The sequence below is a fragment of the Mycobacterium sp. GA-0227b genome (genome assembly GCF_001499855.1).
Lineage (GTDB): Bacteria > Actinomycetota > Actinomycetes > Mycobacteriales > Mycobacteriaceae > Mycobacterium.
Window position 1 is genome coordinate 397900 of sequence record NZ_LQIK01000012.1, and the last position, 57188, is coordinate 455087.

Consider the following 57188-nt stretch of genomic DNA (forward strand, 5'->3'; position numbering starts at 1 on the left):
TGGCGTGCCCCGCCGCGGGGCCGTGGCGCTTGAGCAGGCGCGCTTTGCGCCCACTGTTGAGCACGCGCGTCGCCAGCGCGACGTCGCTGGTTCGGCGCACGGTGTCGCGCTTGCTGATCAGCATCGGCACGAGCACAAAAAGCCAGAGGACGACGAGGGATATCCACAGAAGGGATTGGGGGATGCTTGGCATGTCGCCTGCTCCTTTCCCCGTAAAGGCTAGGTCTGTGACCTGCGCATCCGTGGGCGGCGCGCCGAGACAATTACACACCTGTAATTCGCGCATGACAAGCACCACCAGTAACAAATGTCACATTGGTAACAGCGCGTCTCTTCACTCATGTCGCGAGATGTACACCCGGGTCGCGATTTTGCTCGCGGCACAGCCCTGTCGTACGTCTCGCGAAAATGCAGGCGGGAAGCTCGCCGGACGCAAGCCCGCGGCGGGCGAAACAACCGGGGCTATGCCCAGCTCGCGCGGCCCTGACGCACCAGCGCGGCGGCCGCTGACCCGTTGAGTTCCTCGATCGTGATGGCCATCAGCAGATGATCGCGCCAGGCACCGTCGACCTCCAGATACCGGTGCAACAGCCCTTCCTCCCGAAAGCCGACCTTCGCCAGTACCGCGCGGCTGGCCCCATTCTCGGGCCGCACGGTCGCTTCCACGCGGTGCAGTCGCACCGGACCGAAGCAGTGATCCACGCCCAGCGCGAGTGCGGCGGTCGCGACCCCTCCGCCGTTGACCGCCTTGGCCACCCAATACCCGATCCACGCGGACCGCAGGGCGCCGTGTGTGACGTTGCCGATCGTCAGCTGCCCGGCGAACTGGCCGTCCAACTCGATCGTGTAGGGCAGCATCCGGCCTTTGCGGGCCTCCGACCGCAGCCCTGAACACACCGACGGCCACGAAGTGATCGCGTGCCGCGTCGCCCAGTCCACGCCGGTGGCCGGTTCCCACTGCTCGAGGTGAGCGCGCTCGGCCAGCCGCAGGCGGCTCCACTGTGCGCCATCGCGCAGCCGGACCGGGCGCAACCGCACCACGCCGGCGGCCACCCGCAGCGGACCGGCAGGCTGCGGCCAGCCGGGATGCAGGGAACTCGACCGCCAAAGGTTCACGTCGACACGCCGGGCGGGTCAGCCGCGCTGAGCCAGGAATGCGACGTCGACGATCTCGCCGGTGCGGACCTGTTCAGCTTCGGTGGGCACGACGACCAGACAGTTCGCCTCGGCCAGCGTCGCCAGCAGATGCGACGCGCCCGGGGCTCCGCCGAGCGCCTGCACGAGATACTCGCCGGTGTCCTGATCCCGCATCAGCTGTCCGCGCAGATACCCCTTGCGCCCGGCCACCGACTCGATCGGCGACAGCGCACGGGCCTGCACAATCCGTCGGTGCGCCTGCCGTTTGCCCAGCGACAGCCGGATCAACGGACGCACCATCACCTCGAACACCACCAGCGCGCTGACCGGGTTGGCGGGCAGCAGGAACACCGGCACGCCGTCGCGGCCGAGCTGGCCGAACCCCTGCACCGAACCGGGGTGCATCGCGATGCGCGTCACCTCCATCTCGCCCAACTCGGCGAGCACCGAGCGGACCGCCTCGGCGGCCGCCCCGCCGACCGCACCGGCGATCACCACCACCTCGGCGCGGTTGATCTGGCCCTCGACGACTTCACGCAGCCGCTTGGGGTCGGTGTCGACGATGCCGACGCGGTTGACCTCCGCGCCGGCATCCCGGCCCGCGGCGGCCAGCGCGTAGGAGTTGACGTCATAGACCTGACCGTTGCCGGGAGTCCGGGAAATGTCGACGAGCTCACCACCGACGCACATCACCGACAGCCGCGGCCGCGGATGCACCAACACACGTTCCCGGCCGACGGCTGCCAGCAGACCGACCTGCGCCGGGCCGATGATCGTGCCCGCCCGCACCGCGACGTCGCCGGGTTGCACGTCGTCTCCGGTGCGACGCACGTAGGCGCCCGACCGCACCCCGCGCAGCACCCGTACCCGCGCATCACCGCCGTCGGTCCAGCGCAACGGCAGCACCGCGTCGGCGAGCGTCGGCATCGGGGCGCCGGTCTGCACGCGCGCCGCCTGGCGCGGCTGCAACCGACTCGGCGTTCGGGCACCTGCCTCGATGACGCCCATCACCGGCAGGCTGACCTCGCCGTCCGCGGGCTCTTCGCCGTCCCCGGCGTCGCCCACCCCGAGCACGTCGACGCTGCGGACCGCGTAACCGTCGATCGCGGCCTGGTCGAAACCCGGTAATGGCCGCTCGGTGACCACCTCCTCGGCGCACATCAAGCCCTGCGCTTCGGCGATCGCCACCCTGACCGGTCGCGGCGCCACCGCCGCAGCCGCCACCCGTGCCTGCTGTTCCTCGACCGAACGCACTGCACCCCTTATCTATGCGTCAGGGCTCTCAGCAGTCGACCAGCCCCAATCGCTCCACCAACCACCGCCGCAGTTCCGGCCCGTAGTCGTCGCGCTTCAATGCAAAGTCAACCGCAGCCTTGAGGTAGCCGCCGGGATTTCCGAGGTCGTGTCGATCGCCGCGGTGCACGACCACGTGGACCGGGTGCCCCTCGTTGATGAGCAGCGCGACGGCGTCGGTCAATTGGATCTCGCCGCCCGCACCGCGCGGGACCCGCCGCAGCGCATCGAAGATGGCCCGGTCCAGCACGTAACGGCCGGCCGCGGCGTATGGCGACGGCGCATCCTCCGGCTTCGGTTTCTCGAACATGCCGTTGACGCGTAAGACGTTCGGATTGTTGGTGTCGGCGACGGGCTCGACGTCGAACACGCCGTACGCGCTGATCTCGTCAACGGGCACCTCGATCGCACACAGCACCGAACCGCCGCGTTTGGCACGGACTTTCGACATCGTCTCGAGGACGCCGGTCGGCAACACGAGGTCGTCGGGCAGCAGCACGGCGATCGCGTCCTCGTCGGGCGACAGCGAGGATTCCACGCAGCTGACCGCGTGGCCGAGGCCCAGCGGTTCGGCCTGCACCACCGATTCGACCTTGATCAGCGCGGGCGCGCGGCGGACCTTCTCCAGCATCGACTTCTTGCCGCGCGCTTCCAGCGTGCCCTCGAGCACCAGGTCCTGGACGAAGTGCGCGACCACCCCGTCCTTGCCCTCGGAAGTGACGATGACCAGACGCTCCGCGCCCGCCTCGGCGGCTTCCGCGGCGACGAGCTCGATGCCGGGGGTATCGACGACGGGCAGCAGTTCCTTGGGAACCGTCTTGGTGGCGGGCAGGAACCGCGTGCCCAGTCCCGCCGCCGGAACCACCGCCGTATACGGGATCGGTACCTCAGGCCTTGTCATCGTTCACACATTAACCTCCTTGGGCAGGTTGACCCTGTCGAGGCCGGGCGGCTCGGAGCAATTGGGAAGCGATTCGGAATGGGCGCTGTGGGTGCGACGAAAGCGGATCTGCGCGCCGCGATCCTGTCGGCCCGCCGGGCCGTTTCCGCGCATGAGCACGACGCCGACGCGGCTGCCCTGGCCGGGCATGCGACGACGCTCGCCGCGGCCGGTCAGACCGTCTGCGCCCACGTTCCCGTCGGGGCTGAGCCGGGGTCACTCGAGCTGGTCGATTCCTTGTATCGGCGCGGTGTTCGGGTGCTGCTGCCGGTGGCCAAATTCGACGCCACGGGCGGTCCCGTGCCCCTGCGATGGGGTGAATACGTTCCCGGCGGATTGCGGGAGGCGCGGTTCGGTCTTCGTGAGCCGGCCGAGCCGTGGCTGCCGGCCGAAGCGGTCGCGGACGCGGCGACGCTGCTGGTACCGGCGCTCGCGGTCGACCGGCAGGGAGTTCGGCTGGGCCGCGGCGCGGGTTTCTACGACCGGTCCCTGCCGTTGGCGTCGCCGTCGGCACGGCTTGTTGCGGTCGTGCGCGACGACGAACTCGTCGACCGGCTACCCGCCGAACCCCACGACGTGTCGATGACCCACGCGCTCACCCCCCGGCTCGGGCTGGTGGCCCTCGGCAGGCCCGACGGGCCGGGAATGAGCATCGCCACGTAGCGGTTCTAGCACTTGACCCGGTAGAGTGCTAAGCAGTTTTGACCACCACGGAGGGTTTCGTGCCTACCTATTCCTATGCGTGCACCGAGTGTGACGACAGGTTCGATGCGATCCAGGCGTTCAGCGATGCCTCACTGACCACCTGCAGCAAGTGCAACGGCCGCCTGCGCAAGCTCTTCGGCAACGTGGGAGTTGTGTTCAAGGGCAGCGGCTTCTACCGCACCGACAGCCGCGAATCCGGCAAGAGTTCGTCGAACGGGTCCACCAACAGTGGCACCTCGGAGTCGAGCTCGTCGTCGGACAAGTCGAGCACCGGTTCGTCGAGTTCGAGCGACTCCGGCAAGAGTTCGAGTTCGAGTTCGAGTTCATCCAGCTCCCCCGCAGCGGCCGCCGCGTCGAGCTGACGCAGGGTTATCCACAGGCTGGCGGTCATCTTCCCCACCGGCGTACAGCGCTGCCTAATTTGGCGGCATGGGGGACACACTCAATCCGTTGCCGATCCATCGACTCACCGAGTTGCTGCGGCCCGACTGGACTCGCACGGCGCTGGCCCGGCGGATTGCCGCGGGCGGGCTGGTGGTGCTCGCCGCCGTCGCGGCGCTGCGCCCCGATCCTGACGACGAGCGCGTCGATGCCGTCGTCGCCGCACGCGACCTGAGTCCGGGCAGCGAACTGACCGCCGACGATGTCCGGCTCGAAAAGCTGAGTGCTGCAACAGCTCCCGATGGTGTTCAGACAGATGTCGCAGCCGTGGTCGGCGGAACGCTGGCCGGCCCCGCACGCCGCGGCGAGGCGATCACCGACGTCCGCATGCTGAGCCCCCGGCTCGCCGAAGCGACGGTGGGCCCCACGGCACGCATCGTGCCGCTGTCGCTCGACGAGACCGCGGTGCTCGACCTGATCCGCCCCGGCGACGTTGTCGACGTGCTGGCCGCCGGCCCCGAATCCGACCCTCGGCCAAGGGTTGTCGCGACCGACGCGGTCGTCGTGCTGGTGTCCGAAAAGCCCACGGGAGTGGGCGGCGGCACCGACCGGGTCATCCTGGTGGCGCTGCCCGCTCACGCCGCCAACGACGTCGCCGCCGCGACGTTGGTGCAGACAGTCACGCTCACGCTGCACTGAAGGACGCCCGTACGGGCATTTCGCCCCTGGTCGGTGCCCACGCAACTAACGTGCCTAACTGTCGACCGAACACCACTGCAAGGAGGATCGAGACAATGTTGAAGGGCTTCAAAGAATTCCTCGCCCGAGGCAACATCGTCGACCTGTCGGTCGCGGTGGTCATCGGTACCGCGTTCACCGGGCTCGTCACCAAGTTCACCGACAGCATCATTCAACCTCTGATCAACCGCATCGGCGCGGGCGGCGAATCCGACTACGGCATCCTGCGCATCGGCATCGGCGGCGGCCAGACCATCGACCTCAACGTGCTGCTGTCGGCGGCCATCAACTTCATCCTCGTCGCCGCGGTGGTGTACTTCCTCGTCGTCATGCCTTACAACCGGCTGCGCAAGAAGGGTGAGGTCGAGCAGGCGCAGGACACCGAACTGTCCCTGCTGACCGAGATCCGCAACATCCTGGCCGAGACCAACGGCTCATCGTCGGGGGCGCACAGTGCGGGCCCCGGCACCGGCCCAGACCCCGACACCGCGAAGACGACCAGCGCCGACAAGTCCTGACGGTAAAAAGGCAGCCCCCGGACGGGTCCGGGGGCTGTCGTGTTGCTCGGGAAAGCGGTCAGTTCATGTTCCACGGCTCGCCGTAGGTGGTGACGCTGTCGCCGGCCGAGGAGATCAGCCGGGCGAACGGACGCAACAACACCCCACCGGCGGCACCGGTCACCGTGCCGTGCGCGTTGGACACCGCCACACCACCATTGGCGCCGGCGACATCGACAGAAAACGTGGCAACCTCCTGAATACCCGGACCGTTGCCGAGGTCGGCGCTGATCGACGCGCCCGGGAAGAAGTTCGGCGTGGTGAGGAAGCCCGCCTCCGGGTTGAGGCTCGGCGGCGCCTGGTCGAACAGCACGTTGGGCGTGGTGTAGCTGAAATTGATGCCCACACCCAACGACCACGGGAAGCCGATCTGATACCCCAACTCCAACGTGCCCTCGAACTCGTCAGCCCCCGGGCCCGACACGATGTACTTCGCGCGGCCACTGTGGAACCACTCGCGAGTCAGCCGGTTGCGGTCAAGGGGAAACACCCCGTTGAGAAACGTGTCCCACTGCTGAATCGTCAACGTCCGGTCCTGACCGTCGACCAAACTCAACTCGTTATCCAGCCCGGCATGCGAGGTACCCGTGCTCACGAACAACGACGCGACAGCGGCCACCATCGCAATCACCACCCGACTGAATACCTTCATGTTCTCCCTAGCGTTGTCGATGCATGCCCCCGGTGGGCCCGCAACTGGTGTCCGTCCGTGCCGGCGCTACCGCCGCTACGCGACATACGCGACATACGCGACATGTGAGCACACGTGGAGCAAATCAGAGAACTCACATGGTGCCCGTACGTCTCGCTCATCCGTTGACACGAGGAACATAACGGCGCCGAAGAGAACCGGCAACGCGAGCGAACGGTCGAAATTCAGTGCGCAACACCACGGAGATTTGTTTGCCGAATTTGGATCGTCGTGCGATTAACGCTTGCAACAAGGAGTTTCGGAACGACGCTGCGCATGTCACAACATGTCAGCCTGGTGTTCTCACCCCTGCCGGCCGCGGGCGGTCGTGTGCTGCAGGGCTACCGACCAGCCTGCCATGTGCGTGCGACGTTGCGGTCCGGTGACCGGTCGTGACCAAGATCACCAGCAAAGTAGTTTTATTGTTTACCAACCTGCAACGTCACGCCACGGTCAACTCGTGGACGACAAATAGACAGCCCCCGGACGGGTCCGGGGGCTGTCGTGTTGCTCGAGATGGCGGTCAGTTCATGTTCCACGGCTCGCCGTAGGTGGTGACGCTGTCGCCGGCCGAGGAGATCAGCCGGGCGAACGGACGCAACAACACCCCACCGGCGGCACCGGTCACCGTGCCGTGCGCGTTGGACACCGCCACACCACCATTGGCGCCGGCGACATCGACAGAAAACGTGGCAACCTCCTGAATACCCGGACCGTTGCCGAGGTCGGCGCTGATCGACGCGCCCGGGAAGAAGTTCGGCGTGGTGAGGAAGCCCGCCTCCGGGTTGAGGCTCGGCGGCGCCTGGTCGAACAGCACGTTGGGCGTGGTGTAGCTGAAATTGATGCCCACACCCAACGACCACGGGAAGCCGATCTGATACCCCAACTCCAACGTGCCCTCGAACTCGTCAGCCCCCGGGCCCGACACGATGTACTTCGCGCGGCCACTGTGGAACCACTCGCGAGTCAGCCGGTTGCGGTCAAGGGGAAACACCCCGTTGAGAAACGTGTCCCACTGCTGAATCGTCAACGTCCGGTCCTGACCGTCGACCAAACTCAACTCGTTATCCAGCCCGGCATGCGAGGTACCCGTGCTCACGAACAACGACGCGACAGCGGCCACCATCGCAATCACCACCCGACTGAATACCTTCATGTTCTCCCTAGCTACGTCGGCGGTCAGCCGTGGCTCACCGTGCTCTGCTGTTCGTGCGTGGCCCTACTGCTGCCCACACATGCTGCTCATTCTCGGCACGAGGAAACTTAACGGTCGCGTACCAGCCCGGCAACGTGAGATCGCTGCAGGTGTACGGGACGTTACCGGCCTACAGATATTTACTTAGACGTCACGCAGCGGCGCTGTGACGTGCGGTTACCTCGGCGTAACATCGGCGTCCGGATCTGCGCCGTGGAGCGTCACGGCCGCGAGTCGGCCGTCGACCGGCTGGGCAATGGCGTTGCGCCCGTACGGTGTGTCAAAGATGGTGCGGCGGAAGGTTTTCCCGTAACCACCGATCGCGTTCGGCTTCGTCGTCGGGCGACTGGGTATCGCGCTCGTCGGCCGAGATCTGCGGCATATCCTCTCCGAAGACGTCGTCGAGCGCATCCCTGGCTCGTTTAGACGGATCGGTCATATTTCGGCCCGATTGTGACGAAGATCACATTTATCGCAGTGTGGGCGCGACGAGGTCAGATTTCCAGGCTGGACAGTTCGCCGATGATCTGGACCGCCAACGGATTGAGCGTCGCCATACCGTCGCGTACCGCTGCGCGGGAACCGGCGAGGTTGACCACGAGCGTGCTGCCGGAGATGCCCGCGAGCCCCCGGGACACTCCGGCGTCGATCATGCCTGCGGACAGCCCGGAAGCCCGCAGCGCCTCGGAGATGCCGAGCAGTTCCCGGTCGAGGATGTCGCGGGTGGCTTCGGGGGTGACGTCGCGGGGCGTGACACCGGTGCCGCCGACGGACACCACGAGGTCCACTCCGCCGATCACCGCGGTGTTGAGCGCATTGCGGATCTCGACCTCGTCGGACGACACCACGACGACGCCGTCGACGACGAATCCCGCCTCGTTGAGCAACTCGGTGACCAGCGGACCGCTGTGATCCTCCTCGTCGCCGTGTGCGGTGCGGTCGTCGACCACGACCACCAGTGCGCGGCCCACCAACTCCCCTGGCTGTTCCATGAGTGCAACCGTATATGCGGGCTGCGACAGCGGCGCGGCCACTCTCAGCGGGATCGAGCCGGTCGGCGTCACTGCGGAGCCTTTCCGAGCGTGACCTGGACCGACTGCGTCCTGCCCGACGGGTCCAAGAACGACAGCGTGACCTTGTCACCCGGCGCCCGGGAACGGATGGCCGCGACGAGCGCGTCGGCGCTGCTGATCACCCGGTCGTCGACCTTCGTGACCACCACACCGCTCGGCAGGCCCGCCGCGGCGGCGGCACCACCGTCGACGACCTCGACGATGCGCGCGCCGTCGACCGATGCGTCGGTGCCTACCTGCACCCCCAGCGAGGCGTGTGCGGCGGTGCCGTTCTTGATCAGCTCGTCGGCGATCCGTTTGGCCTGGTCGACGGGGATCGCGAAACCAAGTCCGATCGAACCGCTCTGTGCCTGCGGTCCGGCGTCGGCACCCAGCGTGGCGATCGCAGAGTTGATGCCGATGAGCTCGCCGTTCATGTTGACTAGCGCGCCCCCGGAGTTGCCGGGGTTGATCGCGGCGTCGGTCTGGATCGCATCGAGCACGGTGTTCTGATTGCGGGCATCACCGCTCGCCGCGACCGGTCGGTTCAGCGCGCTGATGATGCCCGTGGTCACGGTGCCCTCCAAGCCGAGTGGCGAGCCGACGGCGATCACGTCCTGACCGACCCGCAGGTCCGCAGACGAACCGATGGCGATCGGGGTCAGATTCGATACGCCCTGCGCTTTCACCACGGCGATATCGCTGCTCGGGTCGGTGCCGACGACGGTGAACGAGGTGGTGCGACCGTTGGAGAAGGTGACCTTGGTCGGCCCGCCGGCGGGACCGCCGCCCGGGGCGGCCTGAGCCGCCGAGACCACGTGGTTGTTGGTCAGGATCAACCCGTCGGAGGACAGGATGACCCCGGAGCCCTCTTCGGACGCCCGGCCCATGTCGGTCTCGAGCTTCACCACGCTGGGCACCACCTTCGCGGCGACCTGTTCGACGCTTCCCGCCGGCAGGCTGGCGGCGGGCACACTCGGCGCGGCACCACCGATCGACGATGTCGCCGACTGCCCGTCCGGCTGCACCAGAAGCGCCACTCCGCCGCCGATGCCGGCCGAGACGACAGCGACTGCCACTGCACCGGCCGTCAAAGCGCCTGCGCGAGAACGCTTTTGCGGGGATTGGCCGGGTAGCGGCTGTGGTGCACCGCGGTAGGGGTCGTAGGGCGCGCGGAAATGCTGCTGGGTCGCGTGCTGCTGGGTCACATGCTGTTGGGTCGCGTAACGCCAGTCATACGGCTGCTGCGGGTACATGCCGGGGCGCTGGGCGGCACCCGGGTAGCCGGGCGCCGCATGCTCAGGACCGATCGGCCGACGACCGGGCGGCGGGGGCGGCGGCGAGTACCTCGGGTGGTTCGTCATGTCGCTCGGGCTCTTCCTTCTCTTCTAGGTCCGATATCTGCACAACGCTGGACGTATGGTCAACAGTGCCCAGTCGGGCTGAGAATCCACTTAGAGAACGTTCGGGACACACCCAATTCGTTCCCCCGTTCCCGCCGAGGTCAATCATCGTCGACGCCGACCCGTGGCGGGGCTACTCAGCGGGCGCGTGTCGGGAAACGCCCCGCTCGGGGGGAACGTCCAGCGTGGGCCGCCCCGGCAGCACGACGTGCACCGACGTGCCCGGTGGATTTCCGCCTGGCACGGTGTCCTCGATGCGTAGCGAACCACCGTGCTTGAGCACAACCTGTTTGACGATCGCCAACCCGAGGCCCGAGCCGGACATCGACCGCGCAGTCGTCGACCGGTAGAAGCGCTCGAACACCAGCGACCGCTCCTGCGGCGGAATGCCGGGGCCGTAGTCGGAGACCACCAACTCGGCATACATCGGATCGATCTGGTCCAGGCGCACCACCACCCGGCCGCCCGGAGGGCTCCACTTCGCGGCGTTGTCGAGCAGGTTGAGCACTGCTCGGCCCAACCCGGCCTCGTCGCCGTAGACCACCCATGAAGTGGTCGACGTCTCGAACTCGATGTCGTTGCGGCGGCGGCGAACTCGTTCCAGCGACCGGTCCACGATCTCCGCGACGTCGACCGATTCGTGCACGGTGACACTGGCGTCGTCGCGCGTGAGGTCGACGAGATCGCCGACCAGCGTCGAGAGTTCCTCGATCTGGGCGATCACGTCAGCGCGAAGATCCGCCATCTCCTCCTCCGGCAACCGCGGCGCACCGGGGGCCATCGACGCCATCAGCAGTTCGACGTTGGTGCGCAATGACGTCAGCGGTGTGCGCAGTTCGTGGCCGGCATCGGTGACCAGGCGGGCTTGGCGTTCCCGGGACTCCGCCAGCGCACGCAGCATCATGTTGAACGCCTCGGTGAGGCGGGCGAGTTCGTCGCTGCCGAACACCGGAATGGGCCGCAGGTCGTCGGTGCGCGCCACCCGCTCGGCGGCTTCGGTCAACCGTGCCACGGGGCGCAGGCCCGCGCGCGCGACGGCACCACCGGCGATGGCCGCCACCGCAACCCCGACTCCGCCGACGATGATCAGCACCGTGCTGAGGCGTCGGAGCAGTTGTGCGGTGGGCACCATGCTCTTGGAGATGAGCAGTGAGCTGTCGTTGGGCAGGTGCATCGCCAGCACCCGCTGATGGTTGGCCGTGCGCAGCGACATGATCAGTTCTCCGCGCAGCACGGCCTTTTCGGGTTCGCCCAGCGGCAGCGTCTGCCCCTGCTGGTTGGCCGTGAAGATGGCCCGGCCCGGAATCACCAGCATCGCGTTGACGTCCGAGTACGCGGTGCCCTCGATGGCCTTGCTCGGGTCGGCCTGCAGCGATCCGCTCTCGATCAACAGTCGGGCCCGGGTGCGCAGTTGGTTGTCGACGTCGTCGTACAGGGCGCGCGACACCACCGCCCAGACGGCCACCGCCATCAGCACCACGACCATCGCCACCATCGACATCGCCAGCAGCATCACGCGCCACCGCAGCGACACCGAACTCGTTCTCGACTGCGGATAGCGCGAATCAGGTTGTGGGGCAAACCCGTTACTCGGTGCAGACATCAGGGAGGCGTTTCGCGAAGCACATAACCCACCCCGCGCACGGTGTGGATCAGTCGCGGCTCTCCTTCGGCTTCGGTCTTGCGGCGCAGGTAACCGACGTACACCTCGAGGGCATTGCCGGAGGTCGGGAAGTCGAATCCCCACACCTCTTCGAGGATGCGACTGCGGGTCAGCACCCGGCGGGGGTTGGCGATCAGCATCTCGAGCAGCGCGAACTCAGTCCGGGTTAGGCTGATCGGGCGTTGGCCCCGGGTGACCTCGCGGGTGACGGGGTCGAGCGAAAGATCGGAGAACGTCATCGCGGCCGACTCGGCGTTTTCGTCCTCGGGGCCGGTGCGGCGGAGCAGCGCCCGCATGCGGGCCAGGAGTTCCTCGAGGGCGAACGGCTTCGGCAGGTAGTCGTCGGCGCCGGCGTCGAGGCCGGCCACGCGCTCGGAGACCGAGTCGCGCGCCGTCAACACCAGGATCGGCAGGTCGTCGCCGGTGCTGCGCAGCTGGCGACACACCTCGAGGCCGTCCAACCGCGGCATCATCACATCGAGCACCAGGGCGTCGGGCCGATCGCTGGCGATCAGGTCCAGTGCCTCGACGCCGTCCTGAGCCAGTTCGACGGAGTAACCGTTGAAGGACAGGGATCGGCGCAGCGACTCGCGCACCGCGCGGTCATCATCAACGACAAGAATGCGCACAGCCACAGTGTCGACCCCCTATCTGAGAGTGACCTGAGAGGCGCGTCGCCGGCCGGGCCGGCACTGCAGGCAGAGCGTCAGCGGCGGTCGAGGTCGATCAGGCCCAGGCGGGCTGCCTTGAGCAGCCGACGCGGCACCTTGTGCTGCTGACCGGCGACGTTCACGCTGACGAGCTCGGTGCGCTTGGCCTTCCACTGCGCACGCCGGCTACGGGTGTTCGCGCGCGACATCCTGCGCTTGGGCACAGCCATGATCGGATCTCCTCTTGGGGGTAAGTGCGTGCGGCGTCGGCTGGAGTTCTTTCGCTCCTCGCGTGCGCGGCGCCCTTCAGGATAACCAACGACCTGCGTAGCCTCCAAAACAGCGACTCGTGCGGCCAACCGGTGTGGCAGATGCCTTGACGCGATACCGCCGGTACCCGCTAACCTACCGGTTGGTTGAGGCCCGCAACGAAGGGAGCCTGCGTGACCTCCCCTGTTCCTGATCCGGCTCTGCACTCCGACCCGGTGCGCATCGGCAACTGCTCGGGCTTCTACGGCGACCGGCTGGCGGCGATGCGGGAGATGCTGACCGGCGGCGACCTGGACTTCCTCACCGGCGACTACCTGGCCGAGCTGACCATGCTGATTCTGGCCCGCGACCGCGCCAAGGACCCGGCCCGCGGCTACGCCAAGACGTTCCTGACCCAGCTCGAGGAGTGCCTCGGGCTGGCGCTCGACCGCGGTGTGCGGATCGTGGCCAACGCCGGTGGGCTCAACCCCGCCGGGCTCGCCGAGGCGGTGCGTGCACTGGCCGACCGGCTGGGGCTCTCGGTCAACGTCGCGCACGTGGAGGGCGACGACCTGCTCGGGCGCGCCGACGAGCTCGGGTTCGGCTCGGTGCTGGCGGCCAACGCCTATCTCGGCGCGTGGGGCATCGTCGAGTGCCTCGATGCCGGGGCCGACGTGGTGGTGACCGGCCGGGTGACCGACGCGTCGGTGATCGTCGGGCCGGCCGCGGCGCATCACGGCTGGCGTCGCACGGACTACGACCGGCTCGCCGGCGCCGTCGCGGCCGGCCATGTCATCGAGTGCGGCGCTCAGGCGACCGGCGGCAACTACGCCTTCTTCGCCCGCGATTTTCCCGACCTGACGACCTTGACCCATCCGGGCTTTCCGCTCGCCGAGATCCACTCCGACGGCACCTCGGTCATCACCAAGCATCCGGGCACCGGCGGCGCGGTCACCGTCGACACGGTCACCGCGCAACTGCTGTACGAGATCGGCGGCGCGCGGTATGCCAACCCGGACGCGACGTTGCGGGTGGACAGCATCGAGTTGTCCGGCGACGGCCGCGACCGGGTGGGGATCGCCGGGGTGCGCGGCGAGCCGCCGCCGCCGACGCTCAAGGTCTCGCTCAACAGCATCGGCGGTTTCCGCAACGATGTGACGCTGGTGCTCACCGGCCTCGACATCGAGGCGAAGGCCGACCTGGTGCGGCGCCAGCTGGAGAGCAGCCTGACGGTCAAGCCCGCCGAGATGGAGTGGACGCTGGCGCGCACCGACCACGCCGACGCCGACACCGAAGAGGCGGCGAGTGCACTGCTGCGGTGCGTGGTCCGCGACCCCGACCCGGCCAATGTCGGGCGCCAGTTCTCTTCGGCGGCAGTGGAATTGGCGCTCGCAAGTTACCCGGGCTTCCACGCCACCAGTCCGCCGGGACAAGGACAGGTGTACGGCGTGTTCAGGCCCGCGTTCGTCGCGGCCACCGAAGTGCCGCACGTGGCCGTGTATGCCGACGGCCGCCGTGTCGAGATCCCGCCCGCCGCCGAGACAATGGAGTTGGCGCCGGTGTCGCCGCTCGCGTCACCCGAGCCGCTTCCGGTCGGGGCGACGCGGCGGCTGCCGCTGGGCACCATCGCCGGCGCCCGCAGCGGAGACAAGGGCGGCAGCGCCAACGTCGGTGTCTGGGTGCGCACCGAAGAGCAGTGGCGGTGGCTGTCGCATGAGTTGACCATCGAAAAGCTGCGCGAACTGCTGCCGGAGACCGCCGATCTCACCGTCACCCGGCATCTGTTGCCCAACCTGCGCGCGGTGAACTTCGTCATCGAGGGCATCCTCGGCGAAGGAGTCGCTTATCAGGCCCGCTTCGACCCTCAGGCCAAAGGGCTCGGAGAATGGCTGCGCAGCAGGACCGTCGACATCCCTGTCGAATTCTGTTCAGACATCCCTGAGGAGCTATTGCCGTGAGTATCCGAAGACGAACGCGAGTGAGGATCGCGGCGAGGCACGAGCGAGGATCGGAGCGAGCGGGAGTCGAGGCATGAGTATCTGGCACACCCCCGAGCGTGAGCAACTGCGAAAGACGGTGCGCGCGTTCGCCGAACGCGAGGTCCTTCCGCATGTCGACGAGTGGGAGCGGACCGGCGAGTTGCCCCGCGAACTGCACCGCAAGGCCGGCGAGGCCGGACTGCTCGGCGCCGGCTTCCCGGAAGCAGTCGGGGGTGGTGGCGGCGACGGCGCCGACGCGGTGGTCATCTGCGAGGAGATGCATTACGCCGGATCCCCCGGCGGGGTCTTCGCGTCGCTGTTCACTTGCGGAATCGCGGTGCCGCACATGATCGCATCCGGTGACGAGCGGCTGATCGACACCTATGTCCGGCCGACGCTGCGCGGCGAGAAGATCGGCAGCCTGGCGATCACCGAACCCGGCGGCGGTTCTGATGTCGGACACCTGACCACCCGAGCGGAGCGCGACGGTGATCACTACATCATCAACGGCGCCAAGACTTACATCACCTCCGGCGTGCGCGCCGACTATGTGGTGACCGCGGCGCGTACCGGTGGGCCCGGCGCCGCGGGCGTTTCGCTGATCGTGGTGGACAAGGGCATGACCGGATTTGAGGTCACCCGCAAGCTCGACAAGATGGGCTGGCGGTCGTCGGACACCGCCGAACTGTCCTACACCGACGTCCGTGTGCCCGCCGCCAACCTCATCGGTGCGGAGAACACCGGCTTCGTCCAGATCGCCGGAGCCTTCGTCTCCGAGCGCGTCGGCCTTGCCGCGCAGGCGTATTCGAGCGCTCAGCGGTGCCTTGACCTGACCGTCGAGTGGTGCCGCAACCGCGAGACCTTCGGCCGCCCGCTGATCTCGCGCCAGCAGGTGCAGAACACGCTGGCCGAGATGGCGCGCCGCATCGACGTCGCGCGGGTCTACACCCGCAGCATCGTCGAGCGGCAGCTTCGCGGCGAGACGAACCTGATCGCCGAAGTCTGCTTCGCCAAGAACACCGCCGTGGAGGCCGGCGAATGGGTGGCCAACCAGGCGGTGCAGTTGTTCGGCGGCATGGGTTACATGTCAGAGTCCGAGGTCGAGCGCCAGTACCGCGACATGCGCATCCTCGGAATCGGCGGCGGCACAACCGAGATCCTCACCTCGCTGGCCGCTAAGACGTTGGGATATCAATCGTGACCGCACTGCACTCCACGCTCGACGCCGCGTCACCCGCCTACGACGAGGCGGCGTCCACGATGACCGCCAAGCTTGCCGAGCTCGAAGCCGAGCATGCCAAGGCGTTGGCCGGCGGCGGATCGAAATATGTTCAGCGTCACCACGACCGCGGCAAACTCACCGCGCGCGAGCGCATCGAGCTGCTGCTCGACCCGGACTCGCCCTTCCTGGAGTTGAGCCCGCTCGCCGCGTGGGGCAGCGACTTCACCGTCGGCGCCAGCGTGGTGGTCGGCATCGGGGCGGTCGAGGGTGTCGAGTGCCTGATCGTCTCGAACGATCCCACGGTCAAGGGCGGCACCAGCAACCCGTGGACGCTGAAGAAGATCCTGCGCGCCAACCAGATCGCGCTGCAGAACCGGCTGCCGGTGATCTCGTTGGTGGAGTCCGGCGGCGCCGACCTGCCGACGCAGAAGGAGATCTTCATCCCGGGCGGACAGATGTTCCGCGACCTCACCAGGCTGTCGGCGGCGGGCATTCCGACCATCGCGCTGGTGTTCGGCAACTCGACGGCCGGCGGCGCCTACATTCCCGGCATGTCCGACCACGTCGTGATGATCAAGGAGCGCTCGAAGGTGTTCCTGGCCGGCCCGCCGCTGGTGAAGATGGCCACCGGCGAGGATGCCGACGACGAGTCGCTCGGCGGAGCCGAAATGCACGCGCGCACTTCCGGGCTGGCCGACTACTTCGCGATCGACGAGCCCGACGCGATCCGGATCGGACGCCGCATCGTGGCACGGCTGAACTGGCACAAGCAGGGCCCGGCGCCCGCACCGGTCGTCGAGCCGCTCTTCGACGCCGAGGAACTGCTGGGCATCGTGCCCGCCGATCTACGGATCCCGTTCGACCCGCGCGACGTCATCGCCCGCGTGGTCGACGGCTCGGAATTCGACGAGTTCAAGCCGATGTACGGCTCGTCGCTGGTGACCGGTTGGGCCCGGCTGTACGGCTACCCGATCGGCATCCTGGCCAACGCACGCGGCGTGCTGTTCAGCGAGGAGTCGCAGAAGGCCACCCAGTTCATCCAGCTGGCCAACCGTTCCGACACTCCATTGTTGTTCCTGCACAACACCACCGGTTACATGGTCGGCCGCAAATACGAGGAAGGCGGCATGATCAAACACGGCTCGATGATGATCAACGCCGTGTCGAACTCGACGGTTCCGCACATCTCGCTGCTGATCGGCGCGTCCTACGGCGCCGGCCATTACGGGATGTGCGGGCGCGCCTACGATCCGCGGTTCCTGTTCGCGTGGCCCAGCGCCAAGTCCGCGGTGATGGGCGGTGCGCAGTTGGCGGGCGTGCTGTCGATCGTCAGCCGCGCCGCCGCCGAAGCCCGCGGCCAGGTCTTCGACGAGGAAGGCGACGCGGCACTGCGGGCGGCGGTGGAGGCGCAGATCGAGGCCGAGTCACTGCCGATGTTCCTGTCCGGCCGGCTGTACGACGACGGGGTCATCGACCCGCGCGACACCCGCACGGTCCTCGGAATGTGTCTGTCCGCCATCGCCAATGGCCCGATCAAGGGGACGTCGAACTTCGGCGTCTTCCGGATGTGAGCGCCGAGATGTCAGTGATTTCGGTGTACTTGGTCGCGGTGAGCGCAACCAACTGCGCCGAAATCGCGAAGGAAGGGGCCCGATGATCACACGAGTTCTGGTGGCCAACCGCGGCGAGATCGCGCGGCGGGTGTTCGACACGTGCCGGCGGCTCGGTATCGGCACCGTCGCGGTCTACACCGATCCCGACGCGCACTCGCCCCATGTCGGTGAGGCCGACGCGCGGGTCCGCCTCGAGGGCCGCACCGGATACCTCGATGCCGGGCAGTTGATCGCAGCGGCGAAGGCGACAGGTGCCGACGCGATTCACCCCGGGTACGGCTTCCTCTCGGAGAACGCGGAATTCGCCGCCGCGGTCCAGGACGCCGGGCTGACGTGGATCGGGCCGCCGGTGGCCGCGGTCGCCGCGATGGGGTCGAAGATCGAGGCCAAGAAGCTGATGGCCGCTGCCGGTGTTCCGGTGCTCGACGAGCTCGATCCCGACACCGTCACCGCCGATCAGCTACCGGTGCTGATCAAGGCGTCGGCGGGCGGCGGCGGCCGCGGCATGCGGGTGGTGCGCGAGCTGGCCGAACTTGCGGGCCAAGTCGAGGCGGCTCGCCGCGAGGCGCAGTCGGCCTTCGGTGACCCGACGGTGTTCTGCGAGCGCTACCTCGCCACCGGCCATCACGTCGAGGTGCAGGTGCTCGCAGACGAACACGGCACCGTCTGGGCGGTCGGCGAACGCGAATGCTCGATTCAGCGCCGCCATCAGAAGATCATCGAGGAGGCGCCCTCACCGCTCGTCGAGCGCACCCCCGGCATGCGCGCGAAACTGTTCGACGCCGCCCGGTTGGCCGCCACCGCGATCGACTACACCGGCGCGGGCACAGTCGAGTTCATGGCCGACGAGAACGGCGAGTTCTTCTTCCTCGAGATGAACACCCGGCTTCAGGTCGAGCACCCGGTGACCGAGGAGACGACCGGGCTGGATCTCGTCGAACTGCAACTGATCGTCGCCGACGGTGGTCGGCTCGGCACCGAACCGCCGCCGTCGCGCGGGTACTCGATCGAGGCTCGGCTCTACGCCGAGGACCCGGCCAAGGGGTGGCAGCCGCAAGCCGGCACCGTGCACCGGTTCGAGGTGCCGGCCAACGTGCGCGTCGACTCCGGCGTCGTGGCGGGCTCGGAGGTGTCGATCTTCTACGATCCGATGCTGGCCAAGGTCATTTCGTATGCGCCGAGCAGGCGCCAAGCCGCCGGCGTGCTCGCGGACGCGCTGACCCGCGCCCGGATCCACGGCGTACGCACCAACCGCGACCTGCTCGTCAACGTGCTGCGGCATCCGGCGTTCCTCGACGGTGCCACCGACACCGCGTTCTTCGACACGCACGGCCTCGCCGACCTCGCCGCGCCGCTGGCCGGCGATCACGCGGTGGCGTTGTCCGCGATCGCTGCCGCGCTCGCCGACGCCGCCCACAACCGCGGTACCGCAAAGGTTTTCGCGGCCGCACCCAGCGGGTGGCGCAATCTCGCGGCGGGCCACCAGACGAAGCGGTATGCCGACGTGACGGGCACCGAGCACGAGGTGCGTTACCGGTTCGCCCGCGGCGGCCTCGACCTGCCCGGCCACGACGGCGTCTCGCTGGTGTCGGCCGGTCCGACGCAGGTGGTGCTGCGGGTCGACGGCGTCGACCGGCCGTTCGATGTCGCCCGCTACGCCGACGCGGTGTTCGTCGACTCCCCCTCGGGCCCAGTGCAGCTCACCGCGCTGCCACGCTTCGGCGATCCCGACGCCGCGGTCGCCCTCGGCTCGCTGTTGGCGCCGATGCCCGGATCGGTGTTACGGATCGGCGCGGCGGTCGGCGACGCGGTCACCGCCGGCCAACCGCTGGTGTGGCTGGAGGCGATGAAGATGGAGCACACCGTGACCGCCCCCACCGACGGCGTGCTCACCGAACTGAACGTCGAACCCGGCCAACAAGTCGATGTCGGAGCAGTCCTGGCCCGAGTCGAGAACCCACAAGGAGACCAGCAATGAGCAGTTTCATCGAGACCGAAGAGCAGCAGGCGCTACGCAAGGCGGTGGCCGCGATGGCCGCCAACTACGGCCAGGACTACTACCTCGAGAAGGCCCGCGCCGGCCAGCACACCGACGAGTTGTGGTCCGAGGCAGGCAAACTCGGCTTCATCGGAGTGAACCTGCCCGAGGAGTACGGCGGCGGTGGCGCGGGGATGTACGAGCTGTCGCTGGTGATGGAGGAGATGGCCGCGGCCGGCTCGGCGCTGCTGATGATGGTGGTGTCGCCGGCGATCAACGGCACGATCATCTCGAAGTTCGGCACTGAGGAGCAGAAGAAGCGCTGGCTGCCCGGCATCGCCGACGGCTCGATCACGATGGCGTTCGCGATCACCGAACCCGACGCGGGTTCCAACAGCCACCGCATCACCACCACGGCGCGCCGCGACGGCAGCGACTGGATCATCAACGGCCAGAAGGTGTTCATCTCCGGCATCGACCAAGCGCAGGCGGTGCTGATCGTCGGCCGCACCGAAGATCACAAAACCGGCAACCTCAAGCCGGCGCTGTTCATCGTGCCGACCGACACAAAAGGGTTGAGCTGGACGAAGATCGACATGGAACTGGTCAGCCCGGAGAGCCAGTTCCAGGTGTTCCTCGACGAGGTGCGCCTGCCGTCGGACGCGCTGGTGGGTTCGGAGGACGCCGCGATCGCCCAGTTGTTCGCCGGCCTGAACCCCGAGCGGATCATGGGCGCCGCCAGCGCGGTCGGCATGGGCCGGTTCGCGATCAACAAGGCCGTCGACTACGTCAAGTCTCGACAGGTGTGGAAGACACCGATCGGCGCGCACCAGGGCCTGTCGCATCCGTTGGCGCAGAACCACATCGAGATCGAGCTGGCCAAGCTGATGATGCAGAAGGCGGCGTCGCTCTACGACGCCGGAGACGACGTGGGCGCCGCCGAGGCGGCGAACATGGCCAAGTACGCCGCCGGTGAGGCGTCGGTGCGCGCGGTCGACCAGGCCGTTCAGTCGTTGGGCGGCAACGGGCTGACAAAGGAGTACGGAATCGCCGCCGCGGTGACCGTGTCGAAGCTTGCCCGCATTGCGCCGGTCAGCCGGGAGATGATCCTCAACTTCGTCGCGCAGACCTCGCTCGGTCTGCCCCGGTCGTACTGATGAGTGCACTCGTCGGTTTCGCGGTCGACGGACCGGTCGCCCGGCTCACCCTGGACTCGCCGGACAACCGCAATGCGTTGTCGACCGCGCTGGTCGACCAACTGCACCAGGGCTTCACCGACGCCGTCGCCGACCCCGCCGTGCGGGCGGTGGTGCTCGGCCACACCGGTGGAACGTTCTGTGCGGGCGCCGATCTCGCCGAAGCTGCCGGACGTGACCCCGGCGCACTGGCGGTCGACCGCGCCCACGAGATGACCCGGCTGCTCCGCCGCATCCTCGAGCTGCCGATCCCGGTGGTCGGCGCCATCGACGGGCACGTCCGCGCGGGCGGCCTCGGCCTGGTCGGTGCCTGCGACATCGTCGTGGCCGGCCGGCAGAGCACGTTCGCGTTGACCGAGGCCCGCATCGGCGTTGCCCCGTCGATCATCTCGCTCACCCTGCTGCCGAGGATGACCAGTCGCGCGGCGGCCCGCTACTTCGTCACCGGGGAGAAGTTCGGCGCCGCGGAGGCCGCCGAGATGGGCCTGATCACGATCGCCGCCGACGACGTCGACGCCAGCGTCGCCGAACTCACCACGGCGATCGGCAAGGCGTCGCCGCAGGGTCTGGCCGCGTCGAAAGCCTTGACCACAGCATCGATTCTGGCGGATTTCGACCGCCGAGCCGAAGCCCTCACCACCCAGTCGGCCGAACTGTTCGTCTCCGAGGAGGCGCGTGAAGGCATGATGGCGTTCTTGGAGAAACGCCAGCCGAAGTGGATTTCGACGGCTCGCTCCTAGGGCACGGCCGGCTGCTCGGAGGACTGCTGCGGCGGTGACGGATTCGACCGCCCGCGGTTGCGCCATTTGGTCTTGAGCCGTGTCGGCAGTCGCTCGACGACCTCCCACGGCACGAACGCCAGATACAGCACAAACATGGCGAGGCTGAAGAACCCGACATTCAGGTTGAGCATGATCGTCAAGTGCATCAGCACACCGGCCAGCAGCACCCAGAACCGCCATCGCCGGCTCCAGACCAGTACCGCGAGCGCCAATTCGATCAGCAGGGTGCTCCACGTCAGGACATTGACCAGAATCGCGTTGGCGGACAACCATTCCGGCGCGGTCAGCAGCGCCCACCTGCCGTCGGTGTGCCACGCGTAATAGACCGCCGAACCCTCCACCCAGGGTTTGCCCGCCAGCTTCGCCTGGACGGTCGCGAGGTAGATGACCGACAACTGAATCTGCAGCAGCCGGACGGGCCACACCTGCCTGGCTTCTGCGGACCAGAACGTTCCGGTACGGCGCCGCTGGTCCATCGACAACGCCGCCCCGCACGACGAGAGCGCCAGAATCAGGGCGACGACGGTGAGAATGGCGTCACCGGCATTGAAGTATGGGGCGCCGCGCCGCAGGAACGACTGAAGCAGGACGAACACCAGGACCGCCGCCACGCGGCTGTGCCAGCCCACCGTCATCGCGACGGCCGACAACAGCATCAGCACCCACCCGATCACGAGCGCGGTGTCGCCGGGCCAGAACTCGAACACACTCCACTGGAAGTCGACCCTCGGATGCTCGGGCAGCACACCCTGATTCCCGAATACCTCGAGCAGATCGGGCAGCAGCGCCACGGCCCACGCCATGACCACGACCCCGAACCCCATCCGGACCAGGCCAAGTGTGTACGCCGGCGCAGACGTGAAGAAGAAGGCGCACCAGCGGTCGACGCACCTGCCGACCCCCGCCCGGAGCCGATCGGACACGCTCATCGGGAGCCCGCCAAGTTCTCTTGGTACAGAAGCTTCGTGGCGGTTGGGCGCCGATTTCCCGAAGGCGGTTCGTCCGGTGCCCGCAACGTTTCGGTTCGAAGCACCATGGTGACGCCGACGGCATGTTCGTTCGGCTTGCTGACCTGCCGGACCACCCAGTGCGCGAGCTGTGGCCGGAACGCGGAGTCGAGCACGGCGGCATATCTGAGCAGTAGCCAGCGATCCCACCAGCCGACGCCGCTTGCGCCGGGCTCGAAGGTCCACACCCGGACCTCGCCGCCGGCGAACCGGACCTGAACCTCGACCGTGTCTTGACGCCTGGTCGGGTTGGCGTACATCGCCCAACTCTGATCCAGACCCGTGGGCACCGCGACCGGTTCGACGACCGGTAGCAGGCTGCGCTTGATCGGCGAATCGGGCAGGTTGCACACGATGCCCACGAGGAGGAACAGCACAATGACGACGCTCACCACCGCCTTGCCCACCGGCGAGTCCTCGAAGCGCTGCTGAATCAACGTCGCCCACCCTTGCTCGCGTCGCAAACACCTTAGTTCACGTGAGGGTCGTCGCCATGGCGTCGCATCGTCGCTCATCGACAAGGCGGTCTATTCTGAGGCCTTCACCCGCCGAGGAGGAGCTGATGTCGCGCACGGTCCTCGTCACCGGTGCAACGGGCACGCTGGGGCATCGCGTCGTTCCAGAAGCGGTCGGGGCCGGGCATCCCGTCCGAGCGTTGAGCCGCAAGAGCCACGTCGGATACACCGGCGTGAATTGGGCGCAGGCCGATCTGGTGAGCGGCACCGGCCTCGACGAGGCGGTTGACGGGGTGCACGTCGTGGTCAACTGCGCGACGCAGCCCACCGGCGACAAGGACGTCACCGCGATGCGGAACCTCGTCGAGGCGGCGCAGCGAGCGGGCGTCGCGCACATCGTGCACGTGTCGATCGTCGGCATCGACCTGATCCCGCTGCCGTACTACCGCGCGAAGCTGCGCGCCGAACAAGTCCTCGAGGCATCGGGCGTCGGCCATACGGTGCTGCGCGCCACGCAGTTCCACGATCTGATCGGCGCCATGTTCGCGGTGCAGCGGTACTCCCCCGTGCTGTGGGCGCTGCGCGGCGTGAGATTTCAACCGATCTCCACTACCGACGTCGCGGCACGGCTGGTGGAGCTGATCGACGCCGAACCCGCCGGGCGGGCGCCGGACATCGGCGGGCCGGCCGTGCACACGCACAAAGAGTTGGCGCGCATGTACCTGACGGCGCACCGAGGCCGTCGGCGAGCCGTCGCGGCGCCCCTGCCGGGACACATCGCGGCGGCGCTGCGGTCGGGTGCCAACCTGGTCCCGCGGAACCCTGTCGGCACCGTCGGCTTTGCTGAGTTCCTGACGTCCGGGCGATAAGTTTGGTCATCTACCTTCTTCGCCGTGGCTCGTCAGGGCACAGTTTGGACAATGGTCTTGCGTGTGCCACGGTTCGTCGTAGGCTCGTATCCGATGAGCACTCCAGCGTCGCGGAACGGTTCGATGCGAGCTGCTGACACCGACCGCATTCAGGTGGCGCAGCTGCTCACTGACGCCGCCGCGCAGGGCCGCCTTCAACTCAACGAGTATGAGGACCGCCTGGCCAGGGCGTACGCCGCGCAAACGAACGACGAGCTCGACCGCCTGTCGGCGGATCTGCCCGGCGCGGTCACCCGGGGGCGCAGCGGCGGCCCGTGTCGGCCCGCGCCGTCGACGATGCTGCTGGCGATCATGAGCGGATTCGAACGCCGCGGCCGCTGGAACGTGCCGAGGCGGATGACCACGTTCGCTCTGTTCGGTGGCGGGGTCATCGATTTGCGGTACGCCGACTTCACCTCGCCGGAGGTGGAGATCCACTCGTACTCGATCTTCGGAGGCCAGACGATCCTGGTGCCGCCCGAGGTCAACGTCGACCTGCGTGGTGTCGGGGTGATGGGCACCTTCGACCAGTCCGTGGAGGGCGACGGCTCACCGGGGGCGCCGTGCGTGTGTATCCGCGGCTTCTCGCTGTGGGGCCGCGTTGCCATCAAGCGCAAGAAGCGCAAGGCCGCTTAGCGCGAGTCTCCCGTAGTAAGCAGGAAGCTCCTACGGTCGAGATTGCGCTGAGGGTCGTAGGGCGGCGCACGACCCTGACTGCAATCTCGCGTGTGGGACGCAAGAGTCACCCCGCACTCGGCCCGCTTGACCGTCGCTAGCGCCTCCGGCGCGACCGCAGGTAGTCGCCGACCACGGCCGCACCGAGACCGTCGAGATCGGGCACCACGACCCGGCCCTCCACCCGCCGGGCCACCTGGTCGATGAACCGCGCCAGTCCCGGATCGTCGCCCAACCGGAAGATCGTCACCTGCGCCCCGAGCGCGGCGACCTCGTCGAAGCCCTTGACGGTGTGCGCGATCGTCCGCGGATGCGGCGGGTAATCAAAGAACACGCCCGGCGGCTGAGCCGCCGAATCCGACCCAGCCCCGCGTCCGTATCCCTCCAGGTGCGCGGTCGGCTCACCGTCGGTGACGACCAGCACCACCGGCTGCGCGTTGGGATGGCGGCGCAGGTGCCGCCCGGCGAGCGCCAGCGCGTGGTGCAGGTTGGTGCCCTGCTCGTACACCCCTTCCAGCCCGGTGAGTTCGGCCGCCGTCACGGTGCGCGCGTAGCGGCCGAAGGCGATGATCTGCAGGGCGTCGGACCGGAACCGGGTGCTGACGAGGTGGTTGAGCGCCAGCGCTGTGCGTTTCATCGGCAGCCACCGGTTCTCCATCACCATCGAGAACGAGGTGTCGACCAACAACGCCACCGCGGCCTGCGTGCGCGTCTCGGTCTCGGAGATCTCGACGTCTTCGACCGTGATGCGAATCGGGCGTTCGGCCACCCCCGTCCCCGCCTGGCGCAGCACCGCGTTGGTGAGAGTCCGGGTGACGTTCCACGGTTCGGTGTCGCCGAACGCCCACGGCCGGGTCGCCCCGGTCAGCTCGCCGGCCGCGCCGGCCCGGCGGGTGTCCCGCTCGCCGTGTCGACCCGAGAGCCGTTGTGCCACATCGCGTAACGCCGTCTGACCAAGCTGACGCATCGCCTTGGGAGAGAGCCGCCACTGGCCGTCGGAACCCCGATTCAGGAACCCCTGATCCATCAGCGCCCGTTCGAGCTCCGTCAGCGTGCGCGCGTCGACGGCGGCGTCCTCACCCAGCTGGCGGGCCAGCATGTCGAGGTCGACGTCCTCCATCGTCGCGCCGGCGTAACTCTGCGACAACGCCTCGGCGAGCTGCTCGAGTTCGGCGATGTCGGCCATCGCCTGAGCGCCCTCTCCCATGCCCAGCGGATTGTCGCCGGAGAACTCCGACGAACCGGTCCAGTCCTCCCCCGGCCGCGCCGCCTGCAGGTGGGCGTCCAACCGGTTCAGCGCGTTCATCAACGACGGCGAGCCGAACGCCTGTTGTGCCAACGCATCCAATTCGGCCCGTTGTTCGGCGCTCAAACTGTTGCGGAACCGCTGCGCGGCCGCGGCGCGCTGGGCCAGCGAGTCCAGCAATTCGTCGACGTTGCGCGGGTTCTCCGGAAAGAACTCGCCGTGCTTGTTCATGAAGTCTTGAAAATCCTGTTGGGTGTCTTCACCTTTGGCGTGCTTGTCCAACAGGTCGTTGAGGTCGTCGAGCATCTCGTTAACGCGCTGGCGGTCCTCGTCGGTGGCGTTTTCCAGCGCCTGCTTCATACCCGCGAACCGCTGGTCGAGCATCTCGCGGCCGAGCAGGTCCTTGATCTGCTCGTACTTCTCGCGGGCCTCCTGCGAGCGCCAGTCGTAGTCGGACAGCTCCTGCACGGCCTTGGCCGGTGACGGCGGCAACGACTCGATGCGCATCTCGTTGAACCTGGCGTCATCGTCGAGCGCCCGGGCCAGCTCCTTGCGCTCGGCCAGCACGGCCTCGTCGAGAAGTTTCTTGATCTCGGCCAGCGTGCCGTCGAGATTGTTGCGCGACAACAGCTCTCGACGACGACGGTTGGCCTCGGCGGCGAGTTTGTCGGCGCCGCGCATTTTCTTGGTGCCGCGACGCATGAGTTCCGACAGCGCGCGCCGCGGCGAGCTGCCCTCCATCACGTCCTGGCCGATCTGCTCGAGCGCCTCGCGCAGGTCGAGCGGCGGCGCCAACGGGTCGGGTCCGCCGGTGTATCGCGAATACCGCGAAGTCCGTTTACTCATCGTCACGCGCCTCAACGCGCCTCGTTTGTGAATCTGACGACGTTTTTCGGCGATTTCCGTCGTCAGATTCACACTGGCCGACACGCGGCGTGCTCTTACCCATAGACGGTTTCGCCTTCTCCGGACACCTTGTCGATCCGCTTGGCCAGGTACAGCGCCTCGAGCGCCAGTTCGACGGCCGCGGCCCGCTGACCGTCGGTCACCGCCCCGAGCCGCTTCTGTATCTCGGCGATCGCCGGGACTTCGGGCACCGCGGCCAGCACCTCGCGAGCGGACACCCGCTCGCCGGTGGTGACCGCCGACCCGTTCTCGATTGCCACCACCAGCGGTCCGACGTCGATACCGCCGAGCAGCCGCTGCGCGGTGTCGGCGGTGGCCCGCCGCAGCAGGTGTTCGAGCACCGCCTGCTCGCGGCCCTCCTCGCCGGACTCGAACTCGAGCTTGCCGCGCAGCACGTCGACCACCGAGGACAGGTCGACCACGCGGGCGACGGGCTCCTGCTCGCCGAGGACGGCCGACCGGTGGCGCGCGGCCGCGGCGGCGGTCTCGGCGGCGGCGATCGCGAAGCGGGCCGACACGCCCGAGCGCTGGTCGATCGACCGCGACTCGCGTAGATAGCGGGCGAACCTGGCAAGCACGTGCACCAGGTACTCGGGCACCTCGGCGGCAAGGTGCGCCTCCTGGGTGATGACGCCGACTTCCGCGTCGAGTTCACGCGGATAGTGGGTCCGGATCTCCGCACCGAAGCGGTCCTTCAGCGGCGTGATGATCCGGCCGCGGTTCGTGTAGTCCTCCGGGTTGGCGCTGGCCACGACAAGAACATCGAGCGGCAGCCGCAGCGTGTAGCCGCGGACCTGGATGTCGCGCTCCTCCATCACGTTGAGCATCGACACCTGGATGCGCTCGGCTAGGTCGGGCAGCTCGTTGATCGCGACGATGCCCCGGTGTGCGCGCGGGATGAGGCCGTAGGCGATGGTTTCCGGGTCGCCGAGGCTGCGGCCCTCGGCCACCTTGATCGGGTCGATGTCGCCGACGAGGTCGGCCACGCTGGTGTCCGGAGTGGCCAGCTTCTCGGTGTAGCGCTCGCTGCGGTGCCGCCAGGCGATGGGCAGGTCGTCACCGCTGTCGGCGGCCCGGCGGATCGACTCCGGAGTGATCGGGCGGTACGGATGCTCACCCAGCTCCGAGCCGGCGATCACCGGGGTCCACTCGTCGAGCAGACCGGCCAGCGCGCGCAGCAGCCGCGTCTTGCCCTGACCGCGTTCGCCGAGCAGCACGACGTCGTGACCGGCGATCAGCGCTCGCTCCAACTGCGGGATGACGGTGTCCTCGAAGCCGAAGATGCCCGGCCACGGGTTGCGGCCCTCCGCCAGCGCGGCCAGCAGGTTCTCCCTGATTTCGGCTTTGACGCCGCGCTCGCGATGGCCGGACGTCCTCAGCTCGCCGACAGTGCGGGGCAGATCAGTGGGTGCAGTCACGATCTCCACGCTACGACTTGCTCCGCGACGGTGCGGGTTTGCACCCGACACGCCCGCTCAGTTCGGCGACGGCGGCAGGAGTTGGAAACCCGTCAACATCGTCTCGGTGTCACGTTGATACGTCGGGTCGTCGGGGTCCATGGTCTGGGCGGTCACGCTGACGGCGTAGGTCGCATTGTTGGAATGCATCACGACGCCGAGCGCGATGGCCGGGTGCGCCGCGATGTTGCCCAACACCGGCATCTGGTAGCGGAACGTCCGGGCAGGCAGCGCGCACAGCGTGCCCTCGGCGACGCGGACGTCGGTTGCGCCCAGCCCGGACTCCAACGCGTCGAGCATGTTGTCGAACACCAAGCCCGCGTCTTGGCTGCCCGCGGCGCGCTCGAACGTGACCACGACATTCGCCGCGAAACCGTCGGTGGTGAGACGGTCGTTGCGCAAAGCGAATCGGATCAGCTCCGAATCCATCATCGTCGACCGAACCCAATTCGGCGGCTGAGGGATCTTCATCACCGGCTCGTTATCGCCCCTGGCCGGGATCGTCGTCAGCGGAGCGTCGGTCGTCACGCACTGTGACGCGTCGGCTTCCGCCGCGGTCGCGGCCGCCGACAGGTCGGCGCCGGGCACCGCCCGCGGATCGTCGACGTAGCGGGTGCATGCAGCCAGGATCACTGTCGCCGCCAGCAGTAGGACGGTGGCAGGCCTCGATGCGGCGACCATGCTTGCAACCTAACCAGTCGGCGCGCATTCGCGCAGGGGCGTGGCGGACGTCAGTGCGCGAAGTGTCGCGCCCCGGTCAGGTACAGCGTGATGGAAGCTGCTTCGGCGGCTGCAGTCACCTGGTCGTCGCGCATCGAACCGCCGGGATGCACGATCGCCTTGACGCCCGCGTCGGTCAGCACCTCGAGCCCGTCGGGAAACGGGAAGAACGCGTCCGACGCCGCGACCGCGCCGCGCACCCGATCGCCGGCGCGCTGTACCGCCAGACGGGCCGCGTCGACGCGGTTGACCTGACCCATGCCGACCCCGACGGTGGCGCCGCCGGCGGCCACGACGATCGCGTTGGACTTCACCGCCCGGCAGGTCTTCCATGCGAACTTCAGATCCGCGAGCGTCGCGGGGTCGGCGGGTGAGCCGGTCGCCAGTGTCCAGTTGACCGGATCGTCGCCGGCGGCCGTGAACTCGTCGCGCTGCTGCAGCAACAGCCCGCCGCTGATCTGGCGGAACTCACTGCCACCCGGCTGCGGCTCGGAGGCCACCAGCACGCGGATGTTCTTCTTGCGCGCAAGCACTTCCACCGCGCCCGCTTCGTAGGCCGGCGCGATGATCACCTCGGTGAAGATGTCGGCGACGGTCTCGGCCATCTCGACAGTGACCTCGGTGTTGGCCGCGATCACGCCGCCGAACGCCGACAGCGGGTCGCACTCGTGCGCCTTGCGGTGCGCGTCGGCCACCGACGTCGACGAGACCGCGATGCCGCAGGGATTGGCGTGTTTGATGATCGCCACGCAGATCTCGCTGTGGTCGAACGCCGCCCGCCACGCCGCGTCGGCGTCGGTGTAATTGTTGTAGGACATCTCCTTGCCGTGCAACTGTTCGGCCTGCGCGAGCCCGGGCCACGCGGCATCGTTGCGGTACAGCGCGGCCCGCTGGTGCGGGTTCTCGCCGTAGCGCAGCACCGAATCGCGCCGCCAGGTGGCGCCGAGCCACTCGGGCAGCGGCGCGGCGGCATCCGGCTCGGGCGCCAGCACCGAACCCATCCACGACGCGACCGCGACGTCGTACTCGGCGGTGTGCCGGAAGGCCAACGACGCCAACCTCTTCCGCTCAGCCAACGTGAAGCCACCGGCTCGCACCGCAGCCAGCACGCCGTCGTAGCCGCGCGGGTCGACCACCACCGCGACGCTGGGATGGTTCTTGGCGGCGGCGCGCACCATCGACGGCCCGCCGATGTCGATCTGTTCGACGCACTCGTCCTCACTGGCACCGGACTCGACGGTCTCGGTGAACGGGTACAGGTTGACCACGACGAGTTCGAACGCCTCGACACCGAGCTCGACGAGCGCCGAAACATGTTCGGGTTTACGCTGATCGGCCAGCAGGCCGGCGTGCACTCGCGGATGCAGGGTCTTGACCCGCCCGTCGAGCACCTCGGGAAAGCCCGTGACGTCTTCGACCGGCGTCACCGGAACATCTGCTGCGGCAATGGTTTTGGCCGTCGAGCCGGTGGATACGATCGCGACTCCCGCTTCGTGCAGGCCGCGGGCCAGTTCGGCCAGGCCCGTCTTGTCGTAGACGCTGACCAACGCCCGCCGAATCGGCCGCTTACCTTCGGTCATCCGATCATCGCCTTTCGTCCTGTCCAGGTCACGCCGCGGACGGCCACGGCGGCCAATACTTCCACCAGCAGCCGTCGTTCGACGACTTTGATCCGCTCGTGCAGGGTGGCTTCGTCGTCGTCGTCGAACACCGGCACCGCCTCCTGGGCCAGCAGCGGACCGGTGTCGGTTCCGGCGTCGACGAGATGCACGCTGCAACCGGTCACCTTCACGCCGTAGGCCAGCGCGTCGTGCACCGCGTGGGCGCCCGGAAACGCGGGCAGCAGGGCTGGGTGGGTGTTGATGATCCGGCCCAGGAACCGCGAAAGGAACTGGGGGCCAAGGATCTTCATGAAACCCGCGGACACGATCAGGTCCGGCGAGTGTGCGGCGGTGGCTTCGGTGACGGCCGCGTCCCACGCCGCCCGGTCCGGGTGGTCGCGCAGTCGCACGGTGTACGACGGCACCGACGCCGCCGCGGCGATGTCGACGGCCGGGCAGTCCCGGTCGACCCCGACCGCGACGATCGACGCGGGATAGTCCCCCCCGGTGGCGTCGAGCAGCGATCGCAGCAGTGAACCGGTGCCGGAAGCCAGCACCACCACCCGTGCAGGCACCTTCGGGGGCACACGGAGGGGTTGCTGCACGCCTGGCAGCCTAACGGGTTCCGGGAGCGCCTCCATCGTCGTCCGCGACGAAGTGTTCCTCCGGGTCGTCGAGGGGGGCCGGCGGACCGGCAGCCGGCGGCGCGGGCTCCGGTTCGGGATCCGGTTCCGCGTCGGCCAGCACGTCGGCCTCGCTTTCGATGGGCTCGACGTCGGCTGGCTCGTCGGTTCCGGCGTCGTCCGGCTCGGGTTCGGGTCCGGCCTCGTCGTCCGGTTCGGCCGTCACCGGCTTGGGCACCCGCGGTCTGCGGGTGATGCCGCCGGTCATCGCCACCGTGAGCGCGCCGATCACGACGAACCACAGGAAGACCCCGGGACCGAACGTGGCTTGGTCCACGCCGACGTCGCCGAAGTTGCCCAGCCGCCCACCGCCGGCGTGGCCGAGCAGCGCCATGGTCAGTGCCGCCACCCCCGAGGCGACGGCCAGCTTGCCCATCGCGGGCCCCAGGGGAAGCGGATGCCGCGCACACTGCTGCCCGACCGCCACCGCGGACGCCGCCGCGACGATCAGCAGCGCCACCCACACCGGGCCCAACGGCGGCGACGGCACCGCCGCCAGCACCGGGAGCGCGGGGATGTCGCCGCCGAACACGGTGAACGAGCTGAAGGTGGCGAGCCCGACGTGGGCGCTGGACCCGACCGCGACCGCGGCCGTACCGACGATCACATTCGGGATGTAGAGCACCGACAACACGGTCAGGCTGAGCTGGCCGAACGTCGAATCCGTGATCGAGTAGAGGTCGTGCATGGTCGACCAGTGCACGACCATCGAACCGGCCATCACCACGCCCGAGAGCCCGGCCAGCGCGAGCACACCGGCGACGGCGGCGCGAAGCGCGTCGGGCAGCCATGCGGGCAACGGGGACGCCGCCAGCAGCCGCGGGCCGACCCGCGATCCGACGCCGAGGACTGCACCGATCGCGTGTACGGCCAGCACGCCGCCGAATGCGCGCAACGCGTGCGGGGTCTGCAGGTCGGTGAGGACCGAGGCGGCGTCGTGGATGACGGCCAGCGCGATCGCGGCGATCAGCAGCGGCCCGCCCAGCGCCGATGCCACGATCCAACGCGTCACGAACCACGAGCCCTGCGGGGAGGTGGCCGCGGCCGTCGTGCGGGCCGTCGCCCACACCATCGCGAGCATCGGCAGCAGCGGCATCACCCCCAACTCGGCGCCGCCGATCGACGCCGGCACCAGGTGCACGCCCAGCCACATGCTGGCGATCGCGCCGAGCGCGCCGGTCATGTCGCTGTTGGCGATCAGCAGCTGCAGCAGGACGATCGCCGCGATGATGACAAGCGCCACCAACGACGGCCCGAACGCGACCCGAAGCAGCTCACGCGCCTGGCGTGCGCCGACTGGCCGTTGATCCACTGGTTGGGCCGCTCCTCAGTCAGGCTGCCGCGCGAAGGTCACGCACGCGCGGCTCAGACTACGACGGCGCCGGGCCAGACTGCGACGAAGACGACTGCTGTGCCTGAGTCGTCGGATTCGACGTGTGAGCCGACTGGGACGGCGGCTGGCCGTAGGTGGGGAATCCGGTCGGCGGTGTCGGCGGCCCCTGGTGGCCCTGCTGATGGCTCTGCTGGCCCTGCTGGTGGCCTTGGTGGCCCTGCTGCGGCGCCGACAGGTAGCCGCCCGTCGACGGGCCGCCCGGGTAGCCGCCCGGGTAGGTCGACGGATATCCCGGCCGCTGCTGCGGTCCCCCGTGATGCTGGCCCGGCTGCTGGCCGTAGTACGGGCCAGGGGCGCCGTACTGCTGCCCGTAGGGCTGGTCGTACTTCTGCCGTGGTGCCGGTGGGGTGATGATGCCGGATTCGAACAGCAGCGCCGCCACCGCGACGATCGCCTGGAAGAGCGTGAACGCGATGATCAGGTAGAGGCCCCAGTCGATCGCGGCGCCGCTCGGCCTGTTGATCACCTCGGCGATGACCAAGAGGAACGCGACGACCGCCAGCACGGCGTACACCGACGTGGAGACGGACTGTTTGGGCAGCAGGCTCGTCCCGGCCAGCAGACCCGCCAGAAGCGCCGCCGCGACGGCGAGCACCAGACCGAACGAGGTTCCGCTGATGCTGCCCAAGCCCCCGAACTCGGACGCGGAGATGGTGAACAGCGGCCCGAAACTCGACAGGTACACCGCAAGCCCCAACACCGCCACCGCGATGGCGAGATACATCGGCAGCTTGTTCGCGACGCCGGTGGCCGGTGACCCCACGTCCGGCGTCTTGCCGAACTGTTGCGTCGGCGCGGAGAACTGGGTGGTCGGCTGCTGTGCGGGCGGGTATCCGGGGCTGCCGGGCGGACCTGACGGGTAAGACATGGCCTCTCCTGTGCTTCCTGTGCTCGGGCGGGCTTCGGAACCACGCTAGCGCACAGCGGGTCAGCCCGAGACGTGCACCGGTTCGCCCGATCGCCGTGAACATTCGTCTCCGACCTTGCGCTTGCCCTTCTGACTAGAACACGTTCTAATTCGGGCATGGACTACGGGCTCGTGCTGTTCACCAGTGACCGCGGGATCACTCCCGCGTCGGCCGCCAAGCTGGCCGACGATCACGGCTTCACCACGTTCTACGTGCCTGAGCACACCCACATCCCGATCAAGCGGCAGGCGGCGCACCCCACGACGGGCGACGAGTCGCTGCCCGACGATCGCTACATGCGCACCCTGGACCCCTGGGTCAGCCTCGGCACTGCGGCCGCGGTGACCTCGCGCGTTCGGCTGTCGACGGCGGTGGCGTTGCCGGTCGAACACGACCCCATCACGCTGGCGAAGTCGATCGCCACGCTCGACCACCTGTCGGGTGGCCGCGTCAGCCTCGGGGTGGGGTTCGGCTGGAACACCGACGAATTGGCCGACCACAACGTGCCGCCCGGTCGGCGACGCACCATGCTGCGCGAGTATCTGGAGGCGATGCGGGCGCTGTGGACCGAGGAGGAAGCGTCCTACGACGGCGAATTCGTCAACTTCGGGCCCAGCTGGGCGTGGCCCAAGCCCGTGCAATCGCACATCCCGGTCCTCGTCGGCGCCGCGGGCACCGAGAAGAACTTCAAGTGGATCGCCCGGTCCGCGGACGGCTGGATCACCACGCCGCGTGACTTCGACATCGACGAACCGGTGAAGCTGCTGCAGGACACCTGGGCGGCCGCGGGTCGCGACGGAGCGCCGCAGATCGTCGCGCTGGATTTCAAGCCGGATCCCGAAAAACTGGCCCGCTGGGCCGATCTCGGTGTCACCGAGGTGCTGTTCGGGCTCCCCGACAGGTCCGCCGACGACGTCGCCGCCTACGTCGAGCGCCTGGCGGGCAAGTTGGCCGCGCTGGTGTGATCAGGGCCTGCCGAAGCCCGCTGCGCCGAGCACCTTCTGGCCCGCCTCGCCGGTCACCGCGTCGACGAATTTCCGTGCGAGGTCGGGCCGTGACGACTCCTTCAGCGTCGCAATGGGATAGACGTTGACCGCGTCGGCGGCTTCGGGCAACGCAACCGCGGTGACGTCGGCCCCTGCGTCCCGGACGTCGGTGACGTAGACGATCCCGGCGTCGGCCTGGCCGCTGGTGACCTTGTTGAGGACGTCGGTGACCGACGACTCCTCGCTGACCGGCGACAGTTCCACGCCTGCGGCCTGCTGGACCTTCTGCGTCGCCGAACCGCAGGGGACCTGCGGTGCGCACACGACGGTGCTGACGCCGGGCCGGGTGAGGTCACGTAACGCGTTGATGTGTTTGGGGTTTCCCGGTCGTACCGCGATGGTCAGCGTGTTCGACGCGAAGTTCACCGGGTCGCCGGCCAGCAGTCCCGCCGCCGCGGCCTTGTCCATGTTCCTGGTGTCCGCGGAGGCGAACACGTTGGCGCGCGCGCCCTGGGTCAACTGCGTGACGAGGTCGGACGATCCGGCGAAGGCGAATTCCACCCGAACGCCGGGGTTGTCCGCCTCGAACTGCTTGCCGATTTCGGTGAACACGCTCTTCAGCGACGCCGCGGCGAACACCGTCAGCGTGTCCTGCGATGACTGCTCCGCACACGCGGTGGCCAACATGAGCACCGTGGCCAGAAGCGCGAGTGGTTTCACGGCTGTCCTTCTGCGGTCAGGCCAGGCTCGCGCGGTTGACCTTGTCGCTCGGGCGCACCGTGATCGCCGCCCCGAGTGGGTCGCCGTCGGACATCAGCGCGACGAGGTCGTCCTCCTCGGAGATGGCCAGGAACCGCGAGTCGTCCGAGTCGAGCCTGCCGACGATGATCCCGGTGCGCACCGGCCAGTCGTACCGCACCGAGTACGTCTCGATGGTGGCGCGCCCCTCGGGGCGCTCGGTGACCGGAACCGTCGGCAGCGCAGCGACTTCCGCATTCAGTTCTGCGCTGCGGTCGGCCCGCCAATCGGCAGGAAGCGTCGAATAGATGCCGACCGAGTACTTGCTCATCGTGCCGCCGTTGGCGCCCACAAAGCCGAATCGGCTCGGGATGTCGCGCAATTGGGTGACCGTCTCGGCGATGGCGTGCAACGAGTAGCTGTTGCCCGGCCCGCCGAAGTAGGGCAAGCCGCCGGTCACCGTCAGGCCACGCGGGTCGTCACCATCGATGCCCAGCGCTTCACAGATCACGAAGACCGGGAAGGGGAAGCAGCTGTACAGGTCGAGAGTCGCGAGGTCGTCGACACCGATTCCGGCCACCCGCAGGGCTTCCCGCGCGGCGTGCACGGCCGCGGGGCTCGCGCCGAGGTCGGCGCGGTCCAGCAGGCCTTGCTCGGTCATGTCCGAGTGGCCGTGCAGATACACCCACTTCTCCTCGGGCACCCCGAGGCGCCGTGCGGCGGCCACCGACATCATGATCGCTGCGGCACCCTGGTTGACCTGATCGCGTGCCACCAGCAGGCGGGGATACGGGTCGCAGATCATCCGGTTGTCGTCGGTGACGGTGACGATCTCCTCGACCGAACGCTCGACCGGCGATGACGAAAACGGGTTCTTGGCAGCCACTTTCGACAGCGGCGCGAACAATTCGGCCATCTCCCGCCGGTATTCGGCGACACCCAGCCCGAGCCGGCGGCGCCGCGCGTTGTCCAGCAGGCCGTATTGCACTGCTGCGCCGGTCAATCCGTGCGAGGCGGTGTACTCGGTGAAGTACTGGTGGATCTGATGTCCGCGGTCCTCGAGTTGGCCGTCGACGTGTTCGGTGAAGTCCGGCTTCTCGTCCCGGCTCGCAAAGTAGCGCGCCGTCGATCCCGGCTCCGAGCCGATCACCATCGCCACGTCGAATTCACCGGCGGCAATGGCGTTTCCGGCCTCGGTGACCAGCTTCTGCGGACCCTGCCCGCCCACCGGCTCGAGCACCACTCGCGCGGGATCGCCGCCGACCCGCCGCATCACCGAACGCGGATAGTTGTTCGACTTTCCCAGCGTCGCGGGCATCGGACCGGAGATCTCGAACTGGCGCAGGCCGTACACCGTGTCGATCGCCTTCGCGACTGTGGAAGCCTCCGCCCCAGTGTCGGCCAGCGCCGCGCGCACCGCCTCGGTGGCGAGGTCGACCGCCGACATGCCCCGGTAGTCGGGATCGTCGATCCGCTCGGTGAACTGTCCGACGCCGACGATGACCGGGGTCCGGGGATCGACCATTACAGACCTCCTGACGGGTGTTAATTCGTCAGGCTAATCGACCGGTGGAACGTGGTCCTAATCCTGCGGTGAACTTCACACCGGCCAGGACTACATGCCCTGGAGGATCTCCCGGGCCAGGCGCGCGGTCTCCGACGGCGTCTTGCCGACCTTCACCCCCGCGGCCTCCAGCGCTTCCTTCTTGGCCTGCGCGGTACCGGACGACCCGGACACGATCGCGCCGGCGTGACCCATGGTCTTGCCCTCGGGCGCGGTAAAGCCCGCGACGTAGCCGACGACCGGCTTGCTCACGTTGGCCTTGATGTAGTCGGCGGCCCGCTCCTCGGCGTCGCCGCCGATCTCACCGATCATCACGATGACCTTGGTGTCGGGATCCTTTTCGAACGCTTCGATCGCGTCGATGTGCGTGGTGCCGATGACCGGGTCACCGCCGATGCCGATCGAGGTCGAGAAGCCCAGATCGCCCAGTTCGAACATCATCTGGTAGGTCAGCGTGCCCGATTTGGACACCAGGCCGACCGGGCCGGGGCCGGTGATGTTGGCGGGCGTGATGCCGGCCAGCGCCTCGCCGGGCGTGATGATGCCCGGGCAGTTGGGGCCGATGATGCGGGTCTTCTGTCCCTTCTCGACGTTATAGGCCCAAACGAAGGCGGTGTCCTGCACGGGAACACCCTCGGTGATCACCACGAGCAGCGGGATCTCCGCGTCGATGGCCTCGATCATCGCGTCCTTGGCGAACTTCGGCGGTACGAACACCACGGACACGTCGGCGCCGGTTTCCTTCATCGCCTCGGCGACGGTGCCGAACACCGGCAGCTCGACGTCGTTACCGTCAGAGTCCTTGTGCGACACCGTGGTTCCGGCCTTGCGGGCGTTGACGCCGCCGACCAGTTGCGTGCCGGCCTTGAGCATCAGCGCGGTGTGCTTGGTGCCCTCGCCGCCGGTGATCCCCTGGACGATGACCTTGGAATCTCTGTTGATGAAAATAGACATCGGTCATCTCTCCTTAAGATTTGCTCGCCAGCTCGGCGGCTTTGTCGGCGGCTTCGTCCATCGTGCCCAATTCGGTCACCAACGGGTGGTTGGCCTCCGCCAGGATGCGACGGCCTTCATCGACGTTGTTGCCGTCGAGTCGGACCACGAGCGGCTTGTTGGCCTCGTCGCCGAGGATCTTCAGCGCGTTGACGATGCCGTTGGCGACCGCGTCGCAGGAGGTGATGCCGCCGAACACGTTGACGAACACGCTCTTGACCTGCGCATCGTGCAGGATCACGTCCAGGCCCGCGGCCATCACCTCGGCCGAGGCGCCGCCGCCGATGTCGAGGAAGTTGGCCGGTTTCACGCCGCCGTGCTTCTCGCCCGCGTAGGCGACCACGTCCAGCGTCGACATCACCAGGCCCGCCCCGTTGCCGATGATTCCGACCTCACCGTCGAGCTTGACGTAGTTGAGGTCGTGCTCCTTGGCCTTGAGCTCCAGCGGGTCGGTGGCGTCGCGGTCCTCGAACTCGGCGTGCTCGGGATGACGGAAGTCGGCGTTGCCGTCGAGCGTGACCTTGCCGTCCAGCGCGAGGATCTGATCATCGGGAGTGCGCACCAGCGGGTTCACCTCGACCAGCGTGGCGTCCTCTTTGACGAACACCTCCCACAGCTTGGCGATCGTCACCGCGGCCGCGTCGAGCACCTCGGCGGGCAGGTGCCCCTTCTCGGCGATCTCACGCGCGAACGCCTCGTCGACGCCCTTGGTGGCGTCGACGGGCACCCTGGCCAGCCGGTCCGGCTTGGTGGCGGCGACCTCTTCGATCTCCATGCCGCCCTCGACCGAGCACATCGCAAGGTAGGTGCGGTTGGCGCGGTCGAGCAGGAACGAGATGTAGTACTCCTCGGCGATGTCGCTGGCCTCGGAGACCAGCAGCTTCTTGACGATGTGGCCTTTGATGTCGAGGCCGAGGATGTTCTGCGCGTGGGTGAACGCGTCGTCGGCGGTGGCCGCGTACTTCACGCCGCCGGCCTTGCCGCGGCCGCCGGTCTTGACCTGCGCCTTGACCATGACGGGTTTGCCGATCTCCTCGGCGATCGCCTTGGCGTCCTCGGCGGTGTCGGTCACCCGACCCGGTGTGGTCGGTACGTTGTGCTTGGCGAAGAGCTCTTTCGCCTGATATTCGAAGAGATCCATTGGCTTTGGAACGTCCCTGTCTCTAGCGCGTCGATTGCGGAGTTGTTGGGCCGAAGGCTCGGGGGAACTTTATCCACACCCGTGGAACGCGATGGCACCGCCCACCTGTCATGTGGCAGATCTCACCGCTCGGCCGCAGTGATACAAGTCACATTCGCTCGCGGAATAGCCGCACAGGTTGCAGCCTTCATTGGGATTTGGTTAACGTGCCTCTGGCTTCGATAACGTTTCGATCACGGCAACCTTCACGACAAGCAAGGACCCTTCACGTTGGCTGCGCACCGTTCGTCTGGATCTCATCGCAGATCATCGACGAACCGGCAAATAGACGGCCGCGTAAGCGAATCCCCCGCCGAAGTCACCGACATCATTCCGTTCAACGAGTTCGGCGGCTTGCCCGATTTGGGAGGCGACGCCGACTTCCGTGAGAACAGCGCGTTCGACCGCGAAGCACAGGTCATCCACGCCCCCGAACTCGACGATCTGAACGACACCGACGACCTCGTGCCGCTGCGGCTGGCGGTCCCCTCGGAGTTCCAGGCCGGGCCGCGCCACGCGCGCCGCTCGCATGCCTACCGCGACAGCAACACCGACACCAGCGACGGCATGGCCGCCACCGACGTGATCAACATCGGCGGCCGCGGAGGCCAGCACCGCAAGCAAGAGATCCCGGTGAAGGGCCGGCTGATGGTCGCAGCGATGGCGGTCGGCGCGACTGCCGCGGGGGCGTACTCGATGGCCAACGCCGCGCAGGAGTCGTCGTCGCAGACCGTGCTCGCCGTCGACCAGGACGCCCTCGCGAACGCGGTCGGCGGCACGACGGACGGCATGCAGATCGTCGCCGTCACGCCCGCCGCCAGCTCGGCGCTGCACACCGAGGAGATCCAGAAGGCCGCGGCCTTCGCCCAGGAGCGTGCCGAACGCGAAGCACGCCTGCAGCGGCCGATGTTCGTGATGCCCACCAGGGGCGTGTGGACGTCGGGCTTCGGCTATCGCTGGGGGGCACTACACGCCGGGATCGACATCGCCAACTCGATCGGCACACCCGTGCTCGCCGCGTCCGACGGCGTGGTCGTTTCCGCCGGCCCGTATGCCGGTTACGGCAACATGGTCAAGCTGCGCCACGCCGACGGCACCGTGACGCTGTACGGCCACCTCAGCGCGTGGGAGGTCGAGGTCGGACAGCGGGTGTGGGCCGGTGACCAGATCGCCAAGATGGGCAACACCGGCAACTCGACCGGACCGCATCTGCACTTCGAGGTGCACCTGAACGGAACCGACCGCGTCGACCCGGTGGGTTGGCTGGCCAAGCGCGGGCTGAACCCGTCGAACTAGTCTGGCCAAGTGGCCGGCGACGACGACCCCGACGAGGGACGGGCAGAACCTCCGCGGCGCACACCGTCGAACGCTGAGACGGGCATCATCCGCCGCCATCCGACGGGCGAGATCCCCACCGGTCAGGACCCGCAGACCAGCATCATCCGCCGCCACCCCACCGGCGCGATTCCCGTCGCCGAGGCCGAGCCGCAGACGAGCTATATCCCCCGGGCCCGGCCGGTCACCGTGTCTCCCACCCAGCCCCGACCGGCCAGCCCGAAGCCGGCGATCGCCGCGGCGGCCGTGAGCATCCTGACCGGTTGGGCCACCGCCGTCATCGCCACCGACCTGATCACCGGTTGGTGGCGCACCGATCGCCTGTTCTGCGTCGCGGTCGGCTTCCTGACCGCGATCTCTGCGGCCGCCCTCATCGCCGGGCTGATCGGGCTGCTGTTGCGCCGCTGGGTCAGCCGGTGGCTGATCGTCGTGGGGGCGGTGGTGGCGCTGCTGATCTTCTCCAGCCTGTTCGTCGCCGGCGCCAAGCTGCCCGCCGCGGTGTACGCCATCCCGGTGCTGCCGCTGGCCAGCATCGTGCTCGCGGCCCTGCCCGCGACGGGCCGCTGGGAGCGCTCGGGCTAAAGCTTGCTGATCGGCGCGTGGTTGTGCATCAGCTTGACGCGGCCGGAGCTGCCGAAGTCGATGAGCGACATCGCCGACTCCCCCACCCCGGTGACCTCCTCGACCCGGCCCAACCCGTACTTGTCGTGGGTGACCCGGTCGCCGGGCTCGAGCACCAGCAACGGCCGCTTACCCGCTCCCGACCGCGTCGGCGACGGTCGCGGGGAGCCGAACCGGCCCGCGCCGCTCACCGGCGCGCTGAACGACGGTGTCGGGTCGGTGCGCCGCCAGTCGATGAGGTGCTGCGGAATCTCCTTGAGGAAGCGCGATTCCGGGTTGAGGATCGGCTGACCCCACGACGAGCGGACCTTCGCCCGGCTGACGTAGAGCCGCTGTCGCGCCCGGGTGATGCCGACGTAGGCCAAGCGGCGCTCCTCGGACAACTCGGTGGGATCGCCGAGCGCCCGCATGTGCGGGAACATGCCGTCCTCCCAGCCGGTCACGAACACGACCGGGAACTCGAGGCCCTTGGCGGTGTGCAACGTCATCATCGTTACGACTCCGGCGCCGTGCTCGGGCAGTTCGTCGGCGTCGGCCACCAGCGACACCCGCTCCAGGAACTGCGCCAACACCCCGGTGTCGGGGATGTCCTCATCGACGGGCTCGTCCTCGTCGAGTGCCTGCGCGTTGGCCAGGTCGGTGCTGAATTCGTGCGCGACGCTGACCAACTCGTTGAGGTTGTCGAGCCGCGCGAGATCCTGCGGATCGCTGGACGACTCGAGTTCGGCGCGGTAGCCGGTGCGGTCGAGCACCGCCTCCACCAGCTCGCCGAGCTCACCATCGAGACGGCCACGCAGGTCGTCGAGCATGTCCACAAACGCCGAAATGCACTTCTCCGCACGGGTGTTGAGCATCGGCACCTTACCCTCGGCGGCCGCCTGCAGGGCGTCGTTGAAGCTGAGCCCGGTGTTCTCGGCATACACCGCGACACAGGCTTCGGCTCGGTCGCCGATGCCGCGACGGGGCGTGTTGAGGATGCGGCGCATGCTCACCGAGTCGCCGGGATTGTCCAGCACCCGTAGGTAGGCGACGATGTCGCGGATCTCCCGGCGCTCGTAGAAGCGCACTCCCCCAACGACTTTGTACGGGATGCCGGCGCGGATGAAGACCTCTTCGAGCGAGCGCGACGAGTTGTTGGTCCGGTAGAACACCGCGAAGTCGTTGTAGGAATACCCGCCCTGGTCGGCGAGCGCGTCGATCTCCTGCGCGACGAACCGGGCCTCGTCGTGTTCGTTGTCGGCGACGTAGCCGACGATCAGCTCACCGTCGCCCTCGTCGGTCCACAGCCGCTTCTCCCGGCGGCCGGCGTTGCGCGAGATCACCGAGTTCGCCGCGTTCAGGATGTTCTGCGTCGAGCGGTAATTCTGTTCGAGCAGAATCGTTGTGGCATTGGGGAAATCGCGTTCGAAGTCCTCGATGTTGCGGATCGTCGCACCGCGGAACGCGTAGATCGACTGGTCGGCATCGCCCACCACGCACAGTTCGGCCGGTGCCACCCCGGCTGGATCGTCTTGCGAGGCCGCCGTGCCGACCAATTCGCGCACCAGCACGTACTGGGCGTGGTTGGTGTCCTGGTACTCGTCGACCAGGATGTGCCGGAACCGGCGCCGGTAGTACTGCGCGATCTGCGGAAACGCTTGCAGCACAGCGACTGTCTCGCCGATCAGGTCGTCGAAGTCGAGCGCGTTGGCCGCGCGCAGGCGCCGCTGGTACTCGGCGTAGACCTCGGCGATGATGCCGGGCAGCTCCTCACCGGCCTCCGAAGCCTCGGCCGCTGCCTGTTCCGGCCCGATCAACTCGTTCTTGTGGTTGGAGATGCCGTTGGACAGCAGCCGCGGCGAGTACCGCTTGGTGTCCAACCCCATGTCCTTGCCGATCATCAGCAGCAGGCGCCGCGAGTCGTCGGCGTCGTAGATCGAGAAGTTGGAGTTCAGGCCTTTGATCAACGAGGCCTGGTTGCGCAGGATCCGTACGCACGAGGAATGGAAGGTGGAAATCCACATGTTCCTGGCCTTGGGACCCACCATGGCCACCACCCGCTCGCGCATCTCGGCGGCGGCTTTGTTGGTGAACGTGATGGCCAGCACCTGCCCGACGCCGACGTCGCGAGCGGCCAGCAGGTAGGCGATCCGGCGGGTGAGCACGGCGGTCTTGCCGGAGCCGGCACCGGCGACGATGAGCAGCGGTGAGCCCTGGTGCAGGACGGCCTCGCGCTGCTGCGGGTTGAGCCCCTCGAGCAGCTGGTCGGTTTCGGGGGCCAGGTTCATCTGGGTCATGTCACTACCGAACTTACCGCTGCGCAGGGACATCCCCGCGGTCGAACCGCGTATCGAGCTTTGCGCTGGCAGGGCTGTTGGTGGCACACTTTGTCTCGTGCTCAGCAAACAGCGATTTTTCTACGGGTACCGGTCCGCGGTACCCGTGGTCTAGCTGCTTCCCAAGAGCCTCCGCGGTCCGCTTCGGTGATCCGCGGCACGCCTCTTGTGTGAGGCCTAAAGGAACCGGACGAGACCAGACCCACACAACGAGAGCGGTGAGAATCCCATGACGACCGAAACCGAGCCCGTGCCCGATATCGATGACCTGCGCCAGGAGATCGACCGGCTCGACGCCGAGATCCTCGCGGCCGTGAAGCGCCGCACCGAGGTGTCCAAATTGATCGGCCAGGCCCGGATGGCGTCCGGCGGAACCCGCCTGGTGCACAGCCGGGAGATGAAGGTGATCGAGCGCTACAGCGAACTCGGCCCCGACGGCAAAGACCTCGCGATGCTGCTGCTGCGCCTGGGCCGCGGTCGCCTCGGCCACTGATCTCACGTGATTTCGGTGTAGTTGGTTGCGCTGACCGCAACTGGCGACACCGAAATCACTAGCGCAGCGCGTCGGTCAGCCAGGGCGTCAGCCACTCCACCGCTTCGGGGGTCGGATGCACGCCGTCGCTGCGGATCCGGATGCCGTCGATTCGGTTGGTGTAGCCCCCGTTGGGGCCCAGCTTGCGGTTCAGGTCGAGCACCGAGACGTTCTGCCGGTACTTGACGGCGCTGCGCAACAAGGCGTTCCAATCGTCGGTGCGATCCGGGTCGTCCTCCGGATAGAGGCTGCCGTCGGGTTTCTCGGCGCGCCGGTTGTAGGGCTCGGTGGTGACGACGACGCGCGCGCCGGTCGAGGACAGGATGTCGAGCGCGCGATTGAGTTCGGCCCGCAGATAGGCGTCGTAGGCCGGCTCGCCGATGTGGGTCCAGCGGCCTTCGTTCATCCGGTCGACGACCTCCCACCGGCCGACGATCAGCAGCACCACGTCGGGGCGGTCGTGTTTGATGCGCTGTGACCACCTGCTCGGCCATGAATCGCATTCGGGTTTCTGGTTCAGCGTCTGCCCGACGTACCGGTACGGCCCGCCGCGCGCGATGCCGCATCCGATCGTCGTGTAGTCGGTGATCGCCAGCCCCGGCGTTTCGGGCAGGTAGCGCATCAACGTCCACGCGACCGAGTCGCCGAACACCGCGACGGTCTTGGTGCCGGGCTCGTGGGCGACGGTGCGCTGCACCTCGACCGGAATCTCCGGTGCGACCAGCGCGGCGGAGTCGATGCGCGAATCCTGCACCGGGGCGGACGGCACGCCGACCGGCAGCACGGTCATCGTGACGACCGCGGCGGTGGCAGCCGTCGCGCCCGCCAGCGGCAGCATCGGCACGATCACCGGTCGCCAGCGTCGGATGGGCTGTTCCAGCAGCCACCACGACAGCGCCGCCACCGCGAGCGTGGCGGCGCACCGCAGGGCGAACAACGACCAACCGGACCATCCGGTGCGTTCCCCGTTGACCACCAGAAAGATCGGCCAGTGCCACAGGTAGACGCCGTAGGAGATCGCACCCAGCCAGACCAGCGGCCGCCACGCCAGCACCTGCGCGGCGGGTCCGTCCTGGTCCATTGCCACCGCCCCGATCACCAGACCTGCCGCAAGCGCCACGACGATCAGCAGGCCGGCGCGGAAGTCGCCGACGCTGCCGGTCGCGGTGTGCACGGCGAAGATGAGTACCGCGATGCCGACGACGGACAGGATGCGGGCGGCCCACCGCAGCCACCGCGTCCGGATCACCGGCCCGGCCATGGTCACCGTCGTCCAGTCCCGCACCAGCAGGGCCGCCGCTGCGGCGCCGACGAGCAGCGCCTGCGCACGGGTGTCGGTGCCGAAGTAGATGCGGTTGAGCGACCCGTCGTTGACGAACACGATCGCCGCCGTCGCCGACGCGATCGCGCCCGCGGTCGCCAGGGCGAACACCACCCACCGCAGGTGCAGCCGGTCGCGCCGGCAGAACACGAACCCGACCGCGATCAGCAGCAGCGGCCACAGCAGGTAGTACTGCTCCTCGACCCCCAGCGACCAGGTGTGCTGCAGCGGCGACGGCGGTGCGCCCACAGCGAAGTAGTCGGTGCGCTGGGCGACGAACGCCCAGTTGGCCACCCAGAAGAACGACGCGACGGCGTCGTCGCGCAGCGCCGAGATCGCCTCGGTCGAGAAGAGGTCCCGCGCCGCCACCACTGCGAGCACCATGACCAGCAGCGCGGGCAGCAATCGGCGGGCCCGGCGAATCCAGAAGTCGCGCAGCCGGATTCGGCCGGTGCGGGCATGCTCGTCGAGCAGCAGCGACGTGATCAGGAAGCCGCTCAGCACGAAGAAGACGTCGACGCCGAGGAAGCCGCCGGTGACGCCCGGGATGCCGCCGTGGTCGGCGAGTACCAGTGCGACAGCGACGGCGCGGATGCCGTCGAGGGCGGGAATCTCGCCACGCCGATGCGCACGCGAGGAGCGAATGTCGGACAGCGAGCGGCGATCAGCGGGCGCGACGGAGCGACGCGCATTCACTTGCGAAATCTTGCCTTCGCCGACGGACGCGGGGGTGCAGGCGCGGCGGCGTGTCGGCCTACTTCGTCAGCGCGATGTACTTGATCTCGAGGTACTCGTCGATGCCTTCGAAGCCGCCCTCGCGACCGAAGCCGGACTCCTTGACGCCGCCGAACGGCGCCGCCGGATCGGAGATCACGCCGCGGTTGACGCCCACCATGCCGGACTCGATGCCCTCCGCGACGCGCAGCGCACGGTCCAGCGACCTGGTGTAGATGTAGGCCGCCAGCCCGTACTCGGTGTCGTTCGCGGCGGCGATGCCATCCTCCTCGGTGTCGAAGCCGGTGATCGGCGCGACGGGGCCGAACACCTCCTCCTTGAGGATTCGCGCGTCGGCGGGCACGTCGGTCAGCACCGTCGCGGGATAGAAGTTGCCGGGGCCGCCGGGGGCCTCGCCGCCGACGGCGACGGTCGCACCGCGGTCTACCGCGTCTGCCACCAGTTCGGTGACGGTGGCGACCTGCTTGGCGTTGATCAACGGTCCCAGCGTCGCCGACTCGTCGAGACCCTTGCCGAGCGTGAATTCGCTCATCCGCTTGACCAGCTTCTCGGTGAACTCCTCGCGCACCGGGTTCGCGACGTGGAAGCGGTTGGCCGCGGTACACGCTTCGCCGCCGTTGCGCATCTTGGCCAGGATGGCGCCGTCGACGGCGGCGTCGATGTCGGCGTCGTCGAACACCACGAACGGCGCATTGCCGCCGAGTTCCATCGAGGTGCGCAGAAGCTTGTCGGCCGATTGCTTGACCAGCGCCCTGCCGACGCCGGTGGAGCCGGTGAAGGTCAGCTTGCGCAGCCGGCCGTCGTCGATGAGCGCGGCGGTGACGTCTTTCGGGTTGTTGGTCGGCAGCACCGACAGCACACCCTTGGGCAGACCCGCGTCGTCCATCAGCTTGGCCAGCAGCAGCATGGTCAGCGGCGTCTCCTGCGCAGGCTTGACGATCATCGTGCAGCCGGCGGCGAGCGCCGGGCCGATCTTGCGGGTGCCCATCGCCAGCGGGAAATTCCACGGCGTGATCGCGTAACACGGGCCGACCGGCTGCTTGGTGACCAGGACGCGGCCGCTGCCCGCCGGGCTCGGGGTGTAGCGGCCCGCGATGCGCACGGCCTCCTCGGCGAACCAGCGGAAGAACTCGGCGCCGTAGGTGACCTCGCCCATGCTCTCGCGCAGCACCTTGCCCATCTCGAGGGTCATCAGCGTGGCGATGTCCTCGGCGCGTTCGGTGATGGTGTCGAAGACCGCGCGCAGGATCTCGCCGCGCTCGCGCGGGGCGGTGGCCGCCCACTCGGCCTGCACGCCGCAGGCCACGTCGAGCGCGGCGACCGCATCCTCGGCTCCCGCATTGGCGACGGAGGTCAGCACGGAGTCGTCGGACGGGTCGAGCACGTCGAACGTCGAGGACGTCTGGCGTTCTTCACCACCGATCCACAGTCCGGTGGGCACTGACGACAGCAGCTTCGCGGTATCCATCCTTCTTGATTACACCTTTGGGCATTTGGCCGCACTAAGGTCGTGCCCATGAGCAGCGATGAGCGCTTGCGCGAAGAGCCGACAACATCGGAGATTCCCGATATCGCCTCGACCCCGGCATGGCAGGCCCTGCAACGGCATCACGACGAGATCGGCGGCAAACACCTCCGCGAGTTCTTCGCCGAGGATCCGGCTCGCGGCACCGAGTTGGCGACGACGGTCGGCGATCTCTACGTCGACTACAGCAAGCACCGCGTCACCCGTGAGACGCTCGCACTGCTGGTCGACCTGGCCCGCGCTGCGGGCCTTGAGCAGCGGCGCGACGCGATGTTCTCCGGCGTGCACATCAACACCTCCGAGGACCGGGCGGTGCTGCACACCGCGCTGCGAATGCCGCGCGGCGCAGAACTGTCGGTCGACGGCCAAGACGTCGTCGCCGATGTGCACGCGGTGCTCGACAAGATGGGCGACTTCACCGACCGGTTGCGCAGCGGCGAGTGGACCGGGGCGACGGGCCAGCCGATCAAGACCGTCGTCAACATCGGCATCGGCGGCTCGGATCTCGGGCCGGCGATGGTCACGCTGGGGCTGCGCCACTACGCCGACGCCGGCATCTCGGCGCGGTTCGTGTCCAATGTCGACCCGGCCGATCTGGTGGCCAAGCTGGACGGACTCGACCCCGCGACAACGCTTTTCATCGTCGCATCGAAGACATTCTCCACCCTGGAGACGCTGACCAACGCGACGGCGGCGCGACGGTGGCTCACCGACGCGCTCGGTGACGCGGCGGTGGCCAAGCACTTCGTCGCGGTGTCGACCAACAAGAAGCTGGTCGACGATTTTGGCATCAACACCGAGAACATGTTCGGCTTCTGGGACTGGGTGGGCGGGCGCTATTCCGTCGACAGCGCAATCGGTTTGAGCGTGATGGCGGTCATCGGCCGCGAACGGTTCGCCGAGTTTCTGTCCGGCTTCCACGTCGTCGACGAGCACTTCCGCACCGCGCCGTTGGAGTCGAACGTGCCGGTGCTGCTCGGCTTGATCGGGCTCTGGTACAACGAGTTCTTCGGCGCGGAAACCCGTGCCGTGCTGCCGTATTCGAACGACCTGGCGCGGTTCGCGGCGTATCTTCAGCAGCTGACGATGGAGTCCAACGGCAAGTCGGTGCGTGCCGACGGGTCACCGGTCACCACGAGCACCGGCGAGATCTTCTGGGGCGAGCCGGGAACCAACGGCCAGCACGCGTTCTACCAACTGCTGCACCAGGGCACGCGGCTGGTGCCTGCCGACTTCATCGGTTTCTCCCAACCCACCGACGACCTGCCGACCGCCGACGGCCGCGGCAGCATGCACGACCTGCTGATGAGCAACTTCTTCGCCCAGACGCAGGTGCTCGCATTCGGCAAGACCGCCGAGGAGATCGCCGCCGAGGGAACACCACCGAATGTGGTGCCGCACAAGGTGATGCCGGGCAACCGGCCGACCACGTCGATCCTGGCCACCAAGCTGACGCCATCGGTGCTCGGCCAGCTGATCGCGCTCTATGAACACCAGGTGTTCACCGAAGGCGTCATCTGGGGCATCGACTCGTTCGACCAATGGGGCGTCGAACTCGGTAAGACGCAAGCCAAAGCGCTGCTGCCGGTCATCACCAATGACGACGCCCCCGCTGAACAATCGGACAGCTCGACCGACGCGCTGGTGCGGCACTACCGCGCCGAGCGTGGCCGCAGCGCGTAGCGATTAGGCGTCGGGGTCCGGACGACTCCAGCCGAGGATCATCGCCGGCGCGCAACCGCCGAACACCAGCACGGCCAGCGACATCAGCGCACCCGCGTACGCCACGTCGGTGTCGGTGTCGCGCAAGTAAATTGATGCGACGATCAGGTAGCCGATCGGGATCAACATCAAGTTCTGGGTGATGGTCAGGCCGATCGAGCGGGCACTGTTGCGCTGCTGCACCTCGTACTCGTCGAGGGCCGCCTCCGGGGCGTCGCCCTGCCTGCCGGAGACGATCTGCAGCATGATCCACAGCGGGAAGAAGAACAGACATGCGACCAACCACAACAACGGCGCCCACCATAATCCGAAGGCGCTCAGGACACTCACCGCGAACATGAACGCGAAGGTGAGGCCGAGACCGACCACGAGAATTCGGCGTCGGGACTGGGTGCGCCAACTCGGAAGCGAGTGGGCATAGGTCCGCTCGTGCTTGAGGAACCGCCTCGTCCGGTAGTCCTGGTAGCGATCGATGAGCGTTCGGTCAGTCTGCCGGGTCGATGGGGACATCTGAGTCGCCTCCTTGTGCGCGCGGGTTCCTCCGGTAGAGCTCGATGGACAGCGGCGTGAACTCCGTGCGGGAGAACACCGCCTCGACGGGCAGGCCGAACACGTCGCAGATCCGAAACGCCAGGTCCAGGCTCGGATAGTGGTCGCCGCGTTCGAGCGCGCCGACGGTCTGCGGGTTCACATCGATCAGCGCCGCGAGTTCAGCCCGCGTCATCCGCCGCTCGGCGCGCAGGACGCCGATGCGGTTGTGGATGGGGAGCGAATCGCCCCGTCTCACCGGACTCACACAACACAGTGTTAGGAAAACCCAATGATCTGTCAAGCAGACCTATCGGTCGGTGGTTCGCAGGTGCCATCGGCGCGGCGCGACTCACCGAGCGGTCCTTCTACCGGCCATCACCGGAGCGCGGTGCGATTGCCGGGACAACGTCGCGGGCACACCGAACGTATGCGAGGAACCAATGCGCGTGCCATCGCGGCGGTCGGCATCGTGCTCGCCGCGGTGGCCGCAGCCTGTTTGATAATGCCGGCGGCCAGGGAGTTGGGAACACTTTCGGGGATGTGGGTGGCAGCGGCCATCCTGGGCGTACCAGTCCTGTTGATCCTGGCTATCTCTGGATTTCCGGCCTATGGAGTGCGTCGTTCCCTGGCAGTGGCGATCGGCGTCACAGTGGTGACGTGCGCGGTGTCATGGGTCGTGGCGGTGTTCGCGTTTGCGACCGCATTGAGCGGCACGTCGTCTGGGATACTGCTGGCGATTGTGCTTTTCGGTGCTCCTGCTGCTTCTGTCTTGGTGTTCGGGTTTCTGGCGCGCCGCCTGGTCACCGACCGCACCGAGGCCATTGGCTGAAATCCCCTGTGCTACAAGTTCGTCAGCGAGTTGGTCAGCGCAGCGCGGCGCACGCTCACCGAGAAGCGTGCGCCGCGACGCTGGGCGAACTCAGCTGCTTGTTACGGAGCCGGGATGTTCACGCAGCCGACATTCGGCAGGCACCCGCTCGCACCGCCGGGTCCGGCCGTGCCGCCGGGTCCGTTCGGAGCCAGCGAACCGCTCGCGCCACCGGGACCGGCCGAACCTCCCGGGCCGCCGGGGATCACGCCGCCGGCGCCGCCTCCGTCGGCGGTGCCCTGCGGGCCGTTCGGAACATTCACTTGCGCACCACCACCGGGACCGGCCTCGACATTGCCGATACCGGCACACGGGGTGCCGTCGGCGTTGAGACACGGCGGGGGCGCCGGTTGCGCACCGGCGGTCGGCGCGACGGCGATCGCGACTGCCGCAGCGCCCGAGAACAACAGGGGCGTCATCTTCGTCAGTTTTTCGATCATGGGACTTGGCTACCACGACGCGGGATTGCTTAAACCTGCGAACGACCTACAACCTGGCCACCTGCCTCAGCCCGGCGACGGTGTCCGCCAGCGTCTCCTGCGGGTCCCGGTAGCTGATGGCGAGTTCGATCTCGCTGGGTGAATCGTCAGACGACGGCATCTGGGTGTAGTACTGCATCGCCGCCCCAGTCACCGGCGCGTCCAACGGTAGATAGGGCCCGGCCACGTCGACCACCCTTCCGAGGTTGCGCAGCAACGTATCCGGCACCGGGTACACCCGAAGCGACCGGTTCGCTGCGCGGCCGATCATCGACGCCAGGTCGGCGATCGCAACGCGCTTGCCGCCTGCCATGTATCGACGTGGCCCCTTGCCGGGTTCGAGTAGCGCGGCGTGCAGCGCAGCCAGATCGCGGACGTCGACCACGATCCAGGCGGCACCGCGCCCGGGGACCCCTCGCATCTGAACCGCCGCCTGGACGCCTTCGGCCGCTTCGCCGAACTGGTTTCCCGCCGGCGGCCCGAGCACCATTCCCGGATACGTGATGGTCACCGGCGCACCCGCATCCTGTAGCTCTCGTGCGTACTTCTCCACCTCCGCCTTGGACTTCCCGTAGCCGTCGGATCCCCCGACCACGGGAAGATCGGCGTGAAGTACGTCGAGGCCGGGACGGAACAGTGCGGTGAAGCTGGATACGTGGACGACCGGATCGAGACCGCGCTCAACCGCCGCGCCAAGGACGTTGCGGGCTCCGGCGAGATTGGTCCGCAGCATCTTGTCGGCCTGCCGTGGATCCATGGAAACCATTGCTGCGGAGTGGATTACAGCGTCACAGCCGTCCATCGCCGCGGCCGTCGCGTCGGCGTCGGCAATGTCGCCGATGGCGTAGTCGTCGGTGTCGACGCCGATCTGCGCGGCGCTCGTCTCCAACCGCGCCGGATCACGGACCAGGAAGCGAACCTGATGCCCCGCGTCGGTCACTGCCTTGGCCGTCCACGCTCCAACGAACCCGGTGCCACCGGTCAGCAACACTTTCATCGGAGCCGGGCTACCCGTTGGCGCCGGCCTTTACACGGCTCGCCGCTTCAGGCGAACGGCTTCATGAGGCGAGGCGGCAGCACCCGCATCAGCCCGACCAGCGGCGCCCATGGCCACCACGGCACCGCCGCGCGCCCGGTCTCGCGCTCGATGACGGCCACCATCGCGCGCACCCCGGTTTCGTTGTCCACCATCAACGTCGTCGATTCGGCCTTCGCCGACATCTCCGATTCGATGTAACCGGGCTCGAGGACCGTGACCTTGATGGCCCCACGCGCGTACTCCGCGCGCAACGACTCACCGAGCGACGACACACCGGCCTTGCTCGCGGCGTAGGCCGCCTTCACCCCCGGAACGCCCTTGTTGCCGAGCACCGAGGAAACGAGCACCAGATGGCCTCCGCCCGTTTGCTTGAACATCTCGAGCGCTGTCTCGATCTGCACCAGTGCGGCAACGAGATTGGTTTCAATGGTGGCCTTGTTCGCCCACAGCTTGCCCGATCCCAGCGGCGCGCCCTTTCCGATGCCCGCATTGACGATGACGCGGTCGATGCCGCCGAGTTCGGCGGCCAGCTCACCGAACACCTTCGGCACCTGGTCGTGGTCGTTGACGTCGAGCGCGGAGACGGCGACTTCGATTCCGGGATGACGCTCGAGCAGTTCGGCCTTGAGCTCGTCGAGCCGGTCGATGCGGCGCGCACACAGCGCGAGATCGCGGCCCTTCGCGGCGAACGCGCGGGCCATTCCGGCGCCCAGGCCGGAGCTCGCGCCGGTGATCAAGATCTTCTGCCGAGTCACCCCGACAGACTAAGCGAGGGTGATCGAGGTCGATGATGGATGCATGGTTGCCCTGCGGATGACGACATCGGCCCTGGTGATGCTGCTTGTCGCGATCTCACAGCCGGTCGCGCATGCCCAGCCGGTCAGCCCGCTGTACCGGCTGGTGGACACCGCGGCGCAGCGGCTGGCCACCGCCGACCCGGTCGCGGCGGCCAAATGGATCAACGGTGGGCCGATCACCGACCGGCAGCGCGCCGACGCGGTCCTCGACGCCGTCGCCGCCGACGCCGCCGCACACGCCGTCGACCCGGGCTACGTGCGGACGGTCTTCACCGACCAGATCGACGCCACCGAGGGCATCCAGTACACCCGCTTCGGCCAGTGGAAGTTCGACCCCCCAGCCGCACCCACTGTGGCGCCCGAGCTGTCCGTGCTGCGATCGGAGATCGACGGGCTCAACAAGATCATGGTCGATGAGATTGCACTGCAATGGAATACGCTACACAGCCCCGATTGCGTGCGAACGCGCAAGGATGCGTCGGACGCCGTGGCCAATGCCCGCCAGCTCGACGCCCTCTACCGGCAGGCGCTCTCGGCGGCCACCCGCTCGTACTGCCGGATCACTTGAGCAGTCGCGACATCCGACGATCGGCCAGCACCTTGCCGCCCGTCTGACAGGTCGGGCAGTACTGGAAAGACTTGTCCGCGAACGACACTTCGCGCACGGTGTCCCCGCACACCGGACAGGGCAGACCGGTGCGGGCATGTACCCGCAAGCCGGAGCGCTTCTCCCCCTTGAGCGTTGCCGCCTGCTGACCGACCGAACGCGTCACCGCGTCGGTGAGGACACCGATCATCGCGTCGTGAAGCGCCGCCAGCTGCGCATCGGTCAGCTTGCCCGCCGTCGCGAACGGAGAGATCCGCGCGACATGCAGAATCTCGTCGCTGTAGGCGTTGCCGACACCTGCGATCACCTTCTGGTCGGTGATCACCGTCTTGATTCGGCCGCTGTTGCCCGCTAGTACTCCGGCGAGATCTTCGGGGCCCAGCGACAATGCGTCGGGGCCCAACCCCGCGATGCCCGGTACCTTGGCCGGATCGTCGACGAGCCACACCGCGAGCCGCTTCTGGGTCCCGGCCTCGGTGAGGTCGAATCCCGCTGCCTCGCCGGGTGTTCCGAGGTGAACCCGGAGCGCGATCGGCCCCTTGCCGGGCTTCAACGGCGCCGCCGCCAGCTTGTCCGACCACCGCAACCAGCCCGCGCGCGACAGGTGGGCGATCAGGTACAGGTCGCCGGCCTGCAGGCCCAAGTACTTGCCCCAGCGGTTGGCGTCGGTGACGGTCCGCCCGTGCAGCGCGGTGACCGGTGGGTCGAACGTCTTGAGCACCGAGAACGCCGACACGTCGACGCGGCCGATCGGGTGTCCGACGGCGTGGCGACGCAGGTGATCGGCGAGCGCTTCGACTTCGGGCAGTTCTGGCATGGCTCCAGTGTGCCTTCCTCGCACACCGTGCGGTCAGGGTTGACGCCTAGCCGCGGCTGCTCACTGTTTAACCGCGGCCGGTGACCACCGACAGCAGCCAACTCACGATCGACAGCACGATTGCCGCCCAGATCGCCGTCCACCAGAAGTCGTCGATGAACAGGCCCCAGTGCGTGGTGTGCTCGGTGATCCAGGACGTTATCCACAGCATCAGCGCGTTGATGACGATGTGGAACAGGCCGAGCGTGAGGATGTAGAGCGGGATCGAGATGATCTGCACGATCGGCTTGATCACCGCATTGACCACGCCGAAGATGACCGCGACCACGAAGATGATGCCGACGTCGGCCAGCGCGGAATCGCCGCCGACGAAGCGGATGCCGGGCACGATCAGCGTCACCACCCACAGCGCAACCCCCGTCAGCGCGGCGCGGACAACAAACGACACCATGCCGGCGATCTTGCCACGGTCGCGTTGCGAAGAAATGGCTCTAAGGGGTTGATCGCATGCAGCAGGTGAAGGCAATTAACCCCCGTTAACTGCGTCCAGGCGCCGAACGCAGGAGGTAGGTGTCCATGATCCAGCCGTGCCGGGCCCTGGCGTCGGCGCGCACCGCCGCGATCCGCGAGCCGACCTCGCCGACGGTGCCCGACATCAGCAACTCGTCGGGCGTGCCGAGGTAGGCGCCCCACCAGATGCGGGTGTCGGGCGGGCACGACAAGAAAGAGCAGTCGGCGTCGAGCATCACCACCGCGCTTCCGGCCAGCCCACGGTCGCGCAGTTGCCTGCCGGTGGTGATGAGCACGGGTTCGCCGACGTCGTTGAGCGGGATGCGATGCCGCGCGGTGAGCGTCTGAATCGCAGTGACGCCCGGGATCACGTCGTAGTCGATGTCGACGTGGCTCGCGACGGCGTCGAGGATGCGCAGCGTGCTGTCGTACAGCGACGGATCACCCCACGCGAGAAATGCTCCGGTGGCGCCGTCAGAAAGCTCGGAGGCGATCGCGTCGGCCCACACCCGCGCCCGCGCCGCATGCCAGTCGGCGACCGCCCGGCGATAGTCCGGACCGTCCGCGGCGGCCCTGTCCCTGGGCAGGTCGGGCAGTTCGACGAACCGGTAGCCGGGCTCGCGGATGAACCGTTCGCAGATCTGCCTGCGCAGCGCCACCAGGTCGTGCTTCGAGTCGCCCTTGTCCATCGCGAAGAACACCTGCGTGTCGTTGAGCGCGGTCACCGCCTGCGCGGTCACCTGGTCGGGATCGCCCGCGCCGATGCCGATGACATGAATCCGACGGGTCACGCCCGCAGTATGCCTTCAGTGTTTGCGGCCCCGCGAAAAACGCAGCCGCCTGGCCCGCTTGACGTCCTTCTTCTCGGCGGCCGCTTCCTTGCGCAGCTTGTGGGTGTCCTTGGGTGGTAGCTGCAATTCCTGCTCGGCGGCCAGACCGGCCTGCAGCTGACGGCTGCGCTCCAGCTCGGCGTCCACTTCGGCGCCGAACAGCAGGGCGAGGTTGGTGATCCACAACCACAGCAGGAAGACGATCACACCGGCCAACGCGCCGTAGGTCCTGTTGTAGCTGCCGAAATTGGCCGCATAGACACCGAACAGCAGGGACGCGAGGAGCCACACCAGGATCGCGAGCGCCGCGCCGCCGCTGATCCAGCGGAACCTCGGCTGCTCGACGTTGGGTGTGACGTAGTACAGGATCGCGACGGCCAGCACGACGAAGAGCAGGATCAGCGGCCACTTGGCGATACTCCAGACCGTCACCGCCACCGCGCCGAGGCCGATCGCATTGCCGACCGCCTCGGCGACCGGCCCGCTGACCGCCAGCATCAACACGACCGCCGCAGCGAGCACCAGGCCGGCCAGCGTCAGCAGCAACTGCACCGGACGCAGCTTCCACACCGGTCGACCCTCCTCGACCTCGTAGATGCGGTTCATCGCGCGGCCGAACGCGCCGACGTACCCCGACGCCGACCACAGCGCGCCCGCGATGCCCATCACCAACGCGAGCCCGGCCGTCGGGGAGTTGACCAGCTGCTCGACTGTCGGCCGCAGTGTGTCGAGCGCGGACGCCGGGGCCACGTCATCGGCGATGTCGAGCAGCCCGTCGACCGTGCGTTTGCCCTGCCCGAACACGCCGAGCAGCGACACCATCACCACCAGCGCCGGAAACACCGAGAGCACCGCGTAATACGTCAGCGCCGCGGCAAGGTCGGTGCACTCGTCGTCCCGGAACTCCCGGACGGCCTTGCGCATCGCGTAGAGAAGCGACGGCCGGGTGAGGTCAGTCGGCGACTGAGGCTTGCGCGGGTCGTCGGGGTCCGGTGCACGAGTGGCGTTGTCGGACTCGTCAATTCGCATACCACCCGATACCCCGGGCGGCCCCGGCCAAACGCTCGGTACCGGAAGTATGCGGTACCGCAGGTATTGACTCCGATGCGCGGGCTGCCTACCTTGGGGATCAAGTCACCCAAAGGGAGGTCGCCGATGACAACCCCCGCTGTCGCGTCCAGCCGCAACGAGTTCTCCGAGCGCCTGCTGAAGGGGTCGGTGAAGAAGTCCTACGCCCCCGTGGTCGACATCGACTGGTCCGCGCCGCTGGACCCGGACAAGTTCTTCCTGCCGCCGAAGATCGTCTCGCTCTACGGCACACCACTGTGGGACACGATGACGCGCGAGGAGCAGATCGAACTGTCCCGCCAGGAACTGGTGAACACCTTGTCCGCCGGCATCTGGTTCGAGAACATCCTCAACCAGTCGCTGCTGCGCAAGATGATGCATCAGGACCCCACCGCCAGTAACACGCACTATGAGTTGACCGAACTCGGCGACGAAACCCGTCACATGGTGATGTTCGGCAAGGCCATCGAGCGGGTCGACGCAAAGCCGGTGTGGCCCAAGTGGTATCAGCGGGTCATCATCAACGCGCTGCCGTTCGTGTTCCAAGGCTCGGCGTTGTGGGTCGCCGCCCTGATCGGTGAGGAGATCTTCGATTCGCTGCAGCGCCAGATGATGGACGACGACGAGCTACAGCCCATCGTGCAGCGCCTGATGCGTATTCACGTCACCGAGGAGGCCCGGCACATCCAGTT

The 57188-nt window shown here is 67.9% G+C and carries 56 protein-coding genes and 2 pseudogenes (2 of these 58 only partly in view); 20 read left to right on the forward strand and 38 right to left on the reverse strand.

Annotated features, from left to right (window positions below; genetic code table 11):
• The 4 genes from sepX to AU185_RS12365 all read right to left on the reverse strand — a co-directional run.
• On the reverse strand, positions 1-193 hold the 5' portion of the coding sequence (gene sepX / locus AU185_RS12350; RefSeq protein WP_059098091.1) for a divisome protein SepX/GlpR. 851 nt of this gene lie to the left of the window's left edge; the window shows 193 of its 1044 coding nt (coding positions 1-193); the start codon lies at positions 191-193; its stop codon lies off the left edge, out of view.
• Between the two features lie 269 nt (positions 194-462).
• Positions 463-1116 carry a GNAT family N-acetyltransferase gene (locus AU185_RS12355; RefSeq protein WP_059098092.1) on the reverse strand — a complete coding sequence of 218 codons (654 nt, stop codon included), beginning with the start codon at positions 1114-1116 and terminating at the stop codon, positions 463-465.
• An 18-nt stretch (positions 1117-1134) separates the two neighbouring features.
• On the reverse strand, positions 1135-2391 hold the full coding sequence (glp, locus tag AU185_RS12360) for a molybdotransferase-like divisome protein Glp (RefSeq protein ID WP_059098093.1): 1257 nt from the start codon (positions 2389-2391) through the stop codon (positions 1135-1137).
• 28 nt (positions 2392-2419) lie between these two features.
• The gene (locus AU185_RS12365; RefSeq protein ID WP_059098094.1) at positions 2420-3331 is read right to left on the reverse strand and encodes a UTP--glucose-1-phosphate uridylyltransferase; all 912 of its coding nucleotides are present in this window, start codon (positions 3329-3331) and stop codon (positions 2420-2422) included.
• A 78-nt stretch (positions 3332-3409) separates the two neighbouring features.
• Between AU185_RS12365 and AU185_RS12370 the strand changes: the two genes are divergently transcribed.
• The 4 genes from AU185_RS12370 (at position 3410) to mscL (ending at position 5712) form a co-directional block, all read left to right on the forward strand.
• On the forward strand, positions 3410-4033 hold the full coding sequence (locus AU185_RS12370) for a 5-formyltetrahydrofolate cyclo-ligase (protein ID WP_059098095.1): 624 nt from the start codon (positions 3410-3412) through the stop codon (positions 4031-4033).
• Positions 4034-4092: 59 nt separating this feature from the next.
• Entirely contained in the window at positions 4093-4437 is a 345-nt protein-coding gene (locus AU185_RS24690; RefSeq protein ID WP_082683869.1) for an FmdB family zinc ribbon protein, read from the forward strand.
• Positions 4438-4504: 67 nt separating this feature from the next.
• A complete protein-coding gene (locus AU185_RS12380; RefSeq protein WP_059098097.1) occupies positions 4505-5155 on the forward strand; it encodes an SAF domain-containing protein in 651 nt (216 codons plus the stop codon).
• Positions 5156-5250: 95 nt separating this feature from the next.
• On the forward strand, positions 5251-5712 hold the full coding sequence (gene mscL, locus AU185_RS12385; RefSeq protein WP_059098098.1) for a large-conductance mechanosensitive channel protein MscL: 462 nt from the start codon (positions 5251-5253) through the stop codon (positions 5710-5712).
• Positions 5713-5770: 58 nt separating this feature from the next.
• Here the strand turns inward: mscL and mspA (AU185_RS12390) are convergent, their stop codons facing one another.
• The 8 genes from mspA (AU185_RS12390) to rpmF all read right to left on the reverse strand — a co-directional run bounded on the left by mspA (AU185_RS12390) (position 5771) and on the right by rpmF (position 12635).
• Complete coding sequence (gene mspA / locus AU185_RS12390) at positions 5771-6403, reverse strand: porin MspA (protein ID WP_059098099.1); 633 nt, start codon at positions 6401-6403, stop codon at positions 5771-5773.
• A 562-nt stretch (positions 6404-6965) separates the two neighbouring features.
• Complete coding sequence (gene mspA / locus AU185_RS12395) at positions 6966-7598, reverse strand: porin MspA (RefSeq protein WP_059098099.1); 633 nt, start codon at positions 7596-7598, stop codon at positions 6966-6968.
• Positions 7599-7917: 319 nt separating this feature from the next.
• Positions 7918-8076 (reverse strand): hypothetical protein, encoded by a 159-nt coding sequence (locus tag AU185_RS25345; protein WP_172800263.1) that lies wholly within the window; start codon positions 8074-8076, stop codon positions 7918-7920.
• A 55-nt stretch (positions 8077-8131) separates the two neighbouring features.
• Positions 8132-8677 carry a MogA/MoaB family molybdenum cofactor biosynthesis protein gene (locus tag AU185_RS12400; protein WP_172799595.1) on the reverse strand — a complete coding sequence of 182 codons (546 nt, stop codon included), beginning with the start codon at positions 8675-8677 and terminating at the stop codon, positions 8132-8134.
• Between the two features lie 20 nt (positions 8678-8697).
• Complete coding sequence (locus tag AU185_RS12405) at positions 8698-10053, reverse strand: S1C family serine protease (protein WP_059098100.1); 1356 nt, start codon at positions 10051-10053, stop codon at positions 8698-8700.
• A gap of 172 nt (positions 10054-10225) precedes the next feature.
• On the reverse strand, positions 10226-11695 hold the full coding sequence (locus AU185_RS12410; protein WP_059098101.1) for a HAMP domain-containing sensor histidine kinase: 1470 nt from the start codon (positions 11693-11695) through the stop codon (positions 10226-10228).
• On the reverse strand, positions 11695-12384 hold the full coding sequence (mprA, locus tag AU185_RS12415) for a two-component system response regulator MprA (RefSeq protein WP_059098429.1): 690 nt from the start codon (positions 12382-12384) through the stop codon (positions 11695-11697). The genes AU185_RS12410 and mprA overlap by 1 nt, the downstream gene beginning before the upstream one ends.
• Before the next feature lie 77 nt (positions 12385-12461).
• Positions 12462-12635: a 50S ribosomal protein L32 gene (rpmF, locus tag AU185_RS12420; RefSeq protein ID WP_059098102.1), complete on the reverse strand. Its 174-nt coding sequence runs from the start codon at positions 12633-12635 to the stop codon at positions 12462-12464.
• A 255-nt stretch (positions 12636-12890) separates the two neighbouring features.
• Between rpmF and AU185_RS12425 the strand changes: the two genes are divergently transcribed.
• From AU185_RS12425 to AU185_RS12450, 6 genes are all read left to right on the forward strand, one after another.
• Entirely contained in the window at positions 12891-14612 is a 1722-nt protein-coding gene (locus AU185_RS12425; RefSeq protein WP_172800278.1) for an acyclic terpene utilization AtuA family protein, read from the forward strand.
• A gap of 73 nt (positions 14613-14685) precedes the next feature.
• Positions 14686-15834 (forward strand): acyl-CoA dehydrogenase family protein, encoded by a 1149-nt coding sequence (locus AU185_RS12430; protein ID WP_059098103.1) that lies wholly within the window; start codon positions 14686-14688, stop codon positions 15832-15834.
• A complete protein-coding gene (locus AU185_RS12435) occupies positions 15831-17426 on the forward strand; it encodes an acyl-CoA carboxylase subunit beta (RefSeq protein ID WP_059098104.1) in 1596 nt (531 codons plus the stop codon). Before AU185_RS12430 ends, AU185_RS12435 begins: the two co-directional genes overlap by 4 nt.
• Before the next feature lie 82 nt (positions 17427-17508).
• Positions 17509-19446: an ATP-binding protein gene (locus tag AU185_RS12440; protein ID WP_059098105.1), complete on the forward strand. Its 1938-nt coding sequence runs from the start codon at positions 17509-17511 to the stop codon at positions 19444-19446.
• Positions 19443-20603 (forward strand): acyl-CoA dehydrogenase family protein, encoded by a 1161-nt coding sequence (locus AU185_RS12445; protein ID WP_059098106.1) that lies wholly within the window; start codon positions 19443-19445, stop codon positions 20601-20603. The genes AU185_RS12440 and AU185_RS12445 overlap by 4 nt, the downstream gene beginning before the upstream one ends.
• Positions 20603-21382, forward strand: a complete 780-nt coding sequence (locus AU185_RS12450) for an enoyl-CoA hydratase family protein (protein ID WP_059098107.1) — start codon at positions 20603-20605, stop codon at positions 21380-21382. Before AU185_RS12445 ends, AU185_RS12450 begins: the two co-directional genes overlap by 1 nt.
• Here AU185_RS12450 and AU185_RS12455 read toward each other — a convergent pair.
• Positions 21379-22353, reverse strand: a complete 975-nt coding sequence (locus AU185_RS12455) for an HTTM domain-containing protein (RefSeq protein ID WP_059098108.1) — start codon at positions 22351-22353, stop codon at positions 21379-21381. The genes AU185_RS12450 and AU185_RS12455 overlap by 4 nt on opposite strands.
• Positions 22350-22868: a hypothetical protein gene (locus tag AU185_RS12460; protein ID WP_156425491.1), complete on the reverse strand. Its 519-nt coding sequence runs from the start codon at positions 22866-22868 to the stop codon at positions 22350-22352. Before AU185_RS12460 ends, AU185_RS12455 begins: the two co-directional genes overlap by 4 nt.
• 125 nt (positions 22869-22993) lie before the next feature.
• Between AU185_RS12460 and AU185_RS12465 the strand changes: the two genes are divergently transcribed.
• Positions 22994-23755: an SDR family oxidoreductase gene (locus AU185_RS12465; protein WP_059098110.1), complete on the forward strand. Its 762-nt coding sequence runs from the start codon at positions 22994-22996 to the stop codon at positions 23753-23755.
• Positions 23756-23848: 93 nt separating this feature from the next.
• Positions 23849-24430 carry a DUF1707 SHOCT-like domain-containing protein gene (locus AU185_RS12470; protein WP_059098111.1) on the forward strand — a complete coding sequence of 194 codons (582 nt, stop codon included), beginning with the start codon at positions 23849-23851 and terminating at the stop codon, positions 24428-24430.
• Positions 24431-24566: 136 nt separating this feature from the next.
• Here AU185_RS12470 and AU185_RS12475 read toward each other — a convergent pair whose 3' ends face one another.
• The 7 genes from AU185_RS12475 to AU185_RS12505 all read right to left on the reverse strand — a co-directional run bounded on the left by AU185_RS12475 (position 24567) and on the right by AU185_RS12505 (position 33343).
• Complete coding sequence (locus AU185_RS12475; protein WP_059098431.1) at positions 24567-26561, reverse strand: VWA domain-containing protein; 1995 nt, start codon at positions 26559-26561, stop codon at positions 24567-24569.
• A gap of 95 nt (positions 26562-26656) precedes the next feature.
• Positions 26657-28039, reverse strand: a complete 1383-nt coding sequence (locus tag AU185_RS12480) for a sigma 54-interacting transcriptional regulator (protein ID WP_059098432.1) — start codon at positions 28037-28039, stop codon at positions 26657-26659.
• Between the two features lie 57 nt (positions 28040-28096).
• Entirely contained in the window at positions 28097-28759 is a 663-nt protein-coding gene (locus tag AU185_RS12485; RefSeq protein WP_059098112.1) for a hypothetical protein, read from the reverse strand.
• 50 nt (positions 28760-28809) lie between these two features.
• Positions 28810-30378, reverse strand: a complete 1569-nt coding sequence (purH, locus tag AU185_RS12490; protein WP_059098113.1) for a bifunctional phosphoribosylaminoimidazolecarboxamide formyltransferase/IMP cyclohydrolase — start codon at positions 30376-30378, stop codon at positions 28810-28812.
• Positions 30375-31004 carry a phosphoribosylglycinamide formyltransferase gene (gene purN / locus AU185_RS12495; protein WP_059098433.1) on the reverse strand — a complete coding sequence of 210 codons (630 nt, stop codon included), beginning with the start codon at positions 31002-31004 and terminating at the stop codon, positions 30375-30377. The genes purH and purN overlap by 4 nt, the downstream gene beginning before the upstream one ends.
• Before the next feature lie 10 nt (positions 31005-31014).
• Positions 31015-32394: a cell division protein PerM gene (locus AU185_RS12500; RefSeq protein WP_059098114.1), complete on the reverse strand. Its 1380-nt coding sequence runs from the start codon at positions 32392-32394 to the stop codon at positions 31015-31017.
• A gap of 58 nt (positions 32395-32452) precedes the next feature.
• On the reverse strand, positions 32453-33343 hold the full coding sequence (locus tag AU185_RS12505) for a DUF5336 domain-containing protein (RefSeq protein ID WP_059098115.1): 891 nt from the start codon (positions 33341-33343) through the stop codon (positions 32453-32455).
• A gap of 156 nt (positions 33344-33499) precedes the next feature.
• Between AU185_RS12505 and AU185_RS12510 the strand changes: the two genes are divergently transcribed.
• Positions 33500-34348: an LLM class F420-dependent oxidoreductase gene (locus tag AU185_RS12510; protein ID WP_059098116.1), complete on the forward strand. Its 849-nt coding sequence runs from the start codon at positions 33500-33502 to the stop codon at positions 34346-34348.
• Here the strand turns inward: AU185_RS12510 and modA are convergent, their stop codons facing one another.
• From modA to sucC, 4 genes are all read right to left on the reverse strand, one after another.
• On the reverse strand, positions 34349-35056 hold the full coding sequence (modA, locus tag AU185_RS12515) for a molybdate ABC transporter substrate-binding protein (RefSeq protein ID WP_059098434.1): 708 nt from the start codon (positions 35054-35056) through the stop codon (positions 34349-34351).
• A 49-nt stretch (positions 35057-35105) separates the two neighbouring features.
• Positions 35106-36632: an acetyl-CoA acetyltransferase gene (locus tag AU185_RS12520; RefSeq protein WP_059098117.1), complete on the reverse strand. Its 1527-nt coding sequence runs from the start codon at positions 36630-36632 to the stop codon at positions 35106-35108.
• A gap of 90 nt (positions 36633-36722) precedes the next feature.
• The gene (sucD, locus tag AU185_RS12525; protein ID WP_059098118.1) at positions 36723-37625 is read right to left on the reverse strand and encodes a succinate--CoA ligase subunit alpha; all 903 of its coding nucleotides are present in this window, start codon (positions 37623-37625) and stop codon (positions 36723-36725) included.
• Positions 37626-37638: 13 nt separating this feature from the next.
• Positions 37639-38805 (reverse strand): ADP-forming succinate--CoA ligase subunit beta, encoded by a 1167-nt coding sequence (sucC, locus tag AU185_RS12530; protein ID WP_059098119.1) that lies wholly within the window; start codon positions 38803-38805, stop codon positions 37639-37641.
• 270 nt (positions 38806-39075) lie between these two features.
• On the opposite strand from sucC, the gene AU185_RS12535 reads away from it, so the two are divergent.
• Together AU185_RS12535 and AU185_RS12540 are read left to right on the forward strand one after the other, a co-directional pair.
• A complete protein-coding gene (locus AU185_RS12535) occupies positions 39076-40140 on the forward strand; it encodes a M23 family metallopeptidase (RefSeq protein ID WP_059098120.1) in 1065 nt (354 codons plus the stop codon).
• Positions 40141-40149: 9 nt separating this feature from the next.
• Positions 40150-40761 carry a hypothetical protein gene (locus AU185_RS12540; RefSeq protein WP_059098121.1) on the forward strand — a complete coding sequence of 204 codons (612 nt, stop codon included), beginning with the start codon at positions 40150-40152 and terminating at the stop codon, positions 40759-40761.
• Here the strand turns inward: AU185_RS12540 and pcrA are convergent.
• Positions 40758-43076, reverse strand: coding sequence for a DNA helicase PcrA (gene pcrA / locus AU185_RS12545; protein WP_172800262.1), 2319 nt, complete (start codon positions 43074-43076; stop codon positions 40758-40760). The two genes, AU185_RS12540 and pcrA, sit on opposite strands and share 4 nt — an antisense overlap.
• 232 nt (positions 43077-43308) lie before the next feature.
• Here pcrA and AU185_RS12550 point away from each other — a divergent pair.
• Positions 43309-43608: pseudogene (locus tag AU185_RS12550) on the forward strand (chorismate mutase); the annotation flags it as partial.
• A gap of 58 nt (positions 43609-43666) precedes the next feature.
• On the opposite strand, the gene AU185_RS12555 reads toward AU185_RS12550, so the two are convergent.
• Together AU185_RS12555 and AU185_RS12560 are read right to left on the reverse strand one after the other, a co-directional pair.
• Positions 43667-45622, reverse strand: a complete 1956-nt coding sequence (locus AU185_RS12555) for an acyltransferase family protein (RefSeq protein WP_172800276.1) — start codon at positions 45620-45622, stop codon at positions 43667-43669.
• A 100-nt stretch (positions 45623-45722) separates the two neighbouring features.
• Positions 45723-47171 carry an NAD-dependent succinate-semialdehyde dehydrogenase gene (locus AU185_RS12560; protein WP_059098123.1) on the reverse strand — a complete coding sequence of 483 codons (1449 nt, stop codon included), beginning with the start codon at positions 47169-47171 and terminating at the stop codon, positions 45723-45725.
• Between the two features lie 48 nt (positions 47172-47219).
• Here AU185_RS12560 and pgi point away from each other — a divergent pair, with 48 nt between their 5' ends.
• Positions 47220-48911 (forward strand): glucose-6-phosphate isomerase, encoded by a 1692-nt coding sequence (pgi, locus tag AU185_RS12565; protein WP_059098124.1) that lies wholly within the window; start codon positions 47220-47222, stop codon positions 48909-48911.
• 3 nt (positions 48912-48914) lie between these two features.
• Here the strand turns inward: pgi and AU185_RS12570 are convergent, their stop codons facing one another.
• Both AU185_RS12570 and AU185_RS12575 read right to left on the reverse strand, forming a co-directional pair.
• A complete protein-coding gene (locus tag AU185_RS12570) occupies positions 48915-49460 on the reverse strand; it encodes a hypothetical protein (RefSeq protein WP_059098125.1) in 546 nt (181 codons plus the stop codon).
• Positions 49435-49746 (reverse strand): helix-turn-helix transcriptional regulator, encoded by a 312-nt coding sequence (locus tag AU185_RS12575; RefSeq protein ID WP_059098126.1) that lies wholly within the window; start codon positions 49744-49746, stop codon positions 49435-49437. Before AU185_RS12575 ends, AU185_RS12570 begins: the two co-directional genes overlap by 26 nt.
• A 162-nt stretch (positions 49747-49908) precedes the next feature.
• Between AU185_RS12575 and AU185_RS12580 the strand changes: the two genes are divergently transcribed.
• The gene (locus tag AU185_RS12580) at positions 49909-50310 is read left to right on the forward strand and encodes a hypothetical protein (RefSeq protein WP_059098127.1); all 402 of its coding nucleotides are present in this window, start codon (positions 49909-49911) and stop codon (positions 50308-50310) included.
• A gap of 101 nt (positions 50311-50411) precedes the next feature.
• Here the strand turns inward: AU185_RS12580 and AU185_RS25130 are convergent, their stop codons facing one another.
• The 3 genes from AU185_RS25130 to AU185_RS12595 are packed head-to-tail and all read right to left on the reverse strand — an operon-like array spanning position 50412 to position 52622.
• On the reverse strand, positions 50412-50789 hold the full coding sequence (locus tag AU185_RS25130; RefSeq protein ID WP_059098128.1) for a hypothetical protein: 378 nt from the start codon (positions 50787-50789) through the stop codon (positions 50412-50414).
• A 46-nt stretch (positions 50790-50835) separates the two neighbouring features.
• Positions 50836-51825, reverse strand: coding sequence for an NAD-dependent epimerase/dehydratase family protein (locus AU185_RS12590; RefSeq protein WP_059098129.1), 990 nt, complete (start codon positions 51823-51825; stop codon positions 50836-50838).
• A gap of 47 nt (positions 51826-51872) precedes the next feature.
• The gene (locus AU185_RS12595; protein ID WP_059098130.1) at positions 51873-52622 is read right to left on the reverse strand and encodes an SDR family oxidoreductase; all 750 of its coding nucleotides are present in this window, start codon (positions 52620-52622) and stop codon (positions 51873-51875) included.
• A 19-nt stretch (positions 52623-52641) separates the two neighbouring features.
• Here AU185_RS12595 and AU185_RS12600 point away from each other — a divergent pair, with 19 nt between their 5' ends.
• Complete coding sequence (locus AU185_RS12600; RefSeq protein ID WP_353647410.1) at positions 52642-53232, forward strand: chorismate mutase; 591 nt, start codon at positions 52642-52644, stop codon at positions 53230-53232.
• On the opposite strand, the gene AU185_RS25595 is transcribed toward AU185_RS12600, so the two are convergent.
• From AU185_RS25595 to AU185_RS12620, 5 genes and pseudogenes are all read right to left on the reverse strand, one after another.
• A complete protein-coding gene (locus tag AU185_RS25595) occupies positions 53225-53683 on the reverse strand; it encodes a zinc finger domain-containing protein (RefSeq protein WP_231740249.1) in 459 nt (152 codons plus the stop codon). The genes AU185_RS12600 and AU185_RS25595 overlap by 8 nt on opposite strands.
• A gap of 162 nt (positions 53684-53845) precedes the next feature.
• A pseudogene (locus tag AU185_RS25600) lies at positions 53846-54088 on the reverse strand (DNA-formamidopyrimidine glycosylase family protein); the annotation flags it as partial.
• A 67-nt stretch (positions 54089-54155) separates the two neighbouring features.
• Positions 54156-54539, reverse strand: a complete 384-nt coding sequence (locus AU185_RS12610) for a phage holin family protein (protein ID WP_059098133.1) — start codon at positions 54537-54539, stop codon at positions 54156-54158.
• A gap of 85 nt (positions 54540-54624) precedes the next feature.
• Entirely contained in the window at positions 54625-55389 is a 765-nt protein-coding gene (cobF, locus tag AU185_RS12615) for a precorrin-6A synthase (deacetylating) (protein ID WP_059098134.1), read from the reverse strand.
• Positions 55390-55404: 15 nt separating this feature from the next.
• The gene (locus AU185_RS12620; RefSeq protein WP_059098135.1) at positions 55405-56457 is read right to left on the reverse strand and encodes a YihY/virulence factor BrkB family protein; all 1053 of its coding nucleotides are present in this window, start codon (positions 56455-56457) and stop codon (positions 55405-55407) included.
• A gap of 126 nt (positions 56458-56583) precedes the next feature.
• Between AU185_RS12620 and AU185_RS12625 the strand changes: the two genes are divergently transcribed.
• Positions 56584-57188, forward strand: the 5' portion of a protein-coding gene (locus tag AU185_RS12625) for an AurF N-oxygenase family protein (protein WP_059098136.1). It continues 298 nt past the right edge of the window; the window shows 605 of its 903 coding nt (coding positions 1-605); the start codon lies at positions 56584-56586; its stop codon lies beyond the right edge, outside the window.

Coding starts and splice junctions, on each gene's coding strand:
- AU185_RS12365 (WP_059098094.1), bottom strand. CDS start 3,331: ATGACAAGGCCTGAGGTACCGATCCCGTATACGGCGGTGGTTCCGGCG.
- AU185_RS12370 (WP_059098095.1), top strand. CDS start 3,410: ATGGGCGCTGTGGGTGCGACGAAAGCGGATCTGCGCGCCGCGATCCTG.
- AU185_RS12380 (WP_059098097.1), top strand. CDS start 4,505: ATGGGGGACACACTCAATCCGTTGCCGATCCATCGACTCACCGAGTTG.
- mscL (WP_059098098.1), top strand. CDS start 5,251: ATGTTGAAGGGCTTCAAAGAATTCCTCGCCCGAGGCAACATCGTCGAC.
- mspA (WP_059098099.1), bottom strand. CDS start 6,403: ATGAAGGTATTCAGTCGGGTGGTGATTGCGATGGTGGCCGCTGTCGCG.
- mspA (WP_059098099.1), bottom strand. CDS start 7,598: ATGAAGGTATTCAGTCGGGTGGTGATTGCGATGGTGGCCGCTGTCGCG.
- AU185_RS25345 (WP_172800263.1), bottom strand. CDS start 8,076: ATGACCGATCCGTCTAAACGAGCCAGGGATGCGCTCGACGACGTCTTC.
- AU185_RS12405 (WP_059098100.1), bottom strand. CDS start 10,053: ATGACGAACCACCCGAGGTACTCGCCGCCGCCCCCGCCGCCCGGTCGT.
- AU185_RS12410 (WP_059098101.1), bottom strand. CDS start 11,695: ATGTCTGCACCGAGTAACGGGTTTGCCCCACAACCTGATTCGCGCTAT.
- rpmF (WP_059098102.1), bottom strand. CDS start 12,635: ATGGCTGTGCCCAAGCGCAGGATGTCGCGCGCGAACACCCGTAGCCGG.
- AU185_RS12430 (WP_059098103.1), top strand. CDS start 14,686: ATGAGTATCTGGCACACCCCCGAGCGTGAGCAACTGCGAAAGACGGTG.
- AU185_RS12440 (WP_059098105.1), top strand. CDS start 17,509: ATGATCACACGAGTTCTGGTGGCCAACCGCGGCGAGATCGCGCGGCGG.
- AU185_RS12445 (WP_059098106.1), top strand. CDS start 19,443: ATGAGCAGTTTCATCGAGACCGAAGAGCAGCAGGCGCTACGCAAGGCG.
- AU185_RS12450 (WP_059098107.1), top strand. CDS start 20,603: ATGAGTGCACTCGTCGGTTTCGCGGTCGACGGACCGGTCGCCCGGCTC.
- AU185_RS12455 (WP_059098108.1), bottom strand. CDS start 22,353: ATGAGCGTGTCCGATCGGCTCCGGGCGGGGGTCGGCAGGTGCGTCGAC.
- AU185_RS12465 (WP_059098110.1), top strand. CDS start 22,994: ATGTCGCGCACGGTCCTCGTCACCGGTGCAACGGGCACGCTGGGGCAT.
- AU185_RS12470 (WP_059098111.1), top strand. CDS start 23,849: ATGAGCACTCCAGCGTCGCGGAACGGTTCGATGCGAGCTGCTGACACC.
- AU185_RS12475 (WP_059098431.1), bottom strand. CDS start 26,561: ATGAGTAAACGGACTTCGCGGTATTCGCGATACACCGGCGGACCCGAC.
- AU185_RS12485 (WP_059098112.1), bottom strand. CDS start 28,759: ATGGTCGCCGCATCGAGGCCTGCCACCGTCCTACTGCTGGCGGCGACA.
- purH (WP_059098113.1), bottom strand. CDS start 30,378: ATGACCGAAGGTAAGCGGCCGATTCGGCGGGCGTTGGTCAGCGTCTAC.
- AU185_RS12505 (WP_059098115.1), bottom strand. CDS start 33,343: ATGTCTTACCCGTCAGGTCCGCCCGGCAGCCCCGGATACCCGCCCGCA.
- AU185_RS12510 (WP_059098116.1), top strand. CDS start 33,500: ATGGACTACGGGCTCGTGCTGTTCACCAGTGACCGCGGGATCACTCCC.
- modA (WP_059098434.1), bottom strand. CDS start 35,056: ATGTTGGCCACCGCGTGTGCGGAGCAGTCATCGCAGGACACGCTGACG.
- AU185_RS12520 (WP_059098117.1), bottom strand. CDS start 36,632: ATGGTCGATCCCCGGACCCCGGTCATCGTCGGCGTCGGACAGTTCACC.
- sucD (WP_059098118.1), bottom strand. CDS start 37,625: ATGTCTATTTTCATCAACAGAGATTCCAAGGTCATCGTCCAGGGGATC.
- sucC (WP_059098119.1), bottom strand. CDS start 38,805: ATGGATCTCTTCGAATATCAGGCGAAAGAGCTCTTCGCCAAGCACAAC.
- pcrA (WP_172800262.1), bottom strand. CDS start 43,076: ATGACCCAGATGAACCTGGCCCCCGAAACCGACCAGCTGCTCGAGGGG.
- AU185_RS12560 (WP_059098123.1), bottom strand. CDS start 47,171: ATGGATACCGCGAAGCTGCTGTCGTCAGTGCCCACCGGACTGTGGATC.
- pgi (WP_059098124.1), top strand. CDS start 47,220: ATGAGCAGCGATGAGCGCTTGCGCGAAGAGCCGACAACATCGGAGATT.
- AU185_RS12570 (WP_059098125.1), bottom strand. CDS start 49,460: ATGTCCCCATCGACCCGGCAGACTGACCGAACGCTCATCGATCGCTAC.
- AU185_RS12580 (WP_059098127.1), top strand. CDS start 49,909: ATGCGAGGAACCAATGCGCGTGCCATCGCGGCGGTCGGCATCGTGCTC.
- AU185_RS25130 (WP_059098128.1), bottom strand. CDS start 50,789: ATGATCGAAAAACTGACGAAGATGACGCCCCTGTTGTTCTCGGGCGCT.
- AU185_RS12590 (WP_059098129.1), bottom strand. CDS start 51,825: ATGAAAGTGTTGCTGACCGGTGGCACCGGGTTCGTTGGAGCGTGGACG.
- AU185_RS12610 (WP_059098133.1), bottom strand. CDS start 54,539: ATGGTGTCGTTTGTTGTCCGCGCCGCGCTGACGGGGGTTGCGCTGTGG.
- AU185_RS12620 (WP_059098135.1), bottom strand. CDS start 56,457: ATGCGAATTGACGAGTCCGACAACGCCACTCGTGCACCGGACCCCGAC.